The organism is Actinosynnema sp. NPDC050436 (assembly GCF_040655415.1).
GTDB lineage: Bacteria > Actinomycetota > Actinomycetes > Mycobacteriales > Pseudonocardiaceae > Actinosynnema.
In genome coordinates this window covers 173,015-230,685 of the sequence record NZ_JBFAJV010000005.1, presented here as the reverse complement: position 1 = coordinate 230,685, position 57,671 = coordinate 173,015, and the positions used below count along the sequence as shown (strand labels likewise).

Genomic DNA, 57,671 nt, shown 5'->3' with positions numbered 1-57,671 from the left:
CCCGGGTCCTCGTCGAGCAGCAGCCGCGCCAGCCGCGCGCGGGCCACCGCGAACTCCACCTGGTGGGTCATCGGGGACCGGAAGACCAAGGGGCGCAACAGGTCCACCGCCTCGACCGCCGCCACGACCCGTTCCGGGCCGGCCAGCAGGTCGGCCTGCCGGCCGAGCGCCTCGGCCAGCACCGCGCCACCGCGCCCGCCCTCGGCACGCCGGCCCAGCCCGACCGCCTCGCGGGAGGCCGCCAGCGCCTCCTCCGGGCGGCCCAGCCGGTGCAGCAGCGTGCCCAGGTGCGCCAGCGAGGCGGCCAATTCCGGTTCGAAGTCGCGCGGGTTGGCCGACGCCAGCCGGCGCAGCACGGTGATCGACTCGCCGGCCGCCGCCGCAGCCTCCTCCGGCAGCCCGAAGGTCGACAGCAGCGCCGCGACGGAGGTCAGCGTGCGGGAGAACTCGGCCTCGTAGCGCGGGTCGGCGTCCGCCACCTGCCGCCACCGCAGCAACGCCCACCGCGCCGCGTCACCGGCCTCGGCCTGCCGGTCCACGTCGAACAGCCGCACCGCCAGGTGGTGGGTGACCTTGGCGAAGTCCAGCCCGAACCGCATCGGGTCGAGCCGGTGCAGCTCCTGGTGGAGCAGCGCGGCCTGGCTGACCGACGCGAGCGCCTCGCCGCGCCGGCCCAGCGCCGCGTGCCGCAGCCCCAGCCGGTCCAGCGCGGCGGCGAGCTGCGGCGTGCCCCCCTCGTCGGCCTCGGCGGCCTCCCGGCACAGCGCCACGGCCTCCTCGGCGGCGGCCAGCGCCTCGCCGTCCCGGCCCACGGCGATCAGCCGCAGCCCGAGGTCGCCCACCGCGTCCGCGAGCGCCGCCCGGTACCCCACCGGGTCCCGGGCGACCAGCTCCCGGTACAGCGCGACCTCCGCGCGGGCGGCCCGCACCGCCTCCTCGCGCAGCGCGGCGAGCGCCGCCCGCGCGCCGAGCATCCCGTGCAGCTCGGCCAGCTCCGGCTTCGCCGCGCGCCGCGCGCCGTCGCGCAGCAGGGTCCGGGTGAGCACGGCGGGCAGCGCGTCGCCGTGGAAGCGCGGGTCCTGGAACACCTGGCGCGCGATGGCCCGGGCCGGCTCCGGGCGCTCGGCCAGCAGCGTCAGCGGTGCCGCGCCCACGACCGACACCAGCTCCGGGTCGGCGGTGAACAGCCGCTCGGCGCGGTGCAGAGCGTGCGGCCAGCGCGCGGCGGCACCGAGCAGGGTCTCGAGGGCGTCCGAGGTGCGCTCGGGCTCGATCCGCTCGTCGAGCAGGGTGACCGCCAGCGCGTCCTCCGCCAGCCGGCGGGTGGCGGGCGCGGCCGGGTCGGCGTCGGTCAGCCAGCGCACCCGCTCCACCGGGTCGTCGGCGGGCGAGCCGTGCACCACCGCCAGCGCGGCCAGGTGCAGGTCGTGGAAGGTCTCGGCGACCGGCGCCGGGGCGGTGGGGCGCGGACGGCCGAGGAAGTCGGCGAAGTGCGCGCACGCCGACGCGAACGACGCGGCGTGCTCCTCCGGGCACGGCGCCAGCGCCAGGTCCGCCGAGGTGTAGTCGAGGTCGCCCGCGCGCTGGCGCACCGCCGACCACCACCAGCCGGTGCCGCGCGCCACCAGCAGCACCCGCGCCCGGCCGACCGGTTCCCGCAGCAGCCGGACCAGCTCGGGCCACGGCACCAGCTCGGCGTCGTCGACCACCCGGACGTCGTCGGCGAACCGGCCGGCCAACCGCGTCTTGCCCACCCCGGACGGCCCGTGCAGCAGCAGGAGCGACGCCGGCTCGGCCCCGTCCCGCCAGCGCGCCAGCGCCGCCGACTCCCGGGCCCGGCCGTGGAAGGGCACCACCTCGTGCCGGGCGTCCAGCAGCTCGCCGGGGGACAGGATCCGTTCCACGGGGGACATACTGCCCGCAGGCCCGCGCCACGAACGGGTGTCCCTCACCGGCGACACCGCCGGCGCGCGCCCGCCGGGTCCGGCCGCGACGTCGGGCGACCCGCGATGTCGTACCCCCGGTGCACAATTCGAGGCGTGCTCGCGGCCCTGGTGTCACACGCGGAGAACGCCGGAGAGGTCCGGCTGCTCTCCGACGCCGGCGTGCCCGAGGGCCCCGTGCTGCGCACGGACGACCTGGCCGCGACCGTGGCGGAGCTGGAGCGCTCGGGCCCGCGCTGGCTGTGGCCCGCCACCGCCGAGGTCTACCCCGGCCTGCTGGCCCGGGGCGTGCGGGTGGAGCGCTGCCTCGACCTGCACCACGTGGAGTCGCTGCTGCTCGCCTACCAGGGCCGGCACCGGGAGCCGAAAGAGCTCGGCGCGGCCGTCGCGCGGCTGCGCGGCCTGCCCGTGCCGGAGGACCACGGCCCGCGCAAGCGCGACACCCAGCCGACCCTGTTCGAACCGGAGCGCGAGCCGCTGCCGGGCGCGGAGGACCCGCTCGCGGCGGTCGTCGCGGTGCACGCCGCGCAGCAGCGGGCCGTGGCCGCCCTGCCGCACGCCGACCCGTTGCGGCTGCTGTTCGCCGCCGAGTCCGCCAGTGCCCTGGCCGCCGCCGAGATGACCCACGCCGGGCTGCCGTGGCGGGCCGACGTGCACGAGGACCTGCTGGTCGAGCTGCTGGGGCCGCGTCCCGTCCCGGGTGCCCGGCCGGCGCGGCTGGCCGAGCTGGCGGACCGGATCACCGCCGCGTTCGGCGGGCGCGCGGTCAACCCGGACCACCCGCCGGGCATCGTGCGGGCGTTCGGCCGCGAGGGCATCGAGGTCCCGTCGGCGCGGGCGTGGGTGCTCAAGGACGTCGACCACCCGGCCGTGGCTCCGCTGCTGGAGTACAAGGAACTGGCCCGGCTGTGGGTCGCGCACGGCTGGTCGTGGCTGGACCAGTGGGTGTCGGGGGGCAGGTTCCGGGCCGACTACGTGGTGGGCGGCGTGGTGTCCGGGCGGTGGGCGACCCGGGGCGGGGCGGCGTTGCAGATCCCGCGCACGCTGCGCCGCGCCGTGCTGGCCGACCCGGGGTGGCGGCTGGTGGCCGCCGACGCGTCCCAACTGGAGCCGAGGGTGCTGGCGGCGCTGTCCGGCGACCGCAGGCTGACCGAGGTGTCCGGGGCCACCGACCTGTACACGACCCTGGCGGCGGACGCGTTCGACGGCGACCGGGGCCGCGCGAAGGTCGCCATGCTGTCCGCGATGTACGGCGGCACGAGCGGGGAGGCGGGCGCGCTGCTGGCCGTCCTGCGCCGCCGCTTCCCGGACGCGGTGGGCTACGTGGAAGCCGCCGCGACGGCCGGCGAGCAGGGCCGGGTGGTCCGGTCGCGGCTGGGCCGCACCAGCCCGCCGCCGTCCGAGGCGTGGCACGCGACCACGGGCAGCGCCGAGGAGGGCGAGGACGCCGCCCGCCAGTCCCGCCGCGCGGCCCGCGAGTGGGGCCGCTTCACCCGCAACTTCGTGGTGCAGGCCAGCGCCGCCGACTGGACGGCCGCCCTGCTGGGCGCGCTGCGCAGGAGGCTGCACCGCACCGCGCCCGAGGCCCACCTGGTCTTCTTCCAGCACGACGAGGTCCTGGTGCACAGCCCGGCCGAGGTGGCGGCCGAGGTCTGCGCCGAGATCACCGCCGCGGGCGAGGAGGCGTCCCGCCTGGTGTTCGGCGACACCCCGGTCCGCTTCCCGATCAACGCCACCCCGGTAGCCGCCTACGCCGACGCGAAGTGACCGCCCGTGCGCCGGAGACCTACCCGGCAGCGATCGCCCGGACCCGGGAGTAGACGAACACGTCGGCGCGGCGGGTGCCGAAGGTGAGGAAGCTGCGCAGCCGCCCCTCCTGGAGGTAGCCGTTGTCCTCCAGCACCCGTTGCGACGCGACGTTGTCCGGCTCGACCCACGCCTCGACGCGCGCGAAGCCGCCGGCGCCCAGGCCCCAGGCGGTCATCAGCGCGATCGCGCGGGAGCCGAAACCCTGCCGCCGGGCACCGGGCACGATCCAGTAGCCGATGCCGGCGACACCCGCCTGCGGGCGCAGCATCAGGTTGACGTGCCCCACCGCCCGGTCGGTGCGCTGGTCGGCGACCGCCAGCGCCCACCCCTCCCCCGAGGTGAGCCGTGCGTGCTGGCGGGCGATGTAGGCGCGGCCCGCCTCGGGTGTCCAGTGCACGGGGACGGTGGTGCCCTGCGGGATCCTGGGGTCCTCGGACGCCTGCTCCACGCACGGCAGATCGCCGTCGTGCCACGGCCGCACGCGGACGACGCCGTCCGTGAGCGGCTCCGGGTAAGCCAGTTCGGTCACGGTCGGTCATTGCAGCACGACGCGGCGGAGCAGTCATCCGAATTGGACCCGCCGGCACCGCACCCGGGCCGGACTACGCTGGTGTCCGTGCAGGTAGCCGCGATCCAGACCACCCCGGAACCGGGTCTCGCCGCGAACGCCGCCGCCCACGCCCGGCTGATCGGCGAGGCGGGCGCGCGGGTCTGCGTGTTCCCGGAGCTCTCGCTCACCGGCTACGACCTCGACCCGGCCTCGGTCATCACCGAGGACGACCCGCACTGGGCACCGATCCGCGCCGCCTGCGCCGCGCACGACGCCTACGCCCTGGTCGGCGCCCCGCTGTCCACTCCGGACGGACCGCACATCGCCACCGTCGTGATCGGTCCCGACGGCGATACCCCGGGCCACTACGGCAAGCGCCACCTGCACGGCCCCGAGGTCGACCTGTTCGCGCCCGGCGGGCACCACCTGCTGCTGGACGTCGACGGGTGGCGGCTCGGGCTCGCGGTCTGCTACGACGCGGCGGTGCCGTCGCACGCGGTCGAGGTGTCGGCGGGCGGCGCGGACGCGTACGTGGTGAGCGCCCTGTACCCCACCGGTTCCGAGGACCGGCTCGCGCGCCAGGTGGGCCACGCGACGGACCTGGGCATGTGGGCGGTCACCGCGCAGTACACCGGGCGCACCGGCGGCTACGACACGTTCGGCGGCAGCGGCGTGTGGCGGCCGGGCGGCGCACCTGTGGCCCGGCTCGGCCGCGACCCCGGCATCGCCCGAGCGACCCTCACCCGGCCGTGAGCGGCTACCGGGAACGGGCCGCCGCCGGCCTGGACTGCGTCTGGGAGCGGTCGTCGGACGTGGCGACGTCCGGCCGGGTCGTGCCGGACGGCCGCACCGACATCGTCTTCACGCGCGGTGGCGGCCTGGTCGTGGCGGGCCCGGACACCACCGGCCACGTCACCGCGCTCGGTCCCGGCGAGGTGTTCGGCGTCCGGTTCGGGCCGGGTGTCGGCCCGTCCGCGCTCGGCGTGCCCGCGCACGTGCTGCGCGACCTGCGCGTCCCGCTGGCCGAGCTGTGGGACGGCGTGGCGGAGCTGGAGGAGGCGCTGGCCGTCGCGCACGACCCGTGCGCGGTGCTCGCGGACGCGGCCCGCCGGCGGCTGCGCGCCACCCCGCCCGACCCGGTGACCGGGGCGATCGCCGGCGCGGCGGGCACGCCGGTCGCGGCCCTTGCCGACGACCTGGGCCTGAGCACCCGCCACCTGCACCGCCGCAGCCTCGACGCGTTCGGCTACGGCCCGAAGACGCTGCACCGCGTGCTGCGCTTCGACCGGGCGGTGAAGCTGGCGTGGGCGGGCGTGCCGTTCGCCGACATCGCCCACCGCACCGGCTACGCCGACCAGGCACACCTGTCCCGCGAGGTGAAGGACCTGGCCGGCGTACCGCTGGGTCAGCTGATCCGCCCGTAGGCGCGCAGGGTCAGCAGCGCCTCGATCGTCACGATCGGCCGCCACTCGAACTCGGTGACCGGCGTCCACGCCGGCCACGGGAACGCCCATCCGCCGTCGTCGCGCCGGGCCGCTTCCAGGTCGTCCAGGTCGCGCGCCACCTCGTCGTGGCTGAACCACGCCCGCGCGATGCTGTCCGGCGTGGCGGCGTAGTCGTGCGGCTTGTGCGTCTCCCCCGCCGCGTACCCCTCGGTCCGCTGCCCCTCGCCGAGGTCCACCAACCCCTGCTCCCGCACGATCTCGCCCAACCGCGCCGCCGCCGCCTCGGCGCGGGGCCGGTCCGGGACGTGCTGGAGGAACTGGACGCACGCGTTGACCTCGTAGGGGTGGGTCTTGCCCAACCCGTCGATCCGCTGCCAGCAGTACGCCGAGGCCCGGTCCAGCCACGGGTGCTCGACACCGGTCTGGTGCAGCGCGCTCGCGGCGAGCGCCGTCATCAGCAGGTCGCTGTCGGTGGAGACCTCCCACCACGGCGCGCGCGGGTCGTCCCGCGCGGTGACCAGGCAGTTGGGCACCCCGCCGTCCGCGTTGGCCACCGAGCCGAGGAAATCGGCGGCATCCGCCGCGAACCGGTCGTCCCCGACCTCGTGCGCGAGCCTGACGGCGGTGTAGGTGTGCAGCGGCTGGCTGGACGGCCCGCGCCCGTCGGGCTCCAGGGCGTGCCCGAACCCGCCGTCGTCGTTGCGGTAGGCCGCCAGGGCGGTCACCACGGGTTCCGCCGGCCCACCGTCGAACAGGAAGGCGAACCGCCGCTGCTCCAGCACGCGGGCGTGGTGGTGGACAAAGGACCTCGCTGCTCCGATCATGCCCCGACCCTAAGCACCCGGGCACCCGCCGGTCTTGAACGAATCGGACGTCCACCCGAGCCGGTCGAACCCCCGGCCACACCCCGCCCCCTGTGCCATCATTGACGCCCGGTCTGCGTGAGGGGAGCGCGTGCGATGCTGGACGCCGGGGGCGGTGGCGCGAAGCTGGGTTTCGTGGCCGACACGGTCGCAAAGGGGCCCGGCGCGGGTTTCGTGTCCACCCGGACGAGGTTCTTCGTCGAACCGGACGAGGCCCAACGGCTCATCGACGGCCTGAAGCAGGCGCTGGAAAAGCTGCTCGAAACGAAGCGGACGGCCGAGCGGATCACCGCCGCGAACTCCCTGGGAAAGACGTCTACAGCGGTATCGCCACCCTCACCATCCGCAAGACCGCGGGTGACGAGGAAGGCGGCTACGGATGGGCCAACCTGAAGGCGCAGAAGGCGCTGGAGAACACGATCGAGAACATCCAGAAGGCGCTGGACGAGTACAAGGCCACGGACTCGGCGGCTGCCGACGCACTGAAGCCGAAGGACTGAATTCGTTGACTCGCACTTTCCGCGCGGTCCTGGTGGCGGGGGCGGCCCTGACGGCCCTGACCGCCTGCATGACGACCAGCAAGGGCAACCCGACCCCCGCGCCGGGCGCGACCTCCGCCGCCGGTTCGACCACGACCTCCGGCAAGCCGTCCGGCGGGTCCGACCTGGACCTGGGCAAGTACCTGGCGAACCCCTGCGCCATCCTGACCCAGGCCCAGCAGGCGGAACTCACCACGTTCCGCGAGGCGAAGCCCGAGACGACCGGCGAGCAGGGCCCGAGCTGCACCTACCAGGGCAAGGACGTGCTGGCGAACTCGACCTTCGAGATCACCTTCATGGTCAAGGGCACCAGCATCGACGACCTGATCGGCAACACGAAGACCGGCTTCCCGGTGGCCAGGGAGACCAAGGTCGCCGGTCGTCCGGCGGTGTCGTTCGACAGCGCGGACGGCAAGCGGAACTGCAGCACCGCGTTCGGCACATCGGACACCGAAGCCGTCCTCGTCCAGGGCAACATCGGCAAGAACGACAAGCTCAACGACGACAATGCCTGTGGCACCACCGAGCGGGTGGCCACGACGATCGTCGGGAACCTGAAGGGGTAGCGATGGCTCCTCCCGGCAACGTGGACATGGACCTCGGTGGCTTCGCGCTGCTCCAGTTGGGAGTCGGCGCGGACAAGATCTACGGCTGGTTCAAGGACGGCAAGGGCCCCGAGCAGACCACCGACGCCAGTCAGCGGGACTGGGAGCAGGTCAACCGCGACCATGTGGACATCGCCTACTTGATCAACAAGGCGGTGCGCGATTCGGGCGCGTCCTGGGAGGGTGCGGCGGGCGACCAGGCGCGGGCGTCCACGACACCGCTGGCGAGTTGGTCGGAGGCGGCCGGGACCAGCGCGCACTCGGCGAGCACGAGCACGTCGGACATCAGCGACTCCTTCCGGCTGGCGCGGAACTCCGTGGAGAAGCCCGTCGACGTGCCGGACAAGCCCTGGTACAACGACGGCGTCCCGTGGGACACCGACTACGACGACGCCGTCGAGAAGAGCCAGGAGGTCAACTCCCGGAACATGCGGGTGCTCAACACCTACGGCACGGCCGCGAACGCCGCCGGTGCGGCCATGCCGACATTCCAGTCGCCGGACGAGGTCGGCGCGGGGATCGACGAGCGGGTCGAGCCGCCGATCGTCGAACGGCCGAAGGAGTGGGAGCCGAAGCCGGTCGAGCCCAAGGGGCGGAACGGGGACGACTCGTCCGGGGGCGACGACACCCGGACGCAGTGGGGCGAGCCGACCGTGCCGCCGCCGAACCCGCCCGGTGGCAACGACGACGGCACCACGCGCACGTCGTTCGCCGACGTGCCGGAGCGGCCGGTGCCACCGCCGCTCAACGTCGACCCGCCGCGCGTGCAGCCCCCGCCGCCCAACGACCCGAGGTTCCCCCCGTTCGACCCCCGGATGCCATACGACCCGCGCAACCCGAACGACCCCCGCAACCGCAACAACCCCCGCATCCCCCCGATCTCCCCGCGCAACCCCGCCATCCCGCCCGTGCGGCTGCCCGCCGCCAACAGCCCCGGTGGTGGGCCGGGTGGCGGGCGTGGCGGCATGGGCGGCATCCCCGGTGGCGGGCCCGGCGGTGGCGGCGGGCGGATGCCCGGTGTCCCCGGCCCGGGACCGGGCGGGTTCGGGCCCGGTGGGTTCGGACCCGGCGGCGCGTCCGGCGTGGCGCCCGGTGAGCGCGGGTTCGGCCCCCAGAGCGGGTTCGGGCCGGGTGGTGCCGGAGCGGCCGGTCGGGGTGGTCCCGGTGGCATGGCCAGCATGGCAGGCATGGGCGCTATGGGCGCGGGTGCCGGCAAGGGGCAGGGCGAGGACGACGTCGAGCACAAGTCCGCCCCGTACCTCCAAGGCGCGGACGACATCTTCGACGACGGCACGATGGTCGCCCCGCCGGTCATCGGGGAGTGAGGGGCACCGTGCTGCGCACCGAGGTGGCGCTCCCCGTCGTCGCGCTCTACACCGCGTGGCAGGCCGAGGGCCTGTCGACGTTGCACAACGCGCTGCTCACCGACGTCGACTTCGACGAGGAGCGGGTGGCCGAGGGTGACGTGAGCGGGTTGGCGGACCTCGCGCGGCGTGCGTGGGGCGAGTTGGAGCGGCTCGGGCTGGCACGCGGCCAGCAGGTGCACGCCGACCTGGCGCGGTCGCTGCGGCTGATCGCCGACGCCGGCACCGAGTACTACGCGTTCTTCAACCACGACGGTGGTGACACGCGCAGCGCGCTCGTGGTGCGCTCCGGCGACGACGCGCTGCGCGTGGTGCTCCGCCCGGACAAGCACTTCGTGCTGGAGCCGATCCGCGCGCAGGACGCCGTGCAGTCGCTGCTGTCCGCGCTGCCGGAGGCGAGGCCGGGTCGCGGCGGCGTGCTGTCGCTGCCTGCGGACGCCGTGGAGGACACACCGAACCGGCCCCGCTTCAACGACGAGGACGGCGGCTCGTTCCTCCAGGCCGGCCGACCGACCGGCAACCAGGTGGCCGAGGTGCAGGCGGTCCGAAGGCTGCTGGCCGAGAAGCGCACCGGGGGCGGCCAGGTGTACGTGGCCCACCGCGACCGGCACGGCCGCAGACAGCGCTGCGCCGCGCCGCTGACGTTCTTCGACACGATCACCGGCCGGTACGTGTCGGCCAGGTCGAAGGGCGGCGACGGGACCCCGTGGATCACCGTGCAGCCCGCCGATCCCGCCACTCTGCACAGCCGGATGCGGCAGCTCAGCGCGGACGCAGCACCTCGCGGCTGAGTTCGGCCGGGCTGCGGTGCCCGGACAGCCCCAGGGTGAGGTCGAAGTCGGCGAGCAGGCTGCGCAGCACGTGCCGCACACCGGTCTGCCCGCCGTGCGCGAGCCCGTAGGCGAACGGCCGCCCCACCAGCACCGCCTTCGCGCCCAGGGCGAGGGCTTTCACGATGTCCGCGCCGCTGCGGATCCCGGAGTCGAACAGCACCTCGACCTGCTCCCCGACGGCGTCGGCGATCTCCGGCAGCACGTCCAGCGACCCGACCGCGCCGTCGACCTGCCGCCCGCCGTGGTTGGACACGACGACGCCCTGGACACCTGCGTCGACCGCCTTGCGCGCGTCGTCGGGGTGTTGGACGCCCTTCAGCACGATCGGCCCGTCCCAGTGCTCGCGCAGAAAGGCCAACTGGTCCCACGACTTGTCGGTGCCGGTGAACAACTGCACCCAGCGCAGGATCGCCATCGGCAGGTCGTCCTCGGGCGCCGCCGCGAGCCCTGCCCGGAACGCCGGGTCGGAGAACGGGATCGCGGTGCCGACGCCCCGCAGGAACGGCAGGTAGCCCTGGTCGAGGTCGTGCGGGCGCCAGGCGAGCGTCCAGGTGTCCAGCGTGACCACGAGCACGCGGTACCCGGCTGCGCGGGCGCGGCCGAGGATGCTCGCGCACACGTCGGGGTCGTTGGGCCAGTAGAGCTGGAACCAGCGGGCCCCGTCGCCGGCGGCCTCGGCGACGTCCTCCAGGGTGTGCGACGAGGCCGTGGAGAGCACGAACGGCACCCCCAACTCGGCGGCGGCGCGGGCGGTGGCGAGTTCGCCGTCCGGGTGCAGGATCGACTGGACGCCCACGGGCGCGAGCAGGACGGGAGCGGGCGACGCCGTGCCCAGGACGGACGTCCCGAGGTGCCGCTGCGTGGCGTCGGTGAGCATCCGGGGCACGATCCGCCACCGGTCGAACGCCTCCCGGTTGGCCCGAGCCGTGGCCCCGCCCCCGGCCGCGCCCGCCACGTACCAGAAGGGACCGGGCCCGAGCCGTTCCCGTGCCGACGCCTCCAACCCCTCGGGGTCGGTGGTGAACGGCGGCCGGCTGCCCGCCAGCCCTTGCAGGTAGATCTCGTTCTGGTACCCGGCGAAGCCCGTCATCCGTCCTCCACAGCGGCCGTCCCGCACCGATCATGCTCTGCCCGCCCGGCCTGGACTGCAACCACGGCGTCAGCCGGATTCGCCGGGGGACGGCGTGGTCTCGCGGACGCGCACCGGTTCGGTGGGGGCGGCGAGGAGTTCTTCGTCCAACGTGTACTTGTGCAGGTCGGACGGGTGAACGTCCGGTGCCGAGTGCTTCGACGCGCCGCCCTCGGCGGTGAAGCCGAACGACGCGCCCTCCTCCACGGTGTTCCAGGCCCAGCCCGACATGGACAGCCGCCACGTGTGCGTCGACGTCCAGTCGCCGGACCGGTCGTGCAGCACCTCCAGGTCCAGGTGCATCTCCGCCTGGCGCACCGGTCTGTCCCACCGGACGGAGAAGACGTAGAACTTGGCCACGGTGGTCTTGGGCAGGACGACGAACGGCATGAAGTCGTCAAGCTTGGCCTCGGTGATCATCGTGGACCGCAGGCCGCTGTGCGCCTCGTACTTCACCGGGTCGTACTCGCCGTGGCAGGGGAACACCTCGTACGCGTCCGGGATGGGCAGCGAGGTGTAGCGGAGCACGACGCGGACTCCGAGGACCCGCCCGACCTGCGTGCCGGAATTGGTGAAGCCCGCCGACAGCGCGAAGTGCGGCAACAGCCACGACTCGTCGTCGGACTCCATCCGGTGCACGCGCAGGGTGACCCGGTCGGCCGTGACGATCAGCCGGAACGGCGACAACTGGGCACGCCACAGCGTCACCGCCGCAACCGCCAACGCGAGCAACGACACGACGAGCGAAGCCCAAGCCGCCATTCGACCACCGTCTCACCAGGGGAACGCACCGAACCGGGACCACCGGCCGGCACCGGTGGTCCCGGACCAAGGTAGCGACCGATCCGGAGGTCGTCGGCCGTTCCCGTGGAGATCGCGCCCGCTTCCGCACCTCCCCGGGCTCAGGTCGTCGCGTCCCGGCGGAACAGGGACTTCGGCAGCAGCCACGTCAGGCGGTGGGAGCGCAGGACCGCCAACGGACCGATCACGGCCAGCAGCAGCACGTACCCCGCCACGAACGGGGCGACGCGGGAGTCCAGGCCCGCTGTCACCGCCATGGCCGCGAGCACCAGCGAGAACTCTCCCCGGGTGAGCACGGTCAGGCCGATGTCCACGCCCTGCTGCCGGTCGAACGAGTGCAGCTTCGCCGCGACCAGGCCCGCGCCGAGGTTGAGCACGATGGTCACCGCCACCGCCGCCAGCACCGGCACCACGACGCCGCCCACCGCGTTCGGGTCGATGCTCAGCCCGAAGATGAAGAAGAACAGCGCGCCGAACGCGTCCCTCAGCGGAAGCACGAGCTTGTGCACGCGCGGTGCGACGCCGGAGCCGCCGAGCACCGCGCCGACCATGAACGCGCCGATCGCGTCGGACACGCCCAGTTCGTGCGCCACCGCCGCGCCGGTCACCGCGACGCCGACGAAGCACACCACCAGCAGTTCGTCGTCGGCCGACCCGAACAGCCGGGTCACCACCCGGCCGCCCCAGCGGGCGATGGCGGCCAGCACCACCAGGAACAGCAACGCCTTGCCGAAGTCGAGCAGCGCCTGCACGCCGGACGTCCCGCCGAGCACCGGCTGGAGCACCGCCAGGTACAGGGCCAGGAACACGTCTTCGATCACGATGATGCCCATGACCAGGCGCGATTCGGGGTTGCGCAGCCGCTGGGCCTCGACCAGGAGCTTGGTGACGATCGCGGACGAGGAGATCCCGATGGCGCCGGCGACGACCAGCGCCTCCCGGGTGCCCCAACCGAGGACGAACCCGAACGCCAGCCCGCCGCCGATGTTGAGCGCCAGGTACCCGGTGCCGGCCAGGGCGAGCCTGCGCCCGCCGGCGACCAGGTCGTCCACCGAGAACTCCAGGCCGAGGTAGAACAGCAGGAACACCAGGCCGAGCCCCGCCAGCACGCCCATCTCGCTCGGGTCGCTCACCAGCGACAGGCCGGGCGTGTGGGGGCCGAACAGGATGCCCGCCACCATGAACAGCGGGATGGTGGGCAGTCCGATCCGGACGCCCGCGCGGCCGATGAGCCCGGCGGCGAGGAACGCCCCGCCGACCGCGAGCAGCGCGTGCCCCGTGCTCATCGACGGCCCTCCGCGCGCCGCGCCAGGAGGATCGCCACGGGCGCGGCCGTGAGCACCGTCGAGACGGTGCCGGCCACGACGCCGACCAGCAGCGCGGTGGCGAAGTCGGCGAGCGACCCGTCACCGAGCACCAGCAGCGCGGCGAGCACGAACAGCACGCCGATCCCGGTGTTCACGGTCCGGGGCACGGTCTGCAGCACGGCCGTCCCGACCACGTCGGCGTACGGGTCCTTCAGGCGTGCCCTGCGCAGTTCGCGCACCCGGTCGAACACCACCACCGAGTCGTTGACGGAGTAGCCGATGACCGTCAGCAGCGCGGCGAGGAAAACGCCGTCGGCGGTCTTGCCCAGCCACGCGAACACGCCGACGAGCACCACGACGTCGGTGACCAGCGCGACGACCGTGGCCACCCCCAGCCGCCAGTCGAACCGCACGGCCAGGTAGGCGAGCTGCGCGGCGACGGCGATGGCGAGCGCGATGAGCGCGTTGCGCCGCAGCTCGGCGCCGAGGCTGGGCCCGATCAGCTCGTTGCTGACCTGCTGCGCCCCTCCGGTGGCCTTGTTCACGGCCTCGGTGACGCGCGCGGCGGCGGCCTCGTCGATCGGGCCGGTGCGCACGGACACGCCGGTGTCGCCGGAGGTGGCGACGACCGCGTCGCCGAAGCCGGCGGCGGTCAGCTCGGCGCGCACCTCGCCCGCGTCCACGCCGGACGCGGTGTAGTCGAACATCCGGCCGCCGGTGAACTCGACGCCCAGTTCCAGGCCGCGCGCGAACAACCCGCCCAGGGCGACCAGCAGCATGACCCCGGCGGTGAGCAGCCACCGCTCCGGCCGCCGGAACAGCCGGATGCCCCGGCCGGTCAGCCACGTCCGGACGCGGCCGAGGTCGTGCAGGCCGCTCCACGCCGGTCGCCGCTCCAGCAGCGGCATGGCGAGCCGGAGCAGCACGCGGGTGAGGACCAGGGCGCTGAACAGCGATGCGAGGACGCCGATGGACAGCGTGACGCCGAACCCCTTGACTGGTCCGGTGGCCAGCCAGAACAGCAGCCCGGCGGCGAGCAGCGTGGTGACGTTGGAGTCCGCGACCGCGCTGAACGCGCCCTTGAACCCCTGGTCCACGGACCTGGGCAAGCGTTTGCGGCGGGCGTACTCCTCCCGGGACCGCTCGAAGACCAGCACGTTCGCGTCCACCGCCATGCCGATGGCCAGGACGAACCCGGCCAGGCCCGGCAGGGTCAGCGTGGCCCCGACCGCGAGCAGCGCCGCGTACGACAGGCCCGCGTAGCCGACCAGCGCGAGCACCGCGAGCAGCCCGGCCAGCCGGTAGGTGAAGATCAGGAACAGGCCGGTCAGCGCGATGCCGACGACGGCCGCCCGGCTGCTGGCCTCGATGGCCTCCGCGCCGAGCGTCGGGCCGACGGTCCGCTGCTCGACCACCTCGACCGGCACGGGCAGCGCGCCGGACCGGATGACCAGCGCCAGCTCCTCGGCCTCGGCCTTGGCGAACTTGCCGGTGATCTGGGTGCTGCCGCCGACCATCCCGGTGCGGCAGGGCACGGACGGGTCGACCTGCGGCGCGGAGACGACCTTGCCGTCCAGCACGAACGCGACCCGCCGCTGCGGGTCGCCGGGCGCGAAGCAGGCGGCCTCGCCGGTCACCCGCTGCCAGGTGGCCGGTGCGTCGCCCTGGAAGTCGACGGTCACCTGCCAGCCCGCGCCCTGCTGGTTGGGTGACGCCTGCGCGCCCTTGATGCCCTCGCCGGTCATGGCGACCGGGCCGAGCGACACCGAGTCACCGGGGTCCCCGGTGGGGGTGTCACCGGGTCCGGTGACGGGCTGCACGGCGAGTTGGGCGGTGCGGCCGAGCACGTCGATGGCCTCGGCCGGGTCCTGCACGCCGGGCAGCTCGACCACGATCCGGTGGTCGCCGGAGCGGGCGAGGACCGGTTCGGCGACGCCGAGTTCGTCGATCCGGCGGCGCAGCACCTCCACGGCCCGGTCGGTGTTGTCGGACGTGGCCTCGGACGGGGTTTCCAGCACGATCTGGGTGCCGCCGCGCAGGTCGAGGCCGAGGCGCGGTTGGCTGGTGAGCAGGATGAACGCGGACGCGGCGAGAACGCCGAGGGACAGCAGCCCTCGGACGAGCAGTTCCCGCCGCGCTGAGGAGCGTGGCATGGCGAGGTGACCTCCGGGGTCGGGGGGTGTGGGGTGCGACTACCGGAGGTGCGCGGGTGGCGCGCGTTCGCCGAGCGGGGCCTGGCCGGTGCGCTCGGGGGTGCGGTGGGTCGGGTCGACGACGTCCTCGGCCAGCCGGGGCTCCGGCGGGACGTGCACGGGCGGCTGCACGCCGTCCAGCGGCTGGCCGAGGTGGCCCTGCTGCTGCACGGGGTGCGCGACGACGCGGGTGGCGGTGCCGGGCAGGTGCGCGGCGTCGACGGTGGCGGAGACGGAGATCAGGTCGACCGGGTGGTGGTGCGCGGGACCGGCGACGACGAACCCGGCGAGCAGCGCCAGGAGCATCACCAACCGCGTCACGTCCGCCCCCTCTCCGCCCACCAGGTTAGCGGCCACCGCCCAGCACGACGACCGATCCGCCGACCAGCGCGCACAGCCAGGCGACGACGAGCGGCTGCATCGTCGTCGCGCCGAGGAACAGCGCGACCGCCCACCCGGCGAGCACGAGCGCGGCGATGCCGAACATCGTCGTGGCGGCGGCGACCAGCGGCCGGTGCCGGATGACGGCGGGCAGCGCCCGGCGCACCGCGCGCGGGGCGCGCACCAGCAGTTGGAGCACGACTGCGGCGACCCCGACGACCAGCACCCCGGCGAACCACCCGAGCAGCGGGGTCGGTTTCGGCATCCCGGCGAGCAGCAGCAGCAACCCGCCCGCGACCAGCAGCACCGCGAGCCGCGACAGCGCGGGCCGGATCAGCGCGTGCGCGGCGGTCAGCGCGTCACCCGCGGGCGGGCCGGGCGCGGCGGAGCGCTTGCGCCGCACGGTGGCGAGGTTGGCGCGCACGTCCTCGTCGGCGGGGTCGAGCCGCAGCGCGCCCCGGTACGCCCACTCGGCCGTGCCCCAGTCCCGCACGCGCAGCGCGGCGTCGCCGAGCACCTGGAACGCGCGCGCCTCGGTCGGTGCGAGCCGCGCGGCCTCCCGGCCGACGTCGACGGCCTCGCGCCGGCTGTCCGGTGCGGCGGACAGCACCTCGGCCAGCACGACCTGGCACCGCCAGTCGCCGGGCTTGCGCCGCACGCACTCGCGCGCCGCGACCACGGCCTCCGGGTGCCGGCCCAGCTCGCTCAACGCCAGGGCGGCCAGCCGCTGCGCCCACGCGTGGTCGCCGTCGAGCACGAGGGCGCGCTTGGCGGCGTCCAGGGCCGGGTCGGGTTGCCCGGCGTCCAGGTGCGCGGCGGCCAGTCGGCACCACGCCTCGGCGTGCAGCGGGTTGGCGGCCAGGGCGGGCCGCAACAGCTCGATGGCCCGCTGCGGGAACCCCCGAGCCGTGAGCTCCGCCGCGCGGACCACGACGGCGGCGATGGGCTCGGTCATCCGCACCTCCCGGACGTTCGCCGACAGTGTGACAGCGCCGACCGGCTTCCCGATCGGGTGACCAACGGCAGTCGGGTCGTCCGAGCGCTCAGTGCGGTGACCGGTGGGGCAGGCGGGTCGGCCGGCGACGATCACGAAGCGCTTGTCGGGGAGTGCACCAATTCCGTTCTCCTGGTCTGCGAACAGCGCAGCAATCGCCGCGACTCCTCCAGGGGAGTTCTTACGCGAGAAGGTATTGACAGATCTGTTCCGAGTCAAGATGTTCTCATCCGGGATGTGACCGGTTCCTGCGTATCATCGGTGTCATGAACGCGCCCGTCGACGCCGGTTGCGTCGCCCGATCCGGCCTGAATTGGCTGCTGCACCGGGCCGCGCAGAAGCTGGGGTCGGCCGCGCAGCAGGCGGCGGCGCGGCACGGCGTCACCACCCGGGGCCAGCTCGTGCTCAGCGCGCTGGTCAGCGAGGAGTTCCGGCGCTCGCAGCTCGCCCTGGGCCAGGCGCTGGGCCTGGACAAGACGACGCTGACCGCCGAGCTCGACCGGCTGGAGCGGGCCGGGCTGATCGTGCGCGAGCCCGACCCGGCAGACCGCCGCGTCCGGGTGCCGGTGATCACCGAGCGGGGGCGCGCGGTCCAGGCCGAGGTGGAGAAGCTCCACGTGCGGGTGGAAGCCGGGTTCACCGCCGGCCTGGAACCGGCCGAGGCGCACGCCCTGCGCGCGCTGTTGCAGCGCTTGATCCTGTCCGACCACGGGCCGGACAGCGGTTCCTGCCTCTGAACTCCGACCGGGTCGAGGTCCGGCGGGCCCCCGTCAGGCGAGGTCCGAGAGGGACGCCGTGCGCAACTGCTCGGGCGGGACGGCCGCCTGCACGTCGACCAGGTGCTGCAACGCCTCTCCGTCGTCCCACTGGTTCACGTTCATCGCCGCCCGGACCCGCCCCTCGCGCAGCCAGAACGCGGTGAAGTCCCGGCTGCCCAGGTCGCCCCGGACCACCAGCTCGTCCTCTTCGGCGTCGGCCAGGCCCCGGTACTCCATGCCCAGGTCGTACTGGTCGGAGAAGAAGTACGGGACAGCCGAGTACGGCTCGTCCGCGCCGAGCAGGGTGCCCGCGACGTGCTCGCCCTGGCCCCTGGCGTTCGCCCAGTGCTCGACCCGGACCCGGCGGCCGTAGCGGGGGTGGTCGTGGGCCGCGATGTCGCCGACGGCGCACACGTCCGGGTGCGACGTCCGCAGCGCCGCGTCCACGGCCACACCGCCCTCCGCGACGGCGAGACCCGCCCGCTCCGCCGGCCCGGTGTTCGGCTTCGCGCCCACGCCGAGCACGACCAGGTCGCCGCGCACCTCGGTGCCGTCGGCCAGCCGGACGCCGCCCGGGACGAACCCGTCCACGCCCACGCCCAGCCGCCAGCGGACGCCGTTGCGCTCATGCAGGTCGCGGAACACCGCGCCGACCACGGGACCGAGGACCCGGCGCAGCGGCAGGTCCACCGGGTCGACCACCGTGACGACCGCCCCGTGCGACCGGGCCGCCGCGGCGACCTCGCAGCCGATCCAGCCCGCGCCGACGACGACCACCTCCGGGCGCTCGACCAGGGCCGCGCGCAGGGCCACCGAGTCCTCGACCGTGCGGAGGGTGCGCGGGCGGGCCCGGTCCGCGCCGGGGACCGGGAGGGTGCGCGGCGTCGAGCCGGTCGCCAGCACCAATCGATCGTACGAGTGCGCTACTCCGTTCGTGTCCACGGCCGCCCGGTCGGTGAGACGCAGTTCGGCGATCTCGACACCCAAGCGGAGGTCCACGGCGCGGGACTCGTAGAAGTCCGGTTCGTGCACGGGATGGGGGCTCTCGGCGTTGCCGAGCAGCAGTTCCTTCGACAGGGCGGGCAGTTCGTACGGCCGGTGGGTCTCACGCCCGATGAGCACCAGCTCCCCGTCGTACCCCCGGTCCCGCAACGCGCCGGCGGCGGAGGCCCCGGCGAGGCCCGATCCGACTATCACGATCCGTTGCGGTTCAGCCATTTTTCACCCTCCCAGGTGACTGGAGTGATGACTCCGTGCGACGCTATCGACAGCTCGGCACGGTCGCCCGGCGGGATTCCCCGTCATGGCACCAACCCGCGTGCGTCTCACCTCCGCGAGCGCCCGGATTGGTCCGAGCGCCCGTGTCGAGACAGTGGGAGGTCCAGGGCCGTGGGTACAGGCAAGGAGTGGCAGATCTCCTGCCGCGACATCGCATCCCGTCGCCGTGACATGTCCGTGTTCGTCAGCCAGGGGCACGTGGTGGTCACCGTGCCGCCGGGCGAGGCCGCCGTGCTGACCCCGTTGGAGGTGGGGCGGCTGCGGGCGGCCCTGCGCGACGCGGTGGTGAACGCCTCGGGGATGCCGGAGAACTGATCCCGGCTCGGGCTCCGCGTCCAGCGACCTCGACTCCTCGGGTTCCCCCGGCCTGCCCGCGCGTCGTGCGGCGGTCCGGGACGTGCGCGTCGGTGTGGTTGTCGGCCGGTTCGGCGCGGTGCTTGAGGCCCGTCCGCCGATCCCGCGCCGCGCGCCGCCGACCCGGCGTGGACGGCCGATCGCCCTCCACCTCTTCCTACTCGCGGGTAGGTGGTGTCAGTATCGAAGCCGTGAGCACCGACCACCGGCAGGGCCACCCGGCAGAACCGCGAGCCGCCCGATGATCCGGGTCGAGAGCGCGCTGCGGACCCTCGTGGCGCTGACCAGGGCCGGCGTGGTGCGCCCGATGGGTCCCCGGCGGCTGCTCGGCGTCCTGGACGCGTACCTGCGCTGGGACCTCACCACCCCGTGCGGCTACGCGGTCGGGGCCGCGCGGCACCCCGACCGGCCGGCCGTAGTGGACGACCTGGGTTCGCTGTCGTACCGGGAGGTCGACGTGCGGACCACCCGGCTCGCGCACGGGCTGCGGGGGCTGGGCGCGGGAGCCGGCACCCGGGTGGCCGTGCTGTGCCGCAACCACCGGGGGTTCGTGGAGACCGTGACGGCGTGCGGGAAGCTGGGCGCGCACGTCGTGCTGCTGAACACCGGCCTGAGCGCCGTGCAGGTGGCGACCGTGCTGCGCGAGCAGGACGTGGCGGTGGTCGTAGCCGACGCGGAGTTCCGGGGACTGCTGGTCCGCGCGCCCCGCAGGGTCCGGCGGGTCACGGCGTGGGTGGACGGCGCGACCAGGAGCCGGACCGTGGAGCAGCTCATCGCCTCCTCGCCCGCCACTCCCCTGCCGAAGCGCCCGCCGCGCGGGCGGCTGATCGTGCTCACCTCCGGCACCACCGGAGCGCCCAAGGGGGCCAAGCGCTCCGAGCCCGCGTCGCTCGCCCCCGCCGCGACGGTGCTCGCCCGCATCCCGCTGAAGGCCGGCGAGCCGTTCTCGGTGCCCGCGCCGCTGTTCCACTCCTGGGGCCTGGCCGCGTTCCAGCTCGGGCTGGTGCTCGGTGCGACGCTCGTGCTGCGGCGCAGGTTCGACCCCGCCACGGCGCTCGCCGACGCCCGGCGGCACGGCAGCACCGCGCTGTTCGTGGTCCCCGTGATGCTGCAACGGGTGCTGGAGCTGGCCGACCGCCCGCACCTGCCCGCGCTGCGGGTGGTCGCGTCGAGCGGTTCGGCGCTGCCGCCGCCGGTCGCGCGGCGGTGCCTGCGGGAGTTCGGGCCGGTGCTCTACAACCTCTACGGGTCGACCGAGGTGTCCTGGGCGTCCATCGCCGGCCCCGACGAGTTGGAGCGCCACCCGGGCACGGCCGGGCGGCCACCGCCCGGGACCCGCCTGGAGGTGCTCGACGAGTCCGGGCGGCCGGTGCCGGCGGGGACGACCGGGCGGATCTTCGTCGGCAACGACATGCTGTTCGACGGCTACACCGACGGCGGCGGCAAGGAGGTCCGCGCCGGGCTGATGTCCACCGGCGACCTCGGCCGGCGGGACGGCTCCGGGCTGCTGTTCGTGGTCGGCCGGGACGACGAGATGATCGTCTCGGGCGGCGAGAACGTCCACCCGCGCGAGGTCGAGGACGTGATCGCGGGGATGGCGGGCGTCCGGGAGGTGGCCGTCGTCGGCGTCCCGGACGAGCGGTTCGGGCAGCGGCTGGTCGCCTACGTGGTGCGCGCGGGGGCCGGCCCGCCCGACGAGGACGCGGTCCGCGCGCACGTCCGGGACCGCCTGGCGACGTTCTCGGTGCCGCGCGAGGTGGTCTTCCTCGACGCGCTGCCGCGCAACGCGACCGGAAAGGTGCTCAAGCGGGAGCTCGGGTGAGTATCCTTCGGCCTTCGAGGGGGCTGCCGGATGACGATTCCCGTTCAGCGAGCGGCCGATCCCCGCGCCAACGCCGTGGCGAACCTGGGCGAGGCGCGGATGGCCCTGGACGAGGGCCGTCCCGGGGACGCGATGGAGTTCGCGGAGAAGGCCGTCGCGGCGTTCTCCTGGTTGGACGACGCCGAGGGCGTGGCGCAGGGCGTGCTGGCGCAGTCCGTGGCGCTGGGCAAGCGAGGGCTGCTGCCGGGCGCGCTGGACACCATCGACCGGGTGCAGCAGATCGCCACCGCCAACCGGCACGTGCTGCTCCAGGCGTGGTGCAGCTTCTCCCGCGCCGTGGTGGAGCTGCGGCTGGACTCGCGGGAGCGGTCGCTGCACTCGCTGGCGCGGGCGCTGGGCCTGGCCGAGCTGACCGGCGACGCCGAGCTGATCGGCTCGGTCCTCTACGAGCAGGCCACCCTGATGCGCACGCAGTACCACGAGCACTGCATGATCCGGGCCGAGGCGACCCGGTGCAGCCCGGACGGCGAGCCGTGCGTGCGCAAGCTGCGACGCGCCGAAGCGCTGTGCGCGCAGGTCCGGGACCGGTGGAAGAGCCTGGACGAGCCGGTGCGGATGGCCCGGGTCAACCTGCTGCTCGCGCACGTCCGGCTGGACCTGGGCGAGCTGGACCGGGCGCTGCGCTCGTGCCAGCGGGCCGACCAGCTGCTGGCCGGGCGGGAGCGGCCCGTGCTGCGGGCGGAGCTGCTGATGGCGCGGGCCCGGGTCAACGGCGCGCGCGGCCGGACCGCCGACCAGGTCCGGCAGCTCACGCAGGCCGCCGAACTGGCGATGGGCTGCCTGGCTCGGGAGGTGGCGGTGCGGGCGCACGGCGCGCTGAGCGTCGCGCACGAGCGGGCCGGGCAGCTCGGGGTGGCGCTGCACCACGCCCGCGCCCAGCTCGACCAGTACCGGCTGTGGGAACTCCAGGAGGGCCGCGACCTGCTGCGGATGCGGGAGCACGACCTGTCGGCGCGGCTGGTCGAGCAGCTCGCGCACCACCGGTTCGAACCGCGCCGGGAGAACACCGTGGTCCGCGCGCCCCGGCACGAGCCGCCGCTGCGCACGTCGTCCTCGGCCGAGCAGGTCAACCGGCGGATCGCGCGCGCGTTGGCGGCGGGGCTGACCAAGCGGGGCATCGAGGTGCTGCGGCGGGTGGCCGGCGGGGCCAGCACGGCGGCCATCGCGGAGGAGCTGGAGCTGTCCCCGAAGACCGTCCAGAACCACCTCCAGCGGATCTACCGGACCCTCGGCGTCCGGGACCGCGCGGGGGCGGCGGTGTGGTGGCTCGACCTCGTCGACGATTCCACGGGCTGAGACGCGTAACCGGGCGAACGGCCGTCTCGTTGCCGCCAATGGTGGGATGTTCACGACAACCGGAACGTCACGCTTGGGGGATTTGCCTATCCCGGTGCGACGAAAGTGGGTGATGAGCCGGATGACACCTGTGTGTCATGCTCCGCTTGGACGCTCGTCCCTGCGTCCCCTGGCGAAGCGGCGGTAGTGCGATGCGGGTGGTCGGTGGGCCTGGGAGCCCGCGGGTGGTCGCCCTGCGGCGACGCGGGCCCGTCCTGCCGCACCGCACCGCCCCGACCGCCCACGGCACCGGGCGGACGGCCGGCGCGCGGCCCGTCCGCCACCCCCAGCAGCGTCTCCGGCTCACGCAGCCGCGACACTCATCCGGCACTCCCGGGGCCGGACGGCGTCCGACGCCGCCGACGTGTCGCGCGCAGCCGAGCGCCGAACCACGCGCCGGCCCCGACCGGCCACCCCGGCGACGACCCCGGTCGTCGTCCTCCTCCAGGCCGCTACCAACGAATGGAGCTTGACGATGGTTGTTAACGCGATCCGCCGGATCCTCGCCGTCGTGGCCCTCTGCGCCGGGCTCGGAGCCGTCCTGGCCGCGCCCGCGACTGCGGAGGTGCAGGGCGAGGGCACCTCGACGGACATCTTCATGCCGCCGTACGTCGCGCCGTAGAGCCACACCCCCGAGGCCGGGTCCGCGTCCGCGCGGGCCCGGCCTTGGGGCATTGTGGACCGGTGAGCACCGATCAGTTGAGCCTGCGCGCGCCCCGGCACCGGGTGAGCCGCAAGTCGATCACCCTGTGGACGTTGACCGCCGCGATCGGCTGGGCGGTGGTGCTGGTGCCGCAGGCCGTGGCGCTGGTGTTCAGCCGTTCGCCGTGGCAGGTGGCGGTGGCCTCGGCGACGCTGGTCGCGGCGGTCGCGCACACCGCGGTCATGCCGCGCTGGCGGTACCGGGTGCACCGCTGGGAGGCCACGCCGGAGGCGGTGTACACGCTGGCGGGCTGGCTGAACCAGGAGTGGCGGATCGCGCCGGTCTCGCGCATCCAGACCGTCGACACCAAGCGCGGCCCGTTGCAGCAGCTGCTGGGCCTGTCGACGGTGACCGTGACGACGGCGTCCGCTGCGGGCCCGGTGCACATCGAGGGCTTGGACCACGCCGACGCCGTGCGGCTGGCCGACGAGCTGACCAGCACCACCCAGGCCACACCGGGGGACGCGACGTGAACCCGGAGCAGGGCGGCGGTCCGGCCCCCACCGGAGGAGCGCTCCCGCCCGCGGAGTTCCCGGCGGCCCCGGCGTTCGTGGAGCCGGTGGTGGACTGGCACCGGCTGGACGTGCGGATGCTGGTCGTCCGGCCGCTCAACGAGATCATCGGCCTGGTGCCGGTGTTCGTCGGCCTGGTCGTGCTGGGCCGGGGCGAGGGCTGGCGGATCGTGGCCGGTGCCGGCGTGATCGGCGCGATCGTGCTGTTCGGCCTGCTGCGCTGGATGACCACCCGCTACCGGATCACCGACGACCAGGTCGAGATCACCACCGGGCTGCTCGTGCGCAAGCGCCTGGCGGTGCCCCGGGACCGCATCCGGACCGTGGACCTGACCGCGAAGCTCGGGCACCGGCTGTTCGGCCTGTCCGCGATCCGGGTCGGCACCGGGCAGCGCGACCAGCCCGGCGAGGACGGGCTGACGCTCGACGCGGTCTCGTCGGCCGAGGCGGAGCGGCTGCGCCTGCTGCTGCTGACCCGGGTCGTGCGCGACGCCCCCGGCGCGGTCGACGACGCCGAGGAGCCGGGCGAGGGCGTAGCACTGTCCTCCTGGGACGCGCGGTGGCTGCGGTTCGCGCCGCTGACGCTGTCCGGGCTGGTCGCGGTCGGCGCGCTGTTCGGCCTGACGGCGAACTTCGCGCGGGAACTGGAGGTCGAGGTCCTCGGGCCGCTCACCGAGGCCGCGCACTGGGTGATGGACCAGCCGGTCGGGCTGACCGCCGGACTGCTGGCGGGCGCGGTGCTGGTGATCGCCGGGTTCGGCTCGGTGGTCGTGTACGTGGTGCAGTTCTGGGGCTACCAACTGACCCGCGAGCCCGACGACACCGTCCGGGTGCGCCGGGGCCTGCTGACCACGCGGTCGGTCTCGGTCGCCGAGCAGCGGCTGCGCGGCGTGGAGGTCGCCGAGCCGCTGCTGCTGCGGGCCGGGCGCGGCGCGCACGCGAAGACCGTGACGACGGGGTTGGGCCGCAAGGGCGAGAGCAGCCTGCTGCTGCCGCCCGCGCCGGTCGCCGAGGCGCACCGGGTGACGGCGGAGGTGCTGCGGCAGACGCCGCCGCCCACCCGGGCCGCGCTGCGCCGGCACCCGGTCGCGGCGTTGCGCCGGCGGATGGTGCGCGCGGTGGTGCCGCTGCTGGTGCTCGCGGCGGCGCTGGCGTTCTTCGCGCCGGCGTGGACGTGGCAGGTGGCGCTGGCGCTGGTGCCGTTCTCGGCGCTGCTGGGCTGGGACCGGTACCGCTCGCTGGGCCACGCGCTCACCGACCGGTACCTGGTCGCCCGGCAGGGGTCGGCGGTGCGCGGGACGTTCGCGCTGCAGCGCACCGGCATCATCGGCTGGCGGGTGTCGCGGTCGTTCTTCCAGCGCCGGGCCGGGCTGGTGACGATCTCGGCGACGACCGCCGCCGGGGACGGCGCGTACCACGTGGTCGACGTCGGCGAGGCCGAGGGCCTGGCGCTGGCCGAGGAGGCCGTGCCGGACCTGCTGCGGCCGTTCCTGGAGAGGTGAGTGGGGCGCCCGTCACCCCCCGGGACCGGGAGGACCCGCGTTCACGGCGGTCACGCGGGTCCGACGCCCTGCTGCGCCTCTCCCCCCTCCAAGCGCCCCACTCACTCGCGCCGACCGCCCAACGATCCGCGCTCCTGAGCACGTTAGGGGGTGCGGGTGGAGGTACCCCTGTAGCCGCCTCGACCGACCTCCACCTGCGGCGACGCCCCGGAGCGGGGCGGTGATCGGCAATACCGGCGGCAACCGGGCCGCGACGCTGCCACGATTGGGCCCATGCGCGACGCCCACCAGCTCACGCGATTCGCCCGCGCGGTGCGCGAACACCGGCTGGGCGCCGGGATGACCCAGGCGGAGCTGGCCACCCGCTCCGGCGTGAGCGTCCGGACCATCCGCGCCGTCGAGCAGGGGCGGGCGACCCGCCCGCACGCCACCTCGTTGGCCAAGCTGGCGGCGGCAGTCGGGCTGGTCTGGCCGCCGGGCGGCCCCCGGATCGGCGTGCTGGGCTCGCTGGAGGTGGAGGTCGACGGCCCCGTGCGCTGGGAGTCGCGCAAGTCCCGGGTGCTGCTGGCGGTGCTCGCCGTGCACCCCGGGCACCCGGTGTCCCGGGCCGAGATCGTCGACCTGCTGTGGGGCGAGGACGTGCCGGCCACGTGGCAGAACCTGGTGCACGGCTACGTCGCGCGGGTGCGGGCCGCGCTGGACGACCCGTCGGCGGTGCGCGCGTCCCGGCACGGCTACCGGCTCGTGGTGGAGGACCTGGACCTGCTGCGCTTCGACGCGCTGGTCGCGCGGGCGCGCGGGGAGCGGCCGGCCGAGGCGGTCCGGCTGCTGGCGGAGGCGCTGGACCTGTGGCGCGGGCCGGTGCTGGCCGACCTGCCCGACGTCGTCCGCAACCACCCGACCGCGCACGCGGTCGCCGCCCGCCGGACCGCCGCCGCGCTGCGGCTGGCCGACCTCGCCCTGGACCACGGCGCGGCCGGCGCGGCGGTGGACCACCTGCGCCGGCTCGTGGTCGAGGAGCCGCTGCACGAGGGCCTGCACGCCCGGCTGGTGCGGGCGCTGGCGGCGGACGGCAGGCAGGCCGCCGCGCTGGAGGAGTTCGCCCGCGTCCGGGCCCGCCTGGTGGGCGAGCTGGGCGTCGAGCCCGGTGCCGAGCTGCGGGACGCGCACGTCCGGGTGCTGCGCCGCGACCTGCCGGAGCCGCCGCGCCTGGTGCCCGCCCAGCTCCCGGTGGCGACCGGCCACTTCACCGGCCGCCGCGCGCAGCTGTCCCGGTTGGACGGTCTGCTCGCCGGGCAGGACCGGGCGGTCGGCATCACCGCCATCGCCGGCACGGCGGGCGTCGGCAAGACCGCGCTGGCCGTGCGCTGGGCGAACCGGGTGCGCGACCGGTTCCCGGACGGCCAGCTCTACATCGACCTGCGCGGGTTCGCCGAGCACGAGCCGGTCCGGCCGGTCGAGGCGCTCGGGCGGTTCCTGCGGGCCTTCGGCGTGCCGCCGGAGCGGGTGCCGGCCGACCCGGACGAGGCCGCCGCGCTGTACCGGTCGACGCTGGCGGGCCGCCGGGTGCTGGTGGTGCTGGACAACGCGGTGGGCGCGGCGCAGGTCCGCCCGCTGCTGCCCAGCGGTCCGGGCAGCCTGGCGCTGATCACCAGCCGCGACCGCCTGGGCGGGATGGCCGCGCACGAGGGGCTGGTGCGGCTTGCGCTCGACGTGCTGTCCCCCGAGGACGCGCGGGCGCTGCTGGAACGGGCGCTCGGCGCGGACCGCGTGGCGGCGGAACCCGACGCCGCCCGGCAGCTGGCCGAGCTGTGCGCGCACCTGCCGCTGGCGCTGCGGGTGGTCGCGGCGAACCTGGCCGACCAGCCGCACCGGGCGCTGGCCGACCAGGTCGTGGCGCTGCGCGAGGGCAACCGCCTGGGCCGGCTCAGCATCGACGGCACCGAGGAGGTCGCCGTGCGCACCGCGTTCGAGCTGTCCTACCGAAGACTCCCCGACCCCCACCGCCGGCTGTTCCGGCTGCTGGGGGTCGTGCCCGGACCGCACTTCACGGCCGACGCGGCGGCGGCGCTGCTGGGCACCGACCCGCGAGCCGCCGAGCACGGCCTGCGGGTCCTCTCGTCCGCGCACCTGGTCCAGGAGGTCGCACCCGACCGGTACGGCTTCCACGACCTGCTGCGCCTCTACGCCCGCGAACTCGCCGAACCGGAAATCGCTGCGGCACAGCGGTTATACCGCTGGTACCTGGAACGCGCGGACGGCGCGGCCCGCACCGCGTACCCGCACATGCTGAGGCTGCCGGCGGACATCGGCGGCAGCGCGTCGTTCGAGGACCCGGAAGCCGCCCTGGCGTGGCTCAACGACGAGGTGCCCAACCTGGCCGCCGCCGTCGCCGACCGCCGCTTCCCGGGCCTGGCCGGCGACGCCTGCCTGCTGGCCGACGCGCTGCGCGGATACTTCTGGTTGACCATGAAGACCGGCCTGTGGGAGGCGACCGCCGAAGCGGCCCTGGCCCTGGCCCGCGCCGGGGGCGACACCGCGGCGGCGGCTGCCGCGAGCCTGAGCCTGAGCAGCGCGAAGCTGCGCGCCAGCGACCAGGTGGCGGCGGCCGGGCAGAGCGCCGTCACCCTGGACCTGGCCCGCGCCGCCTCGTGGGTCGACGGCGAGGTGGCGGCGAGCGGGACCCTGGGTGCGTCCCTCTACCACCTGGGCGACCTGGAACGGGCGACCGCGCACCTCACCGACACGCTCCGGTTGGCCGGGTCGGAGCAGACCCGGTGCACCACGCTGGTCCTGCTCGGCAACGCGGCTTACGTCGGCGGCGACCTGGACCTGGCCGCCCGGCGCTACCAGGAGGCGGCGGACCTGTGTCGCGCCATCGGGTCGCACTACGTGGAGGCGATGGCGGTCGGCGCGATGGCGGGCGTGCTGCGCCGGCGCGGCCTGGTCGCGGAGGCGCGCGAGCACGGGCTGCACTCGCTGGCGTTCTTCCGGGAGATCGGCGACCTGGCCTCGGAGAGCCAGACCCTGGTCGTGCTGGCCGAGGTGGAGTTCGCGGCGGGCGACCCGAGGACCGCGCTGGCCACGGCGGAGGTCGCGCTGGAACGCAACCGCCGGACCGGCGAGCGCGCCGCCGAGCTGGACGCCCTGAACTGCCTGGGCGCGATCCACACCGCCTTGGGCGACCACGCCCGTGCCCGCGCGCTGCACGGCGAGGCCCTCGCCCTGGCCCGGCGGATCAGCTCGCCCTACACCGAGGCGCAGTCACTGGTCGGCCTCGGTGACGAGGAGTCGTTGCGGGCAGCCTCGGCGTTGGCCGACCGCCACGGTTTCGGCTTGGTGCACCAGGACATCCGCGCCCGGCGTGAGACATCCGGACCGCACTAGGGCCTGTCCGGTGTCGTGATCGGTTTCCGAGCACTGTGGCGTCTGGCCGGGGCGGACTACCCGACTGTGCGGAACGTCGTCCGGTAGGCGCTGGGCGACACCCCGACCAGTGCGCTCATCTGCTGCCGCAGTGCCGCCCCGGTGCCGAACCCGGCGTGCCGGGCCACCTGGTCGACGCCGAGTTCGGTCGTCTCCAACAGGTGCCGGGCCCGTTCCACCCGCTGCTGGGTGATCCACTTGCCGGGGCTGACGCCGGTCTCCTCCCGGAACCGCCGGGTGAACGTCCGCACGCTCATCCGCGCGTACTCGGCCAGCGCCCGCAGTTCCAGCGGCTCGTCCAGGTGCGCCAACGCGTACGCGCGGGCGGGCGCGGTGGACGCGTCCGCCGCGTCGGGCACCGGGCGCACGATGAACTGCGACTGCCCGCCCGGCCGCCACGGCGGCACCACGCACCGGCGCGCGGCGGCGTTGGCGACCTCCACGCCGTGGTCGTTGCGCACCAGGTGCAGGCACAGGTCGACGCCCGCGCCGACACCGGCCGACGTGAGCACGTCGCCGTCGTCCACGAACAGCACGTCCGGGTCGAGTTCGACGTGCGGGAACAGCCGCCGGAAGTTGTCGGCGTGCATCCAGTGCGTGGTCGCCCTGCGCCCGTCCAGCAGCCCCGCTGCGGCGAGCACGAACGCCCCCGTGCAGATCGACACCACGCGCGCGCCCCGTGCCGCTGCGGCGCGCAAGGCGTCGCGCACGTCGTCCTCGACCGTGCCGTCCGCCAGCACCTGCGCGCCGAACTGCACGCCGGCGACGAGCACGGTGTCCGCCTCGGCGAACAGCTCCAGCCCGTGGTCGGGGGTGATCGTGTACTGCGCGGCGCTGCGCACCGGACGTGCGCCCGGCGTGCACACGCGCACCTGGTAGAAGCGCTCGTCGTCCTCGTCGCGGGCGGCGTTCAGGATCTGCGTCGGCGTCCCGAGGTCGAACCCCACGACGTGGTCCAGCGCCAAGACGGCCACCGAATGCACCATGGCCCGATTCTTGCACATGATGGCCTTCAGGCCACTGGTCCGGTGACCGGCCGTCGAGCACGCTTCCGGCGTGACTCGAAGCAGATGGGCGTGGGTGGTCGCGGGCGTCAGTTTCATCGCGCTGATCGGGGCCGCCGGTTTCCGCGCGACGCCCGGCGCGTTGATCGAACCGCTTCAGGCGGAGTTCGGCTGGTCCACCGGCACGATCGGGCTGGCCGTCTCGGTCAACCTGCTGCTGTTCGGCCTCACCGCGCCGTTCGCCGCCGCGCTGATGGAGCGGTTCGGCGTGCGCAGGGTGGTGGCCTGCGCGCTGACCCTGGTGGCGATCGGCAGCGGGCTGACCGTGTTCATGACCACGAGCTGGCAACTGGTGCTGCTGTGGGGCGTGCTGGTCGGGCTGGGCACCGGGTCGATGGCCCTGGCGTTCGTCGCCACCATCACCGGCCGGTGGTTCGTCGCGCAGCGCGGCCTGGTCACCGGCGTGCTCACGGCGGGAGGCGCGACCGGGCAGCTGGTGTTCCTGCCGGTGGTGGCGTCGCTGGCCGAGTCGTCGGGGTGGCGCTCGGCGGCGGTCCTGGTGTCGGTCGCGGCGCTCGCCGTGGTGCCGCTGGTGCTGCTGCTCCTGCGCGAGTACCCCGCCGACGTGGGCGTGCCGCCCTACGGCGGGACCGGGGTCGTGCCGCGCCCGGTGCCGGCGCGCGGAGCCGCCCGGCGTGCGGTCACCGCGCTCACCTCGGCCGCGCGCACCGGCCCGTTCTGGTTGCTGGCAGGCGGTTTCGCCATCTGCGGCGCGACCACCAACGGACTGGTCGGCACGCACTTCATCCCCGCCGCGCACGACCACGGGATGCCCACCACGACGGCGGCGGGCCTGCTCGCGCTGGTCGGCGTGTTCGACATCGTGGGCACGATCTTCTCCGGCTGGCTGACCGACCGGGTCGACTCGCGCATCCTGCTCGCGGCCTACTACGCGCTGCGCGGCGCGTCGCTGCTCCTGCTGCCCCAGCTGTTCGCGGACTCGGTGCACCCGAGCATGTTGGTGTTCGTCATCTTCTACGGCCTGGACTGGGTGGCGACCGTGCCGCCGACCGTGGCGCTGTGCCGCGAGGTGTTCGGCCTGTCCGCGCCGGTCGTGTTCGGCTGGGTGTTCGCGTCCCACCAGATCGGTGCGGCCCTCGCCGCCACGGCGGCGGGCCTGACCCGCGACCACTTCGGCAACTACGCGCCCGCCTGGTACGTGGCCGGGTTCCTCAGCATCGGCGCGGCGGTGCTGTCGATGAGGATCCGGCGGTCACCGGCGCTTGCGGGAGGTGCCGAAGATCCCTCGGGTGATCTCGCGCCCCAGGGCACTCGCGGCTGACCGCAGGAACGACTTCACCGCCGAGTTGCCCAGCACCTTGTCCACCACCGTGGGTTCCTCGCGCTCCTCCCGCCGCTGCCGCCCGGCCTCGGCGGGAGGGGCGGGCGCCCGGTCGTCGGCCGGGGGCCCGGCCACCTTGGCGGCCAGCTCCTCGTAGGCCGACTCGCGGTCCACCGTCTCGGCGTACTTGGTGTGCAGCTCCGAGGACTCCGCCGCCGTCCGGATCGCGTCCGGCCCGATGGTGTCCATGAGGGACCGGGGCGCGCGCAGCCTGGTCCACGCGACCGGGGTCGGTGCGCCCTTCTCGCTCAGCACCGTCACGACCGCCTCGCCGATCCCCAGCGACGTCAACGCCTTGTCCAGCCGGTAGTGCGGCGTCGTCGGGTAGGTCTTCACCGTTTTCGCCAAGGCCGCCTGGTCCTCCGGCGTGAACGCGCGCAAGGCGTGCTGGATGCGCGCACCCAACTGAGAGAGCACGTCGTTGGGCACGTCCGTGGGCAGCTGCGTGCAGAAGAAGACGCCCACGCCCTTGGACCGGATCAGCTTCACGGTCCGGGTGATCTGCTCCTTGAACGCCTTCGACGCGCCCGCGAACAGCAGGTGCGCCTCGTCGAAGAAGAACACCAGCTTCGGCCGGTCCAGGTCGCCCGCCTCCGGCAGCACCTCGAACAGCTCGGCCAGCAGCCACATCAGGAACGTCGAGAACAGCGCGGGTTTCGCCTGGAGGTCGGCCAGCTCCAGCAGCGTCACCACCCCGCGCCCGTCGACCTGCCGCATCAGGTCGCGCGGGTCCAGCTCCGGCTCGCCGAAGAACGTGTCGCCGCCCTGCGCCTCCAGGTTCACCAGCGCCCGCAGGATCACGCCCGCCGTCGCCGACGACACCCCGCCCAGACCCTTGAGGTCGTCCTTGCCCTCGTCGGAGGTCAGGTGCGTGATCACCGCCCGCAGGTCCTTGGTGTCCAGCAGCGCCAGGCCCCGGCGGTCGGCCCAGTGGAAGATCAGCCCGAGCGTCGACTCCTGGGTGTCGTTGAGCCCCAACACCTTCGCCAGCAGGATCGGCCCGAAGCTGGTGACCGACGCGCGCACCGGCACCGCCGCGCCGCCCGTGCCCAGGGACAGGAACTGCACCGGGCACGCCTGCGGCTGCCAGTCGTCACCGGTCTCGGTCGCGCGCGCGGTGACCCGGTCGTCGGCCGCGCCCTCGCGGGACAGCCCGGACAGGTCGCCCTTCACGTCCGCCACGACCACCGGCACGCCGGCCGACGAGAGCTGCTCGGCGAGCAGTTGCAGCGTCTTGGTCTTGCCGGTGCCGGTCGCGCCCGCGACCAGGCCGTGCCGGTTGAGCATCGCCAGCGGGATCCGGACGTGCGCGCCCGGCTCGATCGCGCCGTCCACCACCACCGCGCCCAGCTCGACGGCCGCGCCCTCGGACGCGTACCCCGCCGCGATCTCGCTCTGAGCCGTCATTGCGCCGAGCGTAATGAGATTGGAAGGACCCGCCACTCGAAGCGGCGGCGGTGTCGGACCATCCGACGACTAGGCTCGCGCGGGTGATGGATCGCTTGGTGTGGATCGACTGCGAGATGACCGGGCTCGACTTGGGCAAAGACGCTCTGATCGAGATCGCGGCGCTGGTGACCGACGCGGAGCTGAACGTGCTCGGCGAGGGCGTCGACGTGGTGATCCACGCCGACGACACGGCGCTCGACTCGATGCCGGAAGTCGTGATGGCGATGCACGCCAAGTCCGGGCTCACCGACGAGGTGCGGCGCTCCGCCGTGACGCTGGAGGAAGCCGAGGCGCAGGTCCTCGCCTACGTCCGGCAGTGGGTGCCGGACGCGCGCAGCGCGCCGCTGGCGGGCAACTCGATCGCCACCGACCGGGGGTTCATCGCCCGCGACATGCCCGAGCTGGACGCCCACCTGCACTACCGGATGGTCGACGTGTCGTCGATCAAGGAGCTGTGCCGGCGCTGGTACCCGAGGATCTACTACGCGCAGCCGGAGAAGGGCCTGGCGCACCGGGCGCTGGCCGACATCCGGGAGTCCATCCGGGAGCTGGCCTACTACCGGCGGACCGCGTTCGTGCCGCAGCCCGGCCCGTCCACCGAGCAGGCGCAGGCCGTGGCGAACGAACTGCTGGCCGCCGACCGGCCGGAATAGGGTCGATTTCAGCCCCGGCGGTGTGGCACTGTATGCTTCGTTCCGCCGGGTCGACCGGTCTTGGTGGGTGTAGCTCAGCTGGCAGAGCACTGGGTTGTGATCCCAGGTGTCGCGGGTTCAAGTCCCGTCACTCACCCCAAGCGAAACGCCCCCTGGCCACCCGGTCAGGGGGCGTTTTCCGATGTCCACGGGGAGTTTTTCCGCCATGAGCGCCACACTCGTCGCTAAAGACCTGGCGGCCGGGCACGGCGACCGGGTGCTGTTCTCCGGCCTCGACCTGGTCGTCGCCCCGGGTGACGTGGTCGGCCTCGTCGGCGTGAACGGGGCGGGCAAGTCCACCCTCCTGCGCACCCTCGCGGGCCTCGTCCCGGCCGAGAGCGGTGTGATCCGCCTCTCCCCCGTCAGTGCGACGGTCGGCCACCTGCCGCAGGAGCCGGAACGCCGGGCCGGCGAGACCGTCCGGGACTTCCTGGCCCGCCGGACCGGCGTCGCGGCGGCGCAGGCCGAGCTGGACCGGGCGACCGCGCTGCTCGCCGCCGGCACCGACGACGGGTACTCGGAGGCGCTGGAGCGCTGGCTCGCCCTCGGCGGCGCCGACCTGCCCGAGCGCGCCGCCGAGGTCGCCGCCGACCTGGGCCTGGCGGTCGGCCTCGACCAGCCCATGACCTCGCTGTCCGGCGGGCAGGCCGCCCGCGCCGGCATGGCGTCGCTGCTGCTGAGCCGGTACGACGTGTTCCTGCTCGACGAGCCGACCAACGACCTCGACCTGGAAGGCCTGGCCCGCCTGGAGGCGTTCGTGACCGGCCTGCGCGCCGGCACCGTGCTGGTCTCCCACGACCGCGAGTTCCTGGCCCGGACGGTGACCCGCGTGGTCGAGCTCGACCTCGCCCAGCAGCAGGTGCGCTCCTACGGCGGCGGCTACGAGTCGTACCTCGAAGAACGCGAGATCGCCCGGCGGCACGCCCGCGAGGACTACGAGGAATACGCGAACACCAGGTCGTCACTCGAAGAACGCGCGCGCTCGCAACGCGCGTGGATGGAGAAGGGCGTCAAGAACGCGCGGCGCAAGGCGGGCGACAACGACAAAGCGGGGCGCAAGTTCCGCAGCGAGGCGACCGAGAAGCAGGCGTCGAAAGCGCGCCAGACCGAACGGCTCATCGAACGCCTGGACGTGGTCGAGGAACCGCGCAAGGAATGGGAACTCCGGATGGAGATCGCCGCCGCGCCCCGGGCCGGCGCGGTCGTGGCGGTCCTGCGCGCCGCCGTCGTCACGCACGGCTCGTTCACCCTGGGCCCGGTGGACCTCCAGGTCGACTGGGCGGACCGGATCGCCATCACCGGGGCCAACGGGGCCGGCAAGTCGACCCTCCTGGCCGCGCTGCTGGGCCGCGCCGACCTGGCGTCGGGCACGGCGTCGCTGGGTCCCGGCGTCGTCGTGGGCGAGATCGACCAGGCCCGGGGCCTGTTCCTCGGCGACCAGCCCCTGGTCGACGCGTTCCAGCAGGCGGTGCCGGACCTGGTCCCGGCCGACGTGCGGACGCTGCTGGCGAAGTTCGGCCTCAAGGCCGCGCACGTGCTGCGCACCGCCGCGTCGCTGTCACCCGGCGAGCGCACCCGCGCGGCGCTGGCCCTGCTCCAGGCCAGGGGCGTCAACCTGCTCGTGCTCGACGAGCCCACCAACCACCTGGACCTGGCGGCGATCGAACAGCTGGAGTCGGCGCTGGAGAACTACCCCGGCACGCTGCTCCTGGTCACCCACGACCGCCGGATGCTCGACCGCGTGAAAACGACCCGCCGCCTGGAAGTGGCAGCGGGCCGCGTCATCGATCTCTGACCCGTTCCGGTCCGGCCGGGTCGCTCGCTAGCGGTTGCCCTTCACCCACTGCTCCCAGGGGACCTGCCAGTCGCCGAACCCGTCCCACGCCTCCAGCGCCGGACCCCCGGAGTTCGTGACCACGACGATGTCACCGGGCTTGGAGAGGTCGAAGACCCACTTCGCGTTCTCCGGCGAGAGGTTCAGGCAGCCGTGGCTGACGTTCCGGTTGCCCTGGTCGCCGATCGACCACGGGGCGCTGTGGAAGAAGATGCCGCTGTTGGACATGCGGGTCGCCCAGTCGACCGGGGTGACGTAGCCGCCGGCGTCCAGCGCGAGGCCGTACGTGCGGGAGTCCATGACCATGTGGTCGTGCTTCTCCATCAGCACGTAGGTGCCCGTGGGGGTCGGGTTGGCCGCGTTGCCCATGGAGGTCGGCATGGTGCGGGCGACCTGGCCGTTGATCTTGGTGACGACCTCGTGCGTGCCACCGTCGGCCTCGTGCACGACCGCGTCGCCGATCGTGGTGCTGATCACGCGGTCTTCCTCGCCGTACACGCCGTTGCCGAGGCTCTTGCCGTAGATCTTGGCGTTGATGGAGATCTTGGTGCCGGCCGCCCAGTAGTTCTGCGGGCGCCAGTGCACCTGCTTCTCGTCGAACCAGTAGAACGCGCCCTCGACCTTGGGCTCGGTGGTGATGGAGATCATCGCCTCGGCGGCAGCCTTGTCCGCGATCGGCTCGTCGAAGTAGAAGGCGAGCGGCTGCCCGATGCCCACGGTGGTGCCGTCCATCGGGTTGACCGACAGGAAGGTCAGCGTCCGGGGCTGCACGGTGGTGAACGTCGAGGTCTTGGTGACCGGCTTGCCGTCGGCGCCCTGCCCGGTGACCGCGAGCGTGTAAGTCTTGGCGTAGCCGAGCACCTCGCTGCTGGTCCACTTCGTGCCGTCCGGCGAGACCTGCCCGGCCACGGCCTTGCCCTCGGGGTTGGTCAACGCGACCTGCGTGATCTTCCCGTCGGTCGCGGTGGCCACGACCGGATCCCCGGGCGCGACGTCGACGGCCTGGTCGGCGAGCCCGGTGCTCAACGAGACGGGCTTGGGAGGAGCCGCGGACGAGGACGTCGGGCCACCCCCCATCCCACCGCTGTCCCCGGAGGCGGCCGAACCACCCCCGGAAGAACAGGACGCGACCAACACCGCGACCACACCGACCGCGACAGCCCCCAGCGCTCTCCGCGCCCCCCGGCCGACCGTCATGCCAAGCCTCCGCTCACTCCCCAGGACACCGATTCCTCGCTTTGGTGTCCCCTTACAAGGTGACGCCTGGAGGGTTGACGACGTTGCCCCGGATGCTGGATCGTTACCCACGCGAAGTTCCCCCTGGGACAGCACCCCGCACCCGTCCTGACCAGGCGATTGGGAGCTGAGAAGGACGCTGTGCTAATGTTCTTCACGTCGGACGGAGCACCACCGGGTCCGATACGCGCCGCTAGCTCAACTGGCAGAGCAGCTGACTCTTAATCAGCGGGTTCGGGGTTCGAGTCCCTGGCGGCGCACCAAAGCCCCAAGTCATCGACTTGGGGCTTTTGCTTATGCAGCCGGCCATGCTTTACCCCTCATTCAAACCGGTCCGCCGCCGGCGTTCTCCAAACCATCCGCAGAACCTTCCGGAACGCTCGGCGCTTCACCTGAGGTCCGCGCCGACCGGACTCGCACCCCGCCCCTGCCCGGCCCACCAGTCCACCATGGACGGTCCGGCGGCCCGGTCGATCAGCGTCACCCACCCGGCGCCGGGTGGAACGCACCGTGTCGGTTCCCTCCCCCTCGCTGCACGGGCCGGGTGGTTCGGCCGGCGCATTCCGGCAGTGCTCGGACCCGACGGCCACTTGCTGCAGTACGGTCGTTCCGGGTCCGCGCAGGAGGGGGCGCATGGCGACCAAGGGCGGAGAACAGCAGAACGAGCTGTCCGGTCCGGTGACCGGTGGTGCGGTCCAGGCGCGCGAGGTCCACGGCGGCGTTCACTTCCACCACGTCCCGACGAGCGCACCGGTTCCGCGCCAACTGCCCGCCGCTCCCGCCCACTTCACCGGCCGGACGGCCGAACTGTCCGAGTTGGACTCCCTCCAGGAGCAGGGCGGGCGGACGCTCGCCGTGCTGTCCGGTCCGGGCGGCGTCGGCAAGACCGCGCTGGCGCTGCACTGGTCCTACCTCCACGGGGCGCGCTTCCCCGACGGCCAGCTCTACGTCGACCTGGCGGGTTTCAGCGGTGAGGAGCCGGTCGACCCGGGCGAAGCCCTCGGGCTGTTCCTGCGCGGCCTGGGCGTGCCGCCGGAACAGGTCCCGGCCGGGCTCACCGAGCAAGCGGCGCTGTACCGGTCCCTGACCGCGCAACGGGCCGTGTTGGTACTGCTGGACAACGCCCTGTCCGCCGCGCAGGTCCGCCCGTTGCTGCCGACCTCGCCCGCCGGCGCGGTCCTGGTCACCAGCCGCAGCCGGCTCGCGGGTCTGATCGTGGAGGGCGCGCGCCTGCTCGACGTCGGCCCCCTGGGCATGACCTCGGCGGTCCGCTTGCTGGACCTGGCGGTCGGCGGCACGCGGGTCCGGCGCGAGGACCTCCCCGCGCGCACGCTGGCGACGATGTGCGGCGGCTTGCCCATCGCGCTCCGGATCGCCGCCGCTCGCCTGGTGACCCGTCCGCGCTGGTCCGTGGAACGCGTGGTGGCCGAGATGGACGACGAACGCGGCCGGTTGACGGTCCTGTCCGCGTTGCCCGAGCTGTCCGTCCGCAGCACCTTCGACCTGTCCTACCGCGCCCTGGGTCCGACGGCCGCCGCGCTCTACCGCCGCCTCGCCGGGCACCCGGGGCGTGATTTCGGCCCGTCGGTCGCCGGGTCGGTGCTGGACCACGCGTCGGTCGACGCCTTGGACGAGCTGATCGAAGGCTCACTGGTGGAGGAGGTCCACGAGGACCGCTACCGGTTCCACGACCTGGTCCGACTGCACGCGCGCGACCAGGCCGAGCCGGCCGAGCACGCGCAGGCGGCGCGGAGGATGTCGGAGTGGTACCTGGCAGCCGCGCAGGTGGCCGACTCGGCGGTCACCCCGTACCGCGACCGCATCCCCTACCGCTTCTCGGTGCAGCCGGTGAACCTGCCGACCCTGGGCCGTGCCGAGGCGCTGGACTGGCTGGAGGTCGAACGGGCGAACCTGATCGCCGCCGGCCGGGTCGCGCTCGACCACGACTGGCCGGACCTGGCGTGGCAGCTCGCCGACGTGATGTGGCCGTTGCTGTTGCACCACAAGCACTACCGCGACCGCGCGGAGATCAACGATCGCGGCACCACCGCCGCGCGCCGCTGGGGCAACCGGGTTGCGGAGGCGGTGATGCTGCGGCGGCAGGGGTTGGCCTGCACCACCATGGGCCGGTTGGAGGAGGCCGAACGGCACCTGGCCGCCTCCATCGAGTGCGCCACCGAGGCGGGTGACCGCCGGGGCGCGGCCGACGCGCTGGAGCTGCTGGCCCTGGTCCAGCTCGACCAGGGCCGGCTGCCCGAAGCGGTGGCGCGGTTGACGGGGTTGGTGCGCACCAACCGCGAGCTGGGTGCGCCGCGCAACCAGGGCCTGACCTTGATCCACCTCGGCACGGCTCTGGGTCGCACCGGACGGACCGCCGAGGGCCTCGCGGCGTTGCGCGAAGCCGAGGCGTTGTTCGACGGGCTCCCCGATCCCGACCCCTACAACCGCGCGCGGGTCACCGTCGCCACGGCGCGGCTGCACCAGCGCTCCGGCGACAGCGCAGAGGCGACCAGGCTGGGCGAGCGCGCGCTCGCGGAGATGCTGGAACTCGGCTCCGCCCCCGGCGCGGCGGAGGCGCACGAGGTGCTCGCCGAGGCTGCGGTCGACCCGCAGCGCGCCGGCGAGCACTGGCGAAGGGCCTTGGACCTCCTGCTCAAGCTGGGCTCACCGCGCGCCGGGAGGGTCTCGGCGCGGCTGCGCGGGGTGGAGCCGCCGGCAGGGTGAGGGTTCGCGGCGGTGCCTCGGGCACCACAGGGGCAGGCCGTGGCGACGCAGCAGCGCGAGGTCGAGCCCGGCGACCCACCACGTGTGCAGCGATTCGACCACCGCGCGCCACAACTCGTCGGCCGCGAGGCAGCCGGTGCCGACGACGGAGAACTCCGACGTCCGCCCGTCCGAAGCCAGCACCAGGACCCCGACGTCCGAGATGCCGACCACGAACTCCACGTACGGGTTCGCGCGCAACAGGGACCGGAGGGTCCGTTCGTCCGACGAGGAGGACACCAGCACGTCGGCCGCCGACGAGCCCCTCACCGCTTCACCACCTCGACCGGCGTCGGCAGGCGGTGCCGCCCCGGTTCCGGGAGGTCCAGCAGCCGGTAGACCGCGCGCCGCAACTCGGCGGCGGCCCGGCCGGGGCACGAGGTCAAGCTGTCCCGGACGAGTCCGGCCAGCGCCCGCGCACCCCGTCCGGCGACCTCCAGTTGCGCCGTCGCCGGACTGCCCGACGTCAGCCGGGGTGCGTACCGGCGCAACAGCTCCTGCGCCGACCCGTCCCCGAGCACCGCGCCCACGGACCAGTCTGCGAGCACCACCGGTCTGCCGATCGAGGCCGCGTAGACCCCGATGGAGCCGTGGTCGGCGATCACCTCGTCCGCCGCGACCACCACGGCCCGCCAGTCGACCTCGGGCTCGACCAGGATCAGGCCGGCGTCCCGGCAGTCGGCGAGCCAGGCCCGGACCTGGCGGACGCCGTGCGCCGACCACGCCGCCGGGTGCACCATCGCCGCGACCCGGACCCCATGGCCCGCGAACTCCTCCAACAGCCTCGGCACGAGGTCCTCGAACCTGGCGAACAGCGAGTCCAGCCCCCAGGTGGAGGTGACCACCAGCAACCGCTCCTCCGGTGACACGCCGAGGGCCGCGCGGTAGTCGGCACGACGTGGCAGGCTCGCCACCACCCGGTCGTAGCAGGGGTCGCCAGCCACGACCGCGACGTCCACCGCTTCCGGGCACTGGCGGCGCAGCACCTCGCGCTGGTTCTCGTGCGAGAGCACCAGGGCTGCCGCCAGCACCTCCCCGTTGTGCAGCAGCCGCTGCGCGTCCAAGCCGTAGACCTGCGGCGGTCCGGCCGTGGAGACCGACTTGCCGTACCCCGCGCCGTGCGGCATGAGCACCAGCGGCGCGTGGACCTGGTGCAACGACCCGTACGACGCGGCCAGCGCCAGGTCGAACCTCTCCCGACCGGCCTGCTCCCAGGGCATCACCACGCCGCGCGTCGCCCGCAGGAACTCGTCCACCCCCGTGGAGAACGCGTCGGGGGCCCGGCAGAACGTGACCTGCACGCGCGGGTCGGTCTCGATCATCTCCACCACCTCCAGCACCCGCTGACCACTGGCGACCGTGTGGACCACGGCCAGCACCTGGCGGCAGGCGCTCCTGGTGACCCACCGGGGCGCATCGATGCCGACCGGTGCTCGCAACCATTCGACGTTCACCACGCACTTCCCCCTCCCACTTCCGTGGGACAAGGCTGCGGCCCGTGTTTGCCGGGGAACTTGCAGTCCGCTTGCACCTCCGATCGTGCTCTGCCCGTCCCCGATTCGGAGCAATACGCGCGCAACGGCTGCGACATCCCGGGTCGCTGCTTCACACTGTCTTTCCACGGCACCCGCCGGCAAGGGAGACGCTGGTGGAATTCAAGATCCTCGGGAAGACCAGATTACACATCAATGGGAATGATTTCCCCCTCGGATCGGCCAAACAGCGCGGCTTGCTCGCATTGCTGCTCTACTACACCGGGCGGCCGGTTCCGGTAGACCGGATCGCGGGCGTGCTGTGGCGTGCGAGCACGCGCGTCGACGTGCGCAGCAAGCTCCAACCGCTGATCAGCCGTCTGCGCAAGGTGCTGGACCGGTCGGGCTCCGGAGGCCGGATAGCCAAGGACGGCGACGGCTACCAATTGCAGATCCCCGCCGAACTGGTCGACTACCACCGTTTCCGCACATTGGCGGAGAAAGGGCGGGCGGCGGCGGCGCGAAACGACCACCACACGGCGAAGGACCTCCTCCGGGAAGCCCTCGACCTCTGGCAGGGACGCCCCCTCCAGGAACTGGACGGACCGTGGGCCGAGCATTGCCGTGACCAGATGGAACTGTTCGACCGGCTGGCCGCCCGGCAAGTGCTGCTGGACAGCCAGCTCCAACTCCGCGAGCACGTCGAGGTGATGGGCGAAGCCGGGCGGCTGACCCGTGAACACCGGTTGAACGAGAACTTCGCCCGGCTCTACATCCAGTCGTTGGACGGATTGGGCGAGTACGCGCGGGCGCTCGAATTCCACGCCCGGTTCTGCGAGCACCTCTACGACGAAGCGGGCGTCGAGCCGGGTCCCGAGCTGCGCCGCATCTACCAGGGCATACTGCGCAAGCAGGCGGGCACCGCGCCCGCCGGGCCGCCGAACCGCCGCGCCCTGCCGCAGGAGCTGCCGCGCGACATCCGGAAGTTCGCGGGTCGGGCGAAGCTGCTCGCCCGGATGGACGACGTGCTCGCGTCGGGTGCCCACGACCAGGTCGTCGCGCTGCACGGGATGCCCGGGATCGGCAAGACGCGCCTGGCGATCAGGTGGGCGCACCGCAACGCGGACCACTTCCCGGACGGCCAGTTGGTGCTGGACCTGCAGGGTTTCGGTCCCGGCAACCCGCTCGCGCCGGACGACGCCCTCGGCATCCTGCTGGCCAGGCTCGACGCCGGGCCGGTGCCCGTCCCGCCGGCCGAGCGCCGCGCCAAGCTCCGCCGCGTGCTGCACGACCGCCGCGTCCTGCTCCTGCTGGACAACGCCCGGGACAGCAACCAGGTCCGCCCGATCCTGGACGCCACGACCTCGTGCTTCACGATCATCACCAGCCGTACGCGGCCGTTCGCGCTGTCCGTGCACCAAGACGCGGTCGCACTGCACGTCCCGCCGCTGTCGGCGGCGGAGTCCGTAGCCCTGCTGCGCGACGTGGTCGGCGCGGACCGCGCCGACGAGAACCCGGAGGCCATCAGCGAACTGGCCGGGAGTTCCGACGGCCACCCGCTGGCGTTGAAGATCGTCGCGCAGCACGTCGCGCTCCGCCCCGAGATCGCGCTCTCGGACCTGGTGGACGACTTCAACAGCCCGGAGGGCCTGGGCGTGCTGGGGTCGTCGGACGACAGCGACGACGAGAACGCGACGCTGGCCGCCGCGTTCGCGTGGTCGTACCGGGCGCTGCCGCCGGAGACGGCGCGCGTGTTCCGCCTGCTGGGCCTGCACTTCACCACCGAGTTCGGCCCCGAGGCCGCCGGGGCGCTGTCGGGCGAACCGGTCAGCACCACGACCAGGCACCTGAGCACCCTCACGAGGGCCAACCTGCTCCAGTACGGCGCCACCAAGAGGTTCCGCCTGCACGACCTGCTGCACGGCTACGCGGTGGACCTGGTGCGGCACGAGGACTCGCTGCCCGCCACGAAGTCCGCCCTGACCGGCCTGTTCAACCACTACCTGGCGTCCGCGACGGCGGCGTGCGAGCGGCTCAACCCCAACCTCTCCCCGGTGCCGCCGCTCGTCGGCGTCCCGGAGGCCGCCGCGTTCGAGAGCGACCAGCAGGCCCTCGACTGGCTGGCTGCCGAGCGCGCGAACCTGGTGGCCGCCGTCCCCCGCGCCGTGGCCCGGGGTTTCCCCGAGTACGCCTGGCGGCTCTCGGCGAACGTGCACGAGGTGTTCGACCGGCTCGGCTACTACGAGGACCTGCTGTCGTGCCAGCGCGCTGCGATCAAGGCCGCGATGGTGCTCCGGGACAGGAAGGCGCAGGCCGGGACGCTCGCCGACACCGGGACCGTGCAGTACCGGCTCGGGCAGTACGACGAGGCGGTCGCGTCGTTGGAGCAGTCGGTGGCGATCTCCCGCGAGCAGGGTTTCACCGAGATGGAGGCCATCGCCGTGAACAACCTGGCGAGCGTCCACCTGGCACGCGGGGAAGTGGGCAAGGCGGTGAACCTGATGCACCGGGTGCTGGCCGCCGCGCGGACCCTCAAGATCACCCCCTTGGAGGCGGCGACCCTGGAACAACTCGGAGCGGCCCACCGCCGCATGGAACGCGACGACGAAGCTTTGGAGTTCTTCGAGGCGGCCTTGACGGTCTGGCGCAGTTCCGGGGAGGGGAGCTCGCGCGGGGAGGGTGCGGCGCAAATCAACATCGGTCGCTTGTTGCACGAACATGGCGAGAACGAGTTGGCGTTGACCCGCTTGGAGGCCGCGCTCGCCGTGAACCAGGCGAGCGGCGACCGGTCGAGGATGATCGAAACGCTCGTGACGAAAGCAGAGGTGCACTACGACCTCGGGCAGTTCACCGAGACGGTCGCCTGTGCCGGGCACGCCGCAGACCTGTGCGCGATGACGAGTGCGACGGAGCACCACGTCCGAGCCCTGCACATACTCGGGCACGCCGCGGTCGCCCTCGGTGAGCCGGACGCGGCCGAACGCCATTGGCTGGAGGCAATCGCTTTGTCTGGCGACCGGAAAAGTTTCGAAGGAAATCTTCTTTCAGACCATCTGGCAGCCCTGAAAAATCCCAGCGGAGGCATTCCAGGCCCCCGAGACTGCGACTCCGATGTTGATCAAATTCCGGACTCGGCGCACGTCGCTCCAGTAAGCGGAACCCTCAATCAGACCCCCACTGGCCCGGCTTCAAGTCACACGATGCGGCACACTAACACTACACCTCGTGCAACCAACTCACCCAGACGGGTGCTGGCCGATGACCAATGAAGCATCACCCCCGGTGATCTCAATTTCAACTGTCATGGAATCATGGCAGGGTGACCCCTCCCCGCATCCGGCTGTATGTCCTTGCACCCTGCATGGCACTGGCCATGCTCCTGTCGATCCCTGCGGTGGCCAATGCGTGGCCAACTATCATCTATTTGTTGCCCAGCTAGTCAGGCGCCCTAAGCTCCGTACGATGCCCGGTCGGCGGGAGTCCGAGGATGATCACCCGCCGATCAGGGCGCGCTCGACCACGGGTCGAGCGGCGGGGCTACCGGAACGGGTCGTGGTCAGCCGAAGGCGAGCGCGATCCTGCGGTTGGCGAGCAGACGGGTTCGCTGGACGTCCAGGCTCGCCTCATCGTCCCGGTCGCGGTCCAGGCGGTCGTAGGCCCTGGCCAGCAGCCAGTGCGCGGCTTCTGCGCCTATTTCGTTCAACGAGCACTGCCCGGCCAGTTCGTCGTGGGCCGCCTGTACGTCTCGCGTGACGAACGCCTTGCGCACCACGCCGCCGGACAGTTCGTCCAGCAGGAACACCATCGCGTGCTCGTCCTCGAACCGGTAGGTGCACACCAGCACCAAGTACCCCGCATCGACCGACCGGTCGCAGATCCACGCGCCGCCCACGGTCAGCGCGGGCACCTCGGCGGGCACGGCGCTCGCCGCCCACTCCCCCGGACGACCGGTCAGCATCGCCGCCAGCACCCGCAGCAGCCGGTCGTTGCGCCGGCTCGGGAACGACACCGCGTGCTCCACCACGCCGGCCCAGAACTCCTCGTCGGCGGACGCGCCCGCTGCCGCCTCGCTGACCAGGAGTTCCGCCTCCAACGGGTCACGCAGCTGCGGCAGTTCCCGGCAGCCGTCCACGAACGCGCGCTGCGCCGGGCTCAACGCCGTCGCGGGTGGACGGTGCACCACCACGATCGGTCGCCGCTTGGGGCGCTGCGTCTTCCGGCTCACCGACCGAGGCTGGCACGCCACCTGCCCCACCGGCGGCAGCGACACCGCACCTCGGGGGAGAATCACCCATCGTGGACTCCCTGGGTGAGGCGATCCGACGCGCCGCCGTGAACCGTCTTGCGCCGAGACCCCGCACCGCAGGTCTTACGGCGACCGAAGTGGACGGTGCCGTGCACGACGTCCTCGACCGTGCGTTGGACAACCTGTGGGATCACGGTTGGCTGCCGACCGACGTGTACGAGACGGTCCGGCGCAACGAGGACGAGCGCGCGCTGTCGTTCGTTGTGGACGCCATCGCGCACAGCACGTCCCACTACACGTCGCTGCACCCCCGTTGGACCGAACAACTGGCGGAGATCGGCGCGACGGTCTGGTGGGACGAGTCGGAGCCCCACCTCGCGCAGTGGGCCGTGAAGCACATCGAGCTGCCCGACGATGCGTTGGCGGTCGTCGTTTCTCTCCTGTCCGTCCTGACCACATTGCCCGCGCTGCCTGTGATCGTGCCCCCGCCCGGCAGCCCACTGGCCGAGGTGACCCACCACAGCGTGGCCCCGAAGATCCTCAAGCGGGTGCGGTCGCTGCTGGCCAAGGCGGAGTCCACGCCGTTCCCGGACGAGGCCGAGGCGCTCTCGGCGAAGGCGCAGGAGCTGGTGACCCGGCACGCGCTGGAGCGAATGCCGTCCGAAGCGCCGACCACGATCTCCCGCCGGGTGTGGCTGGACAAGCGCTACTTCGACGGCAAAGCGCAGGTCGTGCACGTGGTCGCGGACGCCAACCGCTGCCGCGCCGTGGTCTACGACCTGGGGTTCGTCGCGCTGGTGGGTGAAGAGCTGGACCTGGAGATCGTCGAACTGCTGTCGGCGTCGTTGCTCGTCCAGGCCACGCGCGCGATGGTGGCGGCCGGGGACAAGGCACGTAAGGGCGACGAGTCACGGAGTCTGGCCTTCCGGAAGTCTTTCCTGCTGGCCTACGCCCATCGCGTCGGCGAGCGGCTCAAGGCCGCCAACACTCCGCCGGACGACGACCGGCTGCTGCCGGTGCTGGCCGCCCGGAAACGCGCGGTGGACGACCTGTTCTCGACGCTGTTCACCAACACCACCAGCAAGTCGACCGCGATCCGGAGCGCGGCGGGCTGGGACGCAGGCCGCGCGGCGGCCGACCGGGCCGACCTCGACGTCGATCGCTGACGGTCTGACCTGCGTGAACCGGGACTGTCGGTGCCCGTCCGTAACCTCTGCGTCATGGCCACGACCGCGCTCGACGTCCGCCGGACCTTCAACGTCACCCAGGAAACCCGGTTCCACTTCAACTGGTGGTTCAGCCGGCGCAAGCACGTGGTGGAGCACGTCATGGCGCACACCGCCGACGTGGTCCACCGGCTGACCCCGGAGGAGGTCGTGGACGCGTGCCTGGCCACACCGGGTGCCGGTCCACCGCCGGACGTGGTCGACATCCGGGAGTGGCGGCCCGAGTTCGCCTTCCCGCACGTGGCCCACCACGTGGTCGAGACGCTGGGCCGATTACCCGGCTGGGACGAGTTCCGCGAGTTCTGCGAGTCCGACGACCGGACCCGGTCGATGCTGTGGACGCCGGCCCAGGAGGCGATCGCGGACGCCCGCGCCGACCGGTCCCGCGCGCGCGACGCCATGCGGCGCAAGGTGCTCGCCGACTTCACGGCGTTCCTGCGGGACACTTACGTGGTCGCCGCGTTGCGCCGGCACGGGGTGGACGTGCGGGTGCACCCGTTGGCGGACGTGGTGTTCCAGGTCGACGCCTGGGTGGAGCGCCTGGTGCTCAACCCGCGCGGCGGGCCGCAGCGGTCCGCAGACCTGCTCGTGCACGCGATGCCTCCGTTCTTCTTCCACGACCTGGGCCTCACCGAGTCCGAACGCGTCGGCGGGGTGCCGCTGCCGACGCGCGCCCAGCTCGACCGGGCCGTGCGGAGCCTGCGCGCGATCCTCTACCCGGGGTGAGCCATCATGGCCGGGTGGCGAAGCCGGAGGCGAAGCTGGACACCACGGACGACGTCCGCGCGCGGATGAGCAGGCAGCGGTCGCGGAACACGGAGATCGAGCTGGCGCTGCGGCGCGAACTGCACCGGCTCGGCCTGCGCTACCGGGTGCACCAACGCCCGGTGCGCGCGGTGCGCCGCGAAGCCGACGTCGTGTTCGGGCCCGCGAAGGTGGCGGTGTTCGTGGACGGGTGCTTCTGGCACGGCTGCCCGACGCACGGCACGTGGCCGAAGAACAACGGCGACTTCTGGCGCACCAAGATCGAGACGAACCAGGCGCGGGACGTGAACACCGACCAGCGGCTGGCCGAGGAGGGCTGGCTGGCGGTCCGGGTCTGGGAGCACGAGGACCCGGCCGAGGCGGCGGGCCGCGTGCGGGAGACCGTCCTGGCCCGGCGCGGCCGACCGGCCCCCGCCGAGCCCGACCCGTCCGCACCGGTCTGACCCCGTCCGGTCCTCGGGACCGGCCTGCCGGCGTGCCGGCCGCTCGGGCACGCCGACGTGGGCTAACCTGGCCGACGTGCTGTCCATGATCGACCTGTTCGCCGGCTGTGGCGGCATGACCGCCGGGTTCGCCTCGGCGGGCGGCTACCGGCCGGTCATGGCGGTCGAGTGGGACCTGCGCGCGGCGGCGACCTACGCCGCCAACTTCGGCGAGGACCACATGCTCTGGTCCGACATCGCGGCGATCCCGGACGCGCGCATCCCCGAGGTCGACCTGATCGTCGGCGGCCCGCCGTGCCAGGGCTTCTCCAGCCTGGGTTCGCGCGACGTCACCGACCCGCGCAACTCGCTGTGGCGCGAGTACCTGCGGTTCGTGCGCACCGCGCGGCCGAAGGTGTTCGTGATCGAGAACGTCGACCGGTTCCTGTCCTCGACCGAGTTCGCCCTGCTCCAGGCCGAGACCGAGGGTTACGAGCTGAGTTCGGGCATCCTGCTGGCCGCCGACTTCGGCGTGCCGCAGCGCAGGCGGCGCGCGATCGTGATCGGCTCCCGGATCGGTCCGATCCCCCTGCCCGCGCCGACCCACCCGCGCGGCTCCTGGCACACCGTCCGCGACGTGCTGGCCGGGCTGCCGGAGGTGCCCAGGACCACGTCGCTGCCGAAATCGACGGTGACGTTCTTCGGCGAGACCGTGTCCGGTCGCCACAAGAGCCCGGACCTGCACATCGGCCGCAACCCCACGCCGCTGTCGGTGCTGCGCTACCGGCACGTCCCGCCGGGCGGCGGCCGGTTCGACCTGCCGGACGAGCTGCTGCCGAGGTGCTGGCGGGAGAAGAAGACCGGGACCACGGACGTGATGGGCCGGATGCGCTGGGACGAGCCGTCGCTGACCATCCGCACCGAGTTCTACAAGCCCGAGAAGGGCCAGTACCTGCACCCGCAGTGGGAGCCCGGCGAGGACGGCCACCGCGTCGACCGCCCGATCACCCACCTCGAAGCCGCGCGCCTGCAGAGCTTCCCGGACGACTTCGAGTGGTGCGGCACCAAGATCGAGGTGGCCCGGCAGATCGGCAACGCCGTCCCGCCGTCCCTGGCCCGTGCCATCGCCGAGCACCTCAAGCCCTACCTCACCGGCAGCGCGCCGAGCACCCCGAAGTGCCCCCTCTGCCGCTGAGCAGTACGTGTGGGACGGCTCGGAAAACAGGCTCTGACCAGCGCTGACGGGAATTGTCGTACCCCTGCGCTACCGTCATCACCATGACGACGACCACGTACGAAACCGAAACCCGGATCGGCCCGACGACCTACCGCCTGCGGGCCTTCGCCGACCCCGACCTGTTCGTGGAGGTGTCCGGCACTGACGCCTCGGGCCTCCTGGTGGCCGAGGGCACCCTCCGCCTGCCCGCCGACGCGGGCGGTGCTGTGGGCAAGCTGCTCAACCAGGTGCTGGACGCCCTGGGCAGACTCGGCGCACCACCGCCGCGCGGCGGCCGGCAGGCCCCGGCCAACGCGAACCAGCCCTGGACCAGGGAGCTGGACGACGAACTGCGCGACCACTGGCTGGCCGCCACACCGGGAACCCCGGCCGCCGACCTGATCCGGGCCCTGGCCAAACGCCAGGAGCGCTCCACGACGTCCATCCGCAGCCGACTGCCCAGGGTGGGCTGCGACCCGGACGTAGCGGGCCGACCCCTGAGCCCGGAGGCCGCGCAGCTCCTCGGGGTTCAGGGTCGGGATCAGGGCGAGCTCAGGGGCACTCCCGATCCGGAGGAGGTGGTCGGGGGGTGATGCTCGGGGCGTAGGCGCAGTTCGTAGGAGGGGGACCCCAGTGGAGATCACCGGCATCATCTCGGCCCTGTTCATCGGCGTGATCATCGGCGGTCTGGGACGACTGGTCGTGCCGGGCAGGCAGAAGATCTCGCTGCTGATGACCGTCCTGGTGGGCATCGCGGCAGCGCTGCTCGGCACGGTGGCGGCCACGGTGCTCGGGGTGGCCGACACGGACGGCATCGACTGGATCGAACTCGCCCTCCAGGTCGGCCTGGCCGGCGCGGGCGTGTCGGTCCTGGCCGGCCGCGCCAAGCTCCGCCAGAACCACTGACCTCCACCCGCCACCACCCCGACGGGCAGCACCACCAGTTCCCCGGGGTGGGGTACGCGGCACCCGGCGGCCGATCGCCGACCTGGTAGCTGCGGGGCCAGGCGGGGTAGAGCGAGCGGGACGGGCGGTCGCGGGCAACGGCAGACAGGAACGGGGCAGGCAACGGCGGACAGGAGCGGGCCGGGCAACGGCGGACAGGGGCAGGCAACGGCGGACAGGAGCGGGTAGCAGCGGGGCAGGCAGGGGCGGGGCGGCGACCGGTGCGGCGCCGACCTAGAGTCGTGCGGGTGTTGGTGCTGCACGGCCTCTGCTCGGCCGACGGTCGGCCGGCGCTGTGGGCGGAGGACGCGCGGCTGCCCGCACGCGTCGAAGGCCGCCTGCCGAAAACGGCCGTGCGCCACCCGTTCGCGGTCGACGGCGCAACGCTGGCGGCGCTGCTCGGCGGCACCACACCGGCGGCTCGCGTCGGCGACGGCTCCGATGTGGTCGCGGTGCGGCTCCCGTCGTACGCGTCGGGTCCTGCCGACTCCCCCGAACTGGTGCGAGATCCGCTGGCCAAAGCACCCTCACGCCGAGGTGTGGTGCGGCTGCGGAGCTGGCTGGTGCCGGTGGTGTGGCTGGACGGCGGGCTGCCGCCGCTCCGGGCGCACGAGTCCCGAACGCACGGGTCCCAGGCGTACGAGTCTCGGACGTACGAGTCTGAGGCGCACGGGTCCCAGGCGTACGAGTCACTGCCGGATTGTCGGCTGGGCGCGTCCGCGAGGTTCCTGGACGAGGTGGTGGCGTTCGCCCACGACCTCGTCTCCCGGGGCCGCGTCCTGCCGGTCATCGCCGACCCGGAACGTCGGGCCACCCCGCCTGTCGCCCTGCGCTCTGCGCCATCCGCTACTCCGCTCACCTCGTCCGCCACTCCGCCTGCTGCCTCGCCCACTACGCCACCCACCGCTCAACTCGCCCCTCCTCGTGGCACCTTGAGTGCCGCGCAACAGACGGGCAGGGCTGTGGTGGGGCGGTGGCGGGCGTCGCTCTCGGGAGCGGATGCGTTGCGGCACGCCGGTTTGCGGGCCGTGATGCCGCCGGCGTTCCGCGCTGCCGAAGGGGTCGGTGACGCGCTCCGCTCGGCGGTCGACTCCCTTGTGGACGGTGAAGTCCGCCGTCGGCTCGGTCCGCAGTCCGATCCTGCGGACCGGAACGGCGCGGCCAGCAGCGGCACGGCCAGCAGCGGCACGGTCGGTAGCGGCGCGGCCGGCAGCGGCACGGTTGGTAGCGGCACGGTCGACCGGTGGTTGGGTGCGTTGGCCGGGGAGGCGGCCTTCGACGCCGATCCGTCCGACGTGGACCTGCTCCGCGCGAAGGTGGCGGGGTGGGCGGAGGACGAGATCCGGGGTGACCGGGTGCGCACCTGCTTCCGCCTGTCCTCCCCCGACCAGGGCGGGCCGGCCGACGACGGGTGGCGGGTGGAGTTCCTGCTCCAGGCCGTCGACGAGCCCAGCGTCCTGGTGCCCGCGCACCGGGTGTGGCGGCGCGAGGACGCGGTGCTGCGGCGGTGGGTGGACCGGCCCCAGGAGGTGCTGCTCGGTGACCTCGGGCGGGCGGCCCGGCTCTACCCGGCGCTGGACCGGGCGCTCGCCGACCGGCGGCCGGTCGGGATGGACCTCGACGTCGACTCGGCGCACGAGTTCCTCACGCACGCCGCGCTGCTGGCCCAGGCCGGTTTCGGGGTGCTGCTCCCCTCGTGGTGGCGGCAGCCGCGCCGGCTCGGGCTGACCCTGACCGCCTCCGGTCAGGGGGTCGCGGGCACGGTCGCCAAGGAGAGCGAACTGGGCCTGAAGGTCCTGGTGGACTACCGCTGGGACCTGGCGCTGGGCGACGAGCGGCTGACCGAGGCCGAGCTGACCTCGCTGGCGCGCGCCAAGGCGCCGCTGGTGCGGCTGCGCGGGCAGTGGGTGCACGTCGACCGCAAGCGGCTCGCCGAGGGGCTGGCGTTCCTGGCGCGCGGCGGCGGTGGGCAGATGTCGGCCGCCCAGGTGCTGCTGCACTCGGGGTTCGGGCCGGAGGACGCCGACTTGCCGCTGCCGCTCAACGCGGTGCACGGCGAGGGGTGGCTGGGCGACCTGCTGTCCGGCGAGGCGGAGCACCGGCTGGAGCCGGTCGAGCCGCCGGCGGGGTTGACGGCGACGCTGCGGCCCTACCAGTTGCGCGGGCTGGCGTGGCTGGTGTTCCTGGACCGGCTCGGGCTGGGCGCGTGCCTGGCCGACGACATGGGCCTGGGCAAGACCGTCCAACTCCTGGCCTTGGAGGCGCACAACCGGCAGCGCGGTACGCGGCCACCGACGTTGCTGATCTGCCCGATGTCGGTGGTGGGCAACTGGCAGCGGGAGGCGGCGCGGTTCACGCCGGGGCTGCGGGTCCGGGTGCACCACGGCGTGGAGCGGTCGGTGGCGGGGCTCGGGGTCGGGCACGACCTGGTGATCACCACCTACGCGGTGGCCACGCGGGACGCCGAGGCGCTGGCCCGGGTCGAGTGGGACCGGGTGGTGCTGGACGAGGCGCAGAACGTCAAGAACAGCGCCACGCGGCAGTCGCGCGCGGTGCGGGCGCTGCCCGCGCGGCACCGGGTGGCGCTGACCGGGACCCCGGTGGAGAACCGGTTGGCCGAGCTCTGGTCGATCATGGACTTCGTCAATCCCGGTGTGCTCGGGACGGTGAACACGTTCCGCGCGCGGTTCGGCGTGCCGATCGAGCGGCACCACGACGAGGACGCCGCCGTCCGGTTGCGCCGGATCACCCGGCCGTTCGTGCTGCGCCGGCTGAAGACCGACCCCCGGGTCATCACCGACCTGCCGGACAAGATCGAGGTCAAGCAGCTCTGCACGCTCACCGCCGAGCAGGCGACGCTCTACCAGGCCGTGCTGGACGACATGTTCGCGCGGATCGCCGAAGCCGAGGGGGTCAAGCGCAAGGGGCTGGTGCTGGCGACGATGTCGCGGCTCAAGCAGGTGTGCAACCACCCGGCGCAACTCCTCGGCGACGGCTCGCGGGTGGCCGGCCGGTCGGGCAAGCTCGCGCGGCTGGAGGAGATCCTCGACGAAGCGCTGGCCGACGGCGACAAGGCGCTGTGCTTCACCCAGTTCACCGAGTTCGGCGCGCTCGTCGTGCCACACCTGGCCGCGCGCTTCGACACCGAGGTCCTGTTCCTGCACGGCGGCACGCCGAAGGGTGCGCGGGACGAGATGGTGCGCCGCTTCCAGTCCGCCGACGGGCCGTCGATCTTCGTGCTGTCGCTGAAGGCGGGCGGCACCGGTCTCAACCTGACCTCGGCGAACCACGTGATCCACCTGGACCGCTGGTGGAACCCGGCGGTCGAGGACCAGGCGACCGACCGGGCATTCCGGATCGGGCAGCGCAACCACGTGCAGGTGCGCAAGTTCGTGTGCGTCGGCACGGTGGAGGAGCGGGTCGACCGGATGATCGAGGAGAAGCGCGGGCTCGCCCAGCTCGTGGTCGGGGCGGGTGAGGACTGGCTGACCGGGTTGTCGACCGGCGAGCTGCGGGACCTGTTCGCCCTGTCCGGCAACGCCGTGGGCGACAGCGACCCGACCAGCGACGACGACCCGGCCGGCGATAGTGACCCGACCAGCGGCAGCGACGGCCCGAGCAGCGAGTACGGCACGGGCGGCCCCACCACAGCCGATCACGGCACAGGAGGGGTGCGCGGTGAGTGACTGGCACGGTGAGCGTCCGCCGGGTCCCCGGTACCCGGCATCGCGGCCGATCCGGGTCGAGGGCGGGTTGACGTTGCGCAGCAAGCGCGGCGACATCGCGCGGACGTGGTGGTCGCGGCGGTTCGTGGAGGTGCTGGAGTCGTTCGGCATGGGCGGGCGGCTGGAGCGCGGGCGGGCGTACGCGCGGACCGGGCAGGTGATGAGCCTGTCGCTGTCGACCAGCGTGGTCGTGGCGCTGGTGGCGGGGTCGCGGCCGGAGCCGTACCGGGCGCGGATCGGGGTGCGGAAGTTCTCCGACGAGGACTGGCGGCGGATCGAGCACGTGCTCGCCGACCGGGCGGTGTTCGCGGCGAAGCTGCTGGCGGGCGAGATGCCGCCGGAGATCGAGGACGTGTTCGCCGGGCTGGGCCTGACGCTGTTCCCGCAGTCCCTGCGCGAGCTGTCGATGGACTGCACGTGCCCGGACTGGGAGGTGCCGTGCAAGCACCTCGCCGCAACCTGCTACCTGCTGGCCGAGTCCTTCGACACCGACCCGTTCGAGATCCTGGCGTGGCGCGGCCGGTCCCGCGAGGACCTCCTCGACCGCCTGCGCGAGCTGCGCGACCCGATCCCGCCCGACGACCGGCCGGACGACGCCCCGCCTCGGCTGGACGACGAGCTGGACGCGTTCTGGGTGCGCCCGAAGGCGCCTGCCGTGCCCGAACCGGACGAGCTGCCGGCCCGCCGCCCGGACGCGATCCTGGACGAGCTGCCGCCGCTGACCGTCCTCGGCCGGTCGATCACCGACGACCTGCGCCCCCTGTACCGCAGGTTCGCCACCTGAGCCGGACCGAGCGCGACAGCCGGACAAGTTACCGACTGGTAGCGTGCGGTCGGGACGAAGGGAGAACGCCGGTGTTGTTCGATCCCCACGACTTCGAGGCCGCCTACCCGGACCTGGACGCGGAGAGCAGGCGGCTGCTGAAGGCCACCGTCGACTGGTTCGAGGACCGGGGCAAGCGCCGCCTCGTCGCGGACGACCAGGCCAGGGTCTGGTACACCGAGTTCCTCGACTTCGTCGCGCGCGAGAAGCTGTTCGCCACCTTCTGCACGCCGCGCGCGGAGGCCGGCGGCGACCCCGGCAAGCGCTGGGACGCCGCCCGCAACGCCGCGCTCAGCGAGATCCTCGGCTTCTACGGCCTCCAGTACTGGTACGCGTGGCAGGTCACCGTCCTGGGCCTGGGCCCGATCTGGATGAGCGACAACGCCGCCGCCCGCAAGCGCGCCGCCGAGCTGCTCGACGGCGGCGCGGTGTTCGCGTTCGGGCTGTCGGAGAAGGAGCACGGCGCGGACGTCTACTCCACCGACATGCTGCTGACGCCCACCGGGTCCGGCTTCACCGCGACCGGCGGCAAGTACTACATCGGCAACGGCAACGTCGCCGGCATGGTCTCCGTCTTCGGCCGACGCGCCGACGTCGAGGGGCCCGACGGCTACGTCTTCTTCGCCGTGGACAGCAGGCACCCGAGGTTCACGCTGGTCAAGAACATCGTGGACTCGCAGATGTTCGTCAGCGAGTTCCGCCTCGACGACTACCCGCTGACCCCGGACGACATCCTGCACACCGGCCAGGACGCCTTCAGCGCCGCCCTGAACACGGTCAACGTCGGCAAGTTCAACCTGTGCACGGCCTCCGTCGGCATCGCCGAGCACGCCACCTACGAAGCGGTCACGCACGCCCACAACCGCGTCCTGTACGGCAAGCGGGTGACCGACTTCCCACACGTCCGGCAGAACTTCGTGGACGCTTACGCGCGCCTGGTCGCCATGAAGTTGTTCTCCGCGCGGGCCGTGGACTACTTCCGCACCGCGTCCCCGGACGACCGCCGCTACCTGCTGTTCAACCCCGTCACCAAGATGAAGGTCACCAGCGAGGGTGAGCGGGTGATCGACCTGCTCTGGGACGTGATCGCGGCCAAGGGCTTCGAGAAGGACACCTACTTCGCCATGGCCGGCCGGGACATCGGCGCGCTGCCCAAGCTGGAGGGCACGGTGCACGTCAACCTGGCCCTGGTGCTCAAGTTCATGCCCGCCTACCTGTTCTCGCCGACCGAGTACCCCGAGGTGCCGACCAGGCACGACGCGGCCGACGACGACTTCTTCTGGCGGCAGGGGCCGGCGCGCGGGCTCGGTTCGATCACCTTCCACGACTGGGAGGTGCCCTACCGCGACCACGCGCACGTCCCCAACGTGGCCCGCTTCCACGAGCAGGCGCGGGCGCTGCGCACCCTGCTCCGCACCGCCGCGCCCGACGAGGGTCAGCAGCGGGACCTGGACTTCCTGCTCACCCTGGGCCACCTGTTCACGCTGGTGGTGTACGGGCAGCTGGTCCTGGAGCAGGCCGGGCTGACCGGGCTCGACCGGGACGTGCTGGACCAGGTCTTCGACGTGCTGGTCCGGGACTTCGCGGGCTGCGCCGTGGCGCTGCACGGCAAGGCGTCCTCCACCGAGGCGCAGCAGGAGTGGGCGCTGGGCCAGGTCCGCAAGCCGGTGGTCGACCACGAGCGGTTCGCCCGCGTGTGGGACCAGGTCGCCGCCCTCTCCGGCAGGTACGAGATGAACCCCTGAGCCCCCGGCACCCCGGCGACGCCCCGTCACCGGGGTGCCGTCAGCCTGGTGCCGTCTTGACTGGTGACCCGCGCCGGGTGTTTGGTCGGGCACCGGGGCGAGGGAAGGGGACGCATGACGGCGTCCAAGTCATTGCGAGCGCTGCGCGAGGCGCTCGTGCTGGAACACCTGGAGTCGGAGAACGAGCACGAGTTCGCCGCCGCCGTGGCGGCGTTCGACCACCCGCGCTGCGAGGTCGTGGCGACCGGCGAGGTGTTCGAGGGGGCTCCGGCGCTCGCCGGGTACTACGCCCGCGCGCACGCGGCGTGCCCGGACCGGCGGAGCCGGCTGCTGGAGCTGCACCACGCCGACGACGCGGTGATCGTGGAGCTGGCGCTGGACGGGACCCGCGCCGGCGTGCCGTTCAGCACGCGGATGACCGCGTTCTTCGTGTTCGAGGGTGCCCGCCTGGTCGGTAAGCGGCTCTACGGCGACACGCACGCGCCGGCCCTGACCGGCTGAAAGAAAACGAGCCGCCACGCCCGCGACGGGGAGTGGCGGCTCGGATCTCCGAGTCGACTGAAGAACTCGGATGTTAGGTCAGAGCGGTCGGACCGCCTGTGCCTGCGGGCCCTTCTGGCCCTGGCCGATTTCGAACTCCACCCGCTGGTTCTCTTCCAGGGTGCGGTAGCCGTTGCTCTGGATCTCCGAGTAGTGCACGAACACGTCGGCGCCACCGTTGTCCGGGGAGATGAAGCCGAAGCCCTTCTCCGCGTTGAACCACTTGACGGTGCCCTGAACTGCCATCTTGCTACTTCTCCTCTAACAGGTGCCGGATCGCGCTTGCGACCACCGGGTCAGCTAGGGCGACGGCCCTTCCTGGAGGAAAGTTCGACGCCCGCAACTCCGTTCCGCGAGCGTGGTGGAACACGAACACAGAAAGGTACGACCGAAGACAGTCAACCACGACCTACCGCCGGCAGTCGAGCGGTAGAACGCGGCGAGTCTCACCATCACGCACCGCAACACACCTACCACTCAAAGTCACAAGACCTGCCGGCCTGCGACAACCCGCCGCCCGCCCAGGGCCGGCCCCGCGTGAGCGAACCTCACCATCGCCCACGCGACCGGCGAACAGCCTGCGCGGAACGGGCGGGCGGCGTGAAGATGGAGCGGTGTCGACGCTCCACCTGCCCCAGTCCCGGCTGCTGTTCTTCCTCCTCGGCCTGGTCGTCACGTTCGTCCTGATCAGGATCAGCGTGCGGCTCATCCGCGCGAAGGTGCGCTGGTGGCCGGGCAACATCAAGCCGGGCGGCACGCACATCCACCACGTGGTGTTCGGCACGGTGTTCATGCTGCTCGGCGGCGTGCTGGGGCTGGCCGCGCCCGACGACGAGCACGGACTGCGGGTCTCCGCAGCGGCGTTGATGGGTGTGGGCGCGGCCCTGGTGCTCGACGAGTTCGCGCTCATCCTGCACCTGCGGGACGTCTACTGGTCCAAGGACGGCCGGCTGTCGGTCGACGCGGTGTTCCTGGCGGTCGGCCTGACCGGCCTGCTCCTGCTCGGCGCACGCCCCCTGGGCTATGACGAGCTGTACCACGAGGGCGTCGGTCTGCGCCTGGTCGTGATCCTGGTGAACCTGGTCTTCGCCATAGTGGCCCTGCTCAAGGGCAAGGTGTGGACGGGGCTGCTGGGCCTGCTGATCCCGGTCCTGCCGGAGATCGGCGCCGTGCGCCTGGCGCGACCGGGCTCACCGTGGGCCCGCTGGCGCTACACCGAAGGCTCGCGCAAGCTGCGCCGCGCCTACCACCGCGAGGCCAAGATCAGGCAGCCGCTGATCCGCGCCAAGATCCGCTTCCAGGAGTTCATCTCCGGCAGGCACGACGACGACTGACCCTCACAACCCCATCTGCAACCAACGCTCCGGACGGGCGGTGAACAGCACGAACGTCCCCGTGGGCGACTCCAGCTCGGCTGCCGCGAACGCCCGCGCGTCAGCCTCGGGCATGTAACGCGCGGCCACCGCGACCACCTGCTCGATCGACGGCGGCCGGTCGTCGTCCGACGCCACGCCCAGCACCCCCACCCACGGACGCCCGAAGAACTCGTCGCGCACGTCTTCCGCCGACCGCTCCAGCACCAAGCCGCTCATGACCGCGCTCAGCTCTTGTACTCGTCGCGGACGTGCAGCCACTGCATGGTGGGCGTCTGGGGCCAGCCC

The 57,671-nt window shown here is 73.2% G+C and carries 50 protein-coding genes and 2 tRNA genes (2 of these 52 running past the window's edge); 33 read left to right on the top strand and 19 right to left on the bottom strand.

Annotated features, from left to right (window positions below):
• Nucleotides 1–1,904: the 5' portion of a hypothetical protein gene (locus tag AB0I60_RS15890; RefSeq protein ID WP_360730198.1), read on the bottom strand. It extends 634 nt beyond the left edge of the window; the window shows 1,904 of its 2,538 coding nt (coding positions 1–1,904); it begins with the start codon at nt 1,902–1,904; its stop codon lies beyond the left edge, outside the window.
• A 135-nt stretch (nt 1,905–2,039) separates the two neighbouring features.
• On the opposite strand from AB0I60_RS15890, the gene AB0I60_RS15885 reads away from it, so the two are divergent.
• Nucleotides 2,040–3,710 carry a bifunctional 3'-5' exonuclease/DNA polymerase gene (locus AB0I60_RS15885; RefSeq protein ID WP_360730195.1) on the top strand — a complete coding sequence of 557 codons (1,671 nt, stop codon included), beginning with the start codon at nt 2,040–2,042 and terminating at the stop codon, nt 3,708–3,710.
• A gap of 19 nt (nt 3,711–3,729) precedes the next feature.
• Here the strand turns inward: AB0I60_RS15885 and AB0I60_RS15880 are convergent, their stop codons facing one another.
• Nucleotides 3,730–4,281: a GNAT family protein gene (locus AB0I60_RS15880; protein ID WP_360730193.1), complete on the bottom strand. Its 552-nt coding sequence runs from the start codon at nt 4,279–4,281 to the stop codon at nt 3,730–3,732.
• Between the two features lie 87 nt (nt 4,282–4,368).
• Here AB0I60_RS15880 and AB0I60_RS15875 point away from each other — a divergent pair, with 87 nt between their 5' ends.
• Complete coding sequence (locus AB0I60_RS15875; protein ID WP_360730190.1) at nt 4,369–5,055, top strand: carbon-nitrogen hydrolase family protein; 687 nt, start codon at nt 4,369–4,371, stop codon at nt 5,053–5,055.
• Nucleotides 5,052–5,726: a helix-turn-helix domain-containing protein gene (locus AB0I60_RS15870; RefSeq protein WP_360730188.1), complete on the top strand. Its 675-nt coding sequence runs from the start codon at nt 5,052–5,054 to the stop codon at nt 5,724–5,726. The genes AB0I60_RS15875 and AB0I60_RS15870 overlap by 4 nt, the downstream gene beginning before the upstream one ends.
• Here the strand turns inward: AB0I60_RS15870 and AB0I60_RS15865 are convergent.
• The gene (locus tag AB0I60_RS15865) at nt 5,708–6,571 is read right to left on the bottom strand and encodes a hypothetical protein (RefSeq protein ID WP_360730185.1); all 864 of its coding nucleotides are present in this window, start codon (nt 6,569–6,571) and stop codon (nt 5,708–5,710) included. The two genes, AB0I60_RS15870 and AB0I60_RS15865, sit on opposite strands and share 19 nt — an antisense overlap.
• 135 nt (nt 6,572–6,706) lie before the next feature.
• Between AB0I60_RS15865 and AB0I60_RS15860 the strand changes: the two genes are divergently transcribed.
• The 4 genes from AB0I60_RS15860 to AB0I60_RS15845 all read left to right on the top strand — a co-directional run bounded on the left by AB0I60_RS15860 (nt 6,707) and on the right by AB0I60_RS15845 (nt 9,909).
• A complete protein-coding gene (locus AB0I60_RS15860) occupies nt 6,707–7,003 on the top strand; it encodes a hypothetical protein (protein WP_360730182.1) in 297 nt (98 codons plus the stop codon).
• A 112-nt stretch (nt 7,004–7,115) separates the two neighbouring features.
• Nucleotides 7,116–7,715 carry a DUF3558 domain-containing protein gene (locus AB0I60_RS15855; RefSeq protein ID WP_360730179.1) on the top strand — a complete coding sequence of 200 codons (600 nt, stop codon included), beginning with the start codon at nt 7,116–7,118 and terminating at the stop codon, nt 7,713–7,715.
• 2 nt (nt 7,716–7,717) lie between these two features.
• On the top strand, nt 7,718–9,079 hold the full coding sequence (locus tag AB0I60_RS15850) for a hypothetical protein (protein WP_360730176.1): 1,362 nt from the start codon (nt 7,718–7,720) through the stop codon (nt 9,077–9,079).
• The gene (locus AB0I60_RS15845) at nt 9,076–9,909 is read left to right on the top strand and encodes an ESX secretion-associated protein EspG (RefSeq protein ID WP_360730174.1); all 834 of its coding nucleotides are present in this window, start codon (nt 9,076–9,078) and stop codon (nt 9,907–9,909) included. Before AB0I60_RS15850 ends, AB0I60_RS15845 begins: the two co-directional genes overlap by 4 nt.
• Here AB0I60_RS15845 and AB0I60_RS15840 read toward each other — a convergent pair.
• From AB0I60_RS15840 to AB0I60_RS15815, 6 genes are all read right to left on the bottom strand, one after another.
• Nucleotides 9,881–11,041, bottom strand: a complete 1,161-nt coding sequence (locus tag AB0I60_RS15840) for a lactate 2-monooxygenase (RefSeq protein ID WP_360730171.1) — start codon at nt 11,039–11,041, stop codon at nt 9,881–9,883. The genes AB0I60_RS15845 and AB0I60_RS15840 overlap by 29 nt on opposite strands.
• 69 nt (nt 11,042–11,110) lie before the next feature.
• Nucleotides 11,111–11,842, bottom strand: coding sequence for a hypothetical protein (locus tag AB0I60_RS15835; RefSeq protein WP_360730168.1), 732 nt, complete (start codon nt 11,840–11,842; stop codon nt 11,111–11,113).
• Between the two features lie 140 nt (nt 11,843–11,982).
• Nucleotides 11,983–13,167 carry a cation:proton antiporter gene (locus AB0I60_RS15830; RefSeq protein ID WP_360730165.1) on the bottom strand — a complete coding sequence of 395 codons (1,185 nt, stop codon included), beginning with the start codon at nt 13,165–13,167 and terminating at the stop codon, nt 11,983–11,985.
• Nucleotides 13,164–15,341 (bottom strand): protein translocase subunit SecD, encoded by a 2,178-nt coding sequence (gene secD, locus AB0I60_RS15825; RefSeq protein ID WP_360730162.1) that lies wholly within the window; start codon nt 15,339–15,341, stop codon nt 13,164–13,166. Before secD ends, AB0I60_RS15830 begins: the two co-directional genes overlap by 4 nt.
• 39 nt (nt 15,342–15,380) lie before the next feature.
• The gene (locus tag AB0I60_RS15820) at nt 15,381–15,701 is read right to left on the bottom strand and encodes a hypothetical protein (protein WP_360730159.1); all 321 of its coding nucleotides are present in this window, start codon (nt 15,699–15,701) and stop codon (nt 15,381–15,383) included.
• Between the two features lie 25 nt (nt 15,702–15,726).
• A complete protein-coding gene (locus tag AB0I60_RS15815; protein ID WP_360730156.1) occupies nt 15,727–16,716 on the bottom strand; it encodes a hypothetical protein in 990 nt (329 codons plus the stop codon).
• Nucleotides 16,717–17,021: 305 nt separating this feature from the next.
• Here AB0I60_RS15815 and AB0I60_RS15810 point away from each other — a divergent pair, with 305 nt between their 5' ends.
• Entirely contained in the window at nt 17,022–17,492 is a 471-nt protein-coding gene (locus AB0I60_RS15810; RefSeq protein WP_360730154.1) for a MarR family winged helix-turn-helix transcriptional regulator, read from the top strand.
• Nucleotides 17,493–17,525: 33 nt separating this feature from the next.
• On the opposite strand, the gene AB0I60_RS15805 is transcribed toward AB0I60_RS15810, so the two are convergent.
• Nucleotides 17,526–18,731, bottom strand: coding sequence for an FAD-dependent oxidoreductase (locus AB0I60_RS15805; RefSeq protein WP_360730151.1), 1,206 nt, complete (start codon nt 18,729–18,731; stop codon nt 17,526–17,528).
• Nucleotides 18,732–18,902: 171 nt separating this feature from the next.
• On the opposite strand from AB0I60_RS15805, the gene AB0I60_RS15800 reads away from it, so the two are divergent.
• From AB0I60_RS15800 to AB0I60_RS15770, 7 genes are all read left to right on the top strand, one after another.
• Nucleotides 18,903–19,106 carry a hypothetical protein gene (locus AB0I60_RS15800; protein ID WP_360730148.1) on the top strand — a complete coding sequence of 68 codons (204 nt, stop codon included), beginning with the start codon at nt 18,903–18,905 and terminating at the stop codon, nt 19,104–19,106.
• Between the two features lie 280 nt (nt 19,107–19,386).
• The gene (locus tag AB0I60_RS15795) at nt 19,387–20,967 is read left to right on the top strand and encodes an AMP-binding protein (RefSeq protein ID WP_360730145.1); all 1,581 of its coding nucleotides are present in this window, start codon (nt 19,387–19,389) and stop codon (nt 20,965–20,967) included.
• Nucleotides 20,968–20,997: 30 nt separating this feature from the next.
• Nucleotides 20,998–22,323, top strand: a complete 1,326-nt coding sequence (locus AB0I60_RS15790; protein WP_360730143.1) for a LuxR C-terminal-related transcriptional regulator — start codon at nt 20,998–21,000, stop codon at nt 22,321–22,323.
• A 514-nt stretch (nt 22,324–22,837) separates the two neighbouring features.
• Nucleotides 22,838–22,984 carry a hypothetical protein gene (locus tag AB0I60_RS15785; RefSeq protein WP_360730140.1) on the top strand — a complete coding sequence of 49 codons (147 nt, stop codon included), beginning with the start codon at nt 22,838–22,840 and terminating at the stop codon, nt 22,982–22,984.
• 62 nt (nt 22,985–23,046) lie between these two features.
• Nucleotides 23,047–23,538, top strand: coding sequence for a PH domain-containing protein (locus AB0I60_RS15780; protein ID WP_360730137.1), 492 nt, complete (start codon nt 23,047–23,049; stop codon nt 23,536–23,538).
• Entirely contained in the window at nt 23,535–25,079 is a 1,545-nt protein-coding gene (locus AB0I60_RS15775; RefSeq protein ID WP_360730135.1) for a PH domain-containing protein, read from the top strand. The genes AB0I60_RS15780 and AB0I60_RS15775 overlap by 4 nt, the downstream gene beginning before the upstream one ends.
• Nucleotides 25,080–25,352: 273 nt before the next feature.
• Nucleotides 25,353–28,466: a BTAD domain-containing putative transcriptional regulator gene (locus tag AB0I60_RS15770; protein ID WP_360730133.1), complete on the top strand. Its 3,114-nt coding sequence runs from the start codon at nt 25,353–25,355 to the stop codon at nt 28,464–28,466.
• A 56-nt stretch (nt 28,467–28,522) separates the two neighbouring features.
• On the opposite strand, the gene AB0I60_RS15765 is transcribed toward AB0I60_RS15770, so the two are convergent.
• Nucleotides 28,523–29,509, bottom strand: a complete 987-nt coding sequence (locus AB0I60_RS15765) for a helix-turn-helix domain-containing protein (protein ID WP_360730130.1) — start codon at nt 29,507–29,509, stop codon at nt 28,523–28,525.
• 52 nt (nt 29,510–29,561) lie between these two features.
• On the opposite strand from AB0I60_RS15765, the gene AB0I60_RS15760 reads away from it, so the two are divergent.
• Nucleotides 29,562–30,851 carry an MFS transporter gene (locus AB0I60_RS15760; protein ID WP_360730129.1) on the top strand — a complete coding sequence of 430 codons (1,290 nt, stop codon included), beginning with the start codon at nt 29,562–29,564 and terminating at the stop codon, nt 30,849–30,851.
• Here AB0I60_RS15760 and AB0I60_RS15755 read toward each other — a convergent pair.
• A complete protein-coding gene (locus AB0I60_RS15755) occupies nt 30,783–32,318 on the bottom strand; it encodes a helicase HerA-like domain-containing protein (RefSeq protein ID WP_360730126.1) in 1,536 nt (511 codons plus the stop codon). The genes AB0I60_RS15760 and AB0I60_RS15755 overlap by 69 nt on opposite strands.
• Nucleotides 32,319–32,401: 83 nt before the next feature.
• On the opposite strand from AB0I60_RS15755, the gene orn reads away from it, so the two are divergent.
• From orn to AB0I60_RS15740, 3 genes are all read left to right on the top strand, one after another.
• Complete coding sequence (gene orn / locus AB0I60_RS15750) at nt 32,402–33,013, top strand: oligoribonuclease (RefSeq protein WP_360730124.1); 612 nt, start codon at nt 32,402–32,404, stop codon at nt 33,011–33,013.
• Between the two features lie 63 nt (nt 33,014–33,076).
• Nucleotides 33,077–33,152: transfer RNA gene (locus AB0I60_RS15745), tRNA-His, on the top strand.
• A gap of 66 nt (nt 33,153–33,218) precedes the next feature.
• On the top strand, nt 33,219–34,847 hold the full coding sequence (locus tag AB0I60_RS15740; protein WP_360730121.1) for an ABC-F family ATP-binding cassette domain-containing protein: 1,629 nt from the start codon (nt 33,219–33,221) through the stop codon (nt 34,845–34,847).
• Nucleotides 34,848–34,874: 27 nt separating this feature from the next.
• Here the strand turns inward: AB0I60_RS15740 and AB0I60_RS15735 are convergent, their stop codons facing one another.
• A complete protein-coding gene (locus tag AB0I60_RS15735) occupies nt 34,875–35,912 on the bottom strand; it encodes an Ig-like domain-containing protein (RefSeq protein WP_360730119.1) in 1,038 nt (345 codons plus the stop codon).
• A 397-nt stretch (nt 35,913–36,309) separates the two neighbouring features.
• On the opposite strand from AB0I60_RS15735, the gene AB0I60_RS15730 reads away from it, so the two are divergent.
• Nucleotides 36,310–36,385 (top strand) — tRNA-Lys (locus AB0I60_RS15730).
• A gap of 370 nt (nt 36,386–36,755) precedes the next feature.
• Nucleotides 36,756–38,846 (top strand): tetratricopeptide repeat protein, encoded by a 2,091-nt coding sequence (locus AB0I60_RS15725; RefSeq protein ID WP_360730116.1) that lies wholly within the window; start codon nt 36,756–36,758, stop codon nt 38,844–38,846.
• Here AB0I60_RS15725 and AB0I60_RS15720 read toward each other — a convergent pair.
• Both AB0I60_RS15720 and AB0I60_RS15715 read right to left on the bottom strand, forming a co-directional pair.
• Nucleotides 38,787–39,155 (bottom strand): hypothetical protein, encoded by a 369-nt coding sequence (locus AB0I60_RS15720; RefSeq protein ID WP_360730114.1) that lies wholly within the window; start codon nt 39,153–39,155, stop codon nt 38,787–38,789. The genes AB0I60_RS15725 and AB0I60_RS15720 overlap by 60 nt on opposite strands.
• Nucleotides 39,152–40,342, bottom strand: coding sequence for a hypothetical protein (locus tag AB0I60_RS15715; RefSeq protein WP_360730113.1), 1,191 nt, complete (start codon nt 40,340–40,342; stop codon nt 39,152–39,154). The genes AB0I60_RS15720 and AB0I60_RS15715 overlap by 4 nt, the downstream gene beginning before the upstream one ends.
• A gap of 191 nt (nt 40,343–40,533) precedes the next feature.
• Here AB0I60_RS15715 and AB0I60_RS15710 point away from each other — a divergent pair, with 191 nt between their 5' ends.
• Nucleotides 40,534–43,626, top strand: coding sequence for a BTAD domain-containing putative transcriptional regulator (locus tag AB0I60_RS15710; protein WP_360730111.1), 3,093 nt, complete (start codon nt 40,534–40,536; stop codon nt 43,624–43,626).
• A gap of 287 nt (nt 43,627–43,913) precedes the next feature.
• Here the strand turns inward: AB0I60_RS15710 and AB0I60_RS15705 are convergent, their stop codons facing one another.
• Nucleotides 43,914–44,582, bottom strand: coding sequence for a hypothetical protein (locus AB0I60_RS15705; RefSeq protein ID WP_360730108.1), 669 nt, complete (start codon nt 44,580–44,582; stop codon nt 43,914–43,916).
• Nucleotides 44,583–44,740: 158 nt separating this feature from the next.
• On the opposite strand from AB0I60_RS15705, the gene AB0I60_RS15700 reads away from it, so the two are divergent.
• From AB0I60_RS15700 to AB0I60_RS15655, 10 genes are all read left to right on the top strand, one after another.
• Nucleotides 44,741–45,769 (top strand): DUF2786 domain-containing protein, encoded by a 1,029-nt coding sequence (locus AB0I60_RS15700; RefSeq protein WP_360730106.1) that lies wholly within the window; start codon nt 44,741–44,743, stop codon nt 45,767–45,769.
• A 54-nt stretch (nt 45,770–45,823) separates the two neighbouring features.
• Nucleotides 45,824–46,555 (top strand): hypothetical protein, encoded by a 732-nt coding sequence (locus tag AB0I60_RS15695; protein ID WP_360730103.1) that lies wholly within the window; start codon nt 45,824–45,826, stop codon nt 46,553–46,555.
• 65 nt (nt 46,556–46,620) lie between these two features.
• Complete coding sequence (locus AB0I60_RS15690) at nt 46,621–47,037, top strand: very short patch repair endonuclease (RefSeq protein ID WP_360730644.1); 417 nt, start codon at nt 46,621–46,623, stop codon at nt 47,035–47,037.
• Between the two features lie 85 nt (nt 47,038–47,122).
• A complete protein-coding gene (locus AB0I60_RS15685) occupies nt 47,123–48,211 on the top strand; it encodes a DNA cytosine methyltransferase (RefSeq protein WP_360730642.1) in 1,089 nt (362 codons plus the stop codon).
• An 83-nt stretch (nt 48,212–48,294) separates the two neighbouring features.
• Nucleotides 48,295–48,825, top strand: coding sequence for a hypothetical protein (locus AB0I60_RS15680; RefSeq protein ID WP_360730102.1), 531 nt, complete (start codon nt 48,295–48,297; stop codon nt 48,823–48,825).
• Nucleotides 48,826–48,865: 40 nt separating this feature from the next.
• On the top strand, nt 48,866–49,138 hold the full coding sequence (locus tag AB0I60_RS15675; protein ID WP_360730099.1) for a GlsB/YeaQ/YmgE family stress response membrane protein: 273 nt from the start codon (nt 48,866–48,868) through the stop codon (nt 49,136–49,138).
• Nucleotides 49,139–49,425: 287 nt separating this feature from the next.
• Nucleotides 49,426–52,863: a DEAD/DEAH box helicase gene (locus tag AB0I60_RS15670; protein WP_360730096.1), complete on the top strand. Its 3,438-nt coding sequence runs from the start codon at nt 49,426–49,428 to the stop codon at nt 52,861–52,863.
• Entirely contained in the window at nt 52,856–53,686 is an 831-nt protein-coding gene (locus tag AB0I60_RS15665) for an SWIM zinc finger family protein (protein ID WP_360730094.1), read from the top strand. Before AB0I60_RS15670 ends, AB0I60_RS15665 begins: the two co-directional genes overlap by 8 nt.
• Nucleotides 53,687–53,757: 71 nt before the next feature.
• Nucleotides 53,758–55,470, top strand: a complete 1,713-nt coding sequence (locus tag AB0I60_RS15660) for an acyl-CoA dehydrogenase (protein WP_360730091.1) — start codon at nt 53,758–53,760, stop codon at nt 55,468–55,470.
• A 114-nt stretch (nt 55,471–55,584) separates the two neighbouring features.
• Nucleotides 55,585–55,971: a nuclear transport factor 2 family protein gene (locus AB0I60_RS15655; protein WP_360730088.1), complete on the top strand. Its 387-nt coding sequence runs from the start codon at nt 55,585–55,587 to the stop codon at nt 55,969–55,971.
• Nucleotides 55,972–56,049: 78 nt separating this feature from the next.
• On the opposite strand, the gene AB0I60_RS15650 is transcribed toward AB0I60_RS15655, so the two are convergent.
• On the bottom strand, nt 56,050–56,256 hold the full coding sequence (locus AB0I60_RS15650) for a cold-shock protein (RefSeq protein WP_015098655.1): 207 nt from the start codon (nt 56,254–56,256) through the stop codon (nt 56,050–56,052).
• Nucleotides 56,257–56,624: 368 nt separating this feature from the next.
• Between AB0I60_RS15650 and AB0I60_RS15645 the strand changes: the two genes are divergently transcribed.
• The gene (locus AB0I60_RS15645; RefSeq protein WP_360730084.1) at nt 56,625–57,344 is read left to right on the top strand and encodes a hypothetical protein; all 720 of its coding nucleotides are present in this window, start codon (nt 56,625–56,627) and stop codon (nt 57,342–57,344) included.
• A gap of 3 nt (nt 57,345–57,347) precedes the next feature.
• On the opposite strand, the gene AB0I60_RS15640 is transcribed toward AB0I60_RS15645, so the two are convergent.
• Nucleotides 57,348–57,602, bottom strand: coding sequence for a hypothetical protein (locus tag AB0I60_RS15640; protein WP_360730082.1), 255 nt, complete (start codon nt 57,600–57,602; stop codon nt 57,348–57,350).
• An 8-nt stretch (nt 57,603–57,610) separates the two neighbouring features.
• Nucleotides 57,611–57,671, bottom strand: the end of a protein-coding gene (locus tag AB0I60_RS15635; protein ID WP_360730080.1) for a DUF899 family protein. 596 nt of this gene lie beyond the right edge of the window; the window shows 61 of its 657 coding nt (coding positions 597–657); its start codon lies off the right edge, out of view; the stop codon is at nt 57,611–57,613.

Coding starts and splice junctions, on each gene's coding strand:
- AB0I60_RS15865 (WP_360730185.1), bottom strand. CDS start 6,571: ATGATCGGAGCAGCGAGGTCCTTTGTCCACCACCACGCCCGCGTGCTG.
- AB0I60_RS15860 (WP_360730182.1), top strand. CDS start 6,707: ATGCTGGACGCCGGGGGCGGTGGCGCGAAGCTGGGTTTCGTGGCCGAC.
- AB0I60_RS15850 (WP_360730176.1), top strand. CDS start 7,718: ATGGCTCCTCCCGGCAACGTGGACATGGACCTCGGTGGCTTCGCGCTG.
- AB0I60_RS15840 (WP_360730171.1), bottom strand. CDS start 11,041: ATGACGGGCTTCGCCGGGTACCAGAACGAGATCTACCTGCAAGGGCTG.
- AB0I60_RS15835 (WP_360730168.1), bottom strand. CDS start 11,842: ATGGCGGCTTGGGCTTCGCTCGTCGTGTCGTTGCTCGCGTTGGCGGTT.
- AB0I60_RS15830 (WP_360730165.1), bottom strand. CDS start 13,167: ATGAGCACGGGGCACGCGCTGCTCGCGGTCGGCGGGGCGTTCCTCGCC.
- secD (WP_360730162.1), bottom strand. CDS start 15,341: ATGCCACGCTCCTCAGCGCGGCGGGAACTGCTCGTCCGAGGGCTGCTG.
- AB0I60_RS15815 (WP_360730156.1), bottom strand. CDS start 16,716: ATGACCGAGCCCATCGCCGCCGTCGTGGTCCGCGCGGCGGAGCTCACG.
- AB0I60_RS15810 (WP_360730154.1), top strand. CDS start 17,022: ATGAACGCGCCCGTCGACGCCGGTTGCGTCGCCCGATCCGGCCTGAAT.
- AB0I60_RS15805 (WP_360730151.1), bottom strand. CDS start 18,731: ATGGCTGAACCGCAACGGATCGTGATAGTCGGATCGGGCCTCGCCGGG.
- AB0I60_RS15795 (WP_360730145.1), top strand. CDS start 19,387: ATGATCCGGGTCGAGAGCGCGCTGCGGACCCTCGTGGCGCTGACCAGG.
- AB0I60_RS15790 (WP_360730143.1), top strand. CDS start 20,998: ATGACGATTCCCGTTCAGCGAGCGGCCGATCCCCGCGCCAACGCCGTG.
- AB0I60_RS15785 (WP_360730140.1), top strand. CDS start 22,838: ATGGTTGTTAACGCGATCCGCCGGATCCTCGCCGTCGTGGCCCTCTGC.
- AB0I60_RS15770 (WP_360730133.1), top strand. CDS start 25,353: ATGCGCGACGCCCACCAGCTCACGCGATTCGCCCGCGCGGTGCGCGAA.
- AB0I60_RS15765 (WP_360730130.1), bottom strand. CDS start 29,509: ATGTGCAAGAATCGGGCCATGGTGCATTCGGTGGCCGTCTTGGCGCTG.
- AB0I60_RS15755 (WP_360730126.1), bottom strand. CDS start 32,318: ATGACGGCTCAGAGCGAGATCGCGGCGGGGTACGCGTCCGAGGGCGCG.
- AB0I60_RS15740 (WP_360730121.1), top strand. CDS start 33,219: ATGAGCGCCACACTCGTCGCTAAAGACCTGGCGGCCGGGCACGGCGAC.
- AB0I60_RS15725 (WP_360730116.1), top strand. CDS start 36,756: ATGGCGACCAAGGGCGGAGAACAGCAGAACGAGCTGTCCGGTCCGGTG.
- AB0I60_RS15695 (WP_360730103.1), top strand. CDS start 45,824: ATGGCCACGACCGCGCTCGACGTCCGCCGGACCTTCAACGTCACCCAG.
- AB0I60_RS15690 (WP_360730644.1), top strand. CDS start 46,621: ATGAGCAGGCAGCGGTCGCGGAACACGGAGATCGAGCTGGCGCTGCGG.
- AB0I60_RS15685 (WP_360730642.1), top strand. CDS start 47,123: ATGATCGACCTGTTCGCCGGCTGTGGCGGCATGACCGCCGGGTTCGCC.
- AB0I60_RS15680 (WP_360730102.1), top strand. CDS start 48,295: ATGACGACGACCACGTACGAAACCGAAACCCGGATCGGCCCGACGACC.
- AB0I60_RS15655 (WP_360730088.1), top strand. CDS start 55,585: ATGACGGCGTCCAAGTCATTGCGAGCGCTGCGCGAGGCGCTCGTGCTG.
- AB0I60_RS15650 (WP_015098655.1), bottom strand. CDS start 56,256: ATGGCAGTTCAGGGCACCGTCAAGTGGTTCAACGCGGAGAAGGGCTTC.
- AB0I60_RS15640 (WP_360730082.1), bottom strand. CDS start 57,602: ATGAGCGGCTTGGTGCTGGAGCGGTCGGCGGAAGACGTGCGCGACGAG.